Origin of the sequence: Plantactinospora sp. WMMB782 (assembly GCF_049179135.1) — a bacterium.
Classification (GTDB): domain Bacteria; phylum Actinomycetota; class Actinomycetes; order Mycobacteriales; family Micromonosporaceae; genus Plantactinospora.
Genome location: NZ_JBMHMC010000007.1, coordinates 7,495,826 through 7,553,496, shown reverse-complemented (window position 1 = coordinate 7,553,496; position 57,671 = coordinate 7,495,826). Strand labels below are relative to the sequence as shown.

Genomic DNA, 57,671 nt, shown 5'->3' with positions numbered 1-57,671 from the left:
GGATCTCGAACGGGCAGGACGCGACGTCGATGTAGTTGTCCCCACCGGTCGACGGATGCAGGTCGATGCGGTACATGCCGACGCCGACACTGTCCGGATAGGACACCGCGCCCTTGTCGCCCCGGACGGCCAGCGACAGGTCCTGCTCGACTACCGTGTACCGGGCGCGGATCCGGCGGGACTCCCGGACGTAGGGCGCCTGGGCCAGCCCGTCGGCGCTGCCGGTCACGTCGCCGCGCAGCCGGAGGCCGGGGAAACCGGTGCCGCCGTCCGGCCGGGGCGCCTCGGTCTGCAACCAGTAGAGCATCGAGCGGGAGAGTTCCCGGGCCGCCGCGATGCCGGCCGCCGGGTCGGCGACGTCGACGACCGGCTCCTCGAAGTAGTCGATCTGCGGCCAGTTGACCAGGCAGATGTCGCTGTCGTAGGAGCCGTCCCGGAAGTTGCGCCGGGCCGCGATCCGGCGGAACGTCCAGAGGTTGCCGTCACCCGGGTCGCGCCGCTGGTCGGCCACCACCAGGGCCGGATCGTCGTCCGGGTTGGGGGTGAACGACCGCTCGGTGATCTCCAGCGTGCGCGGGTGCGGCGCCCGGAACGACAGCAGCCGGTCGCCCCAGAACGGCGGCTGGTAGGCGCGCCAGAAGTCGTACCGCTCGGGCTTGTCGATGGTGTGGTCACCGTCGACGTGGTCGACCGCGAAGCAGACCGAGACGGCCTGCATGTTCGCCGGCTGCGCCTCGTCCGGGGCGCTCGGCTCGCCGGTCTCGGCCCGCGACTCGAACCCGGTGACGTATTCGGTGCCGGTCAGCGGGAGCAGCTCGCCGGTCTCGGTGGCGTCCACCACGTACGGCGCGGTGATCGTCACCTCCCGACCCTCGTGCCCGACGGTCACCGAGGTCACCCGGTCGCCGTCGGTCTCGGCCCGGAGCGCCCGGGCCGGCTGCAGGACGACCAGCCGACCACTTCCCCGGTACGGCGCCAGCATGCTCTCCAGCACCGCCACCGCGACGCGCGGCTCGTGGCAGAGCCGGCTCACGTGCCCGGCCCCCGGATTGAGCTGGCGGTCGGCCCGGGCCCGGTCGGTGAGCGGGTAGTAGCGGCGGTAGTAGTCCCGGATGCCGTCCCGCAGCGCCCGGTAGGAGGCGGTCACCCCGAACTGCTCGACCCAACTGTGCTCGTCCGGCGGTACGGCCTGGCTGGTGAGCTGGCCGCCGAGCCAGGCGTACTCCTCGGTGAGCACGACCCGCCGCCCGGTGCGCAGTGCGCCGAGCGCGGCGGCGACGCCACCGAGACCTCCGCCGACGACCAGCAGGTCGCACGTCAGATCCGACAAGAGTTGCCCTTTCCCTCGAACGTGGCTGGTCATCGGGGTGACGCCAGGGTGGTGCCCTCGACCTGCTCGCAGTCGAGGAGGATCTGCGGCGGGCCCTGCCGGCCGGGTGTGCCCTCGACCAGCCCGGTGAGCACCTCGACCGCCTGCCAGCCCATCTGGCGGCGGGGAATCCGGAACATCGTGAAGTCCACGTCGGCCGGTGCCGGCCGGGTCGGGTCGCCGAGCGCGGCGACGGAGAGGTCGCCCGGGATCTCCAGGCCACGCTCCCGGGCCGCGGCGGCCAGGGCGGAGCCGTCCGCGTACTCCTCCATGAGCGCGACGGTCACTCCCCGGGCGAGCAGCGAGTCGAGCAGCTCGGCCGGGGAGCGGTCCTCGACCGGCTCGTGGACGCCGGTGACCCCGGCCGCCGCGACGGCGGCCCGGAAGCCGCGCTCGCGGTCGGCGTGCGACTCCGGCGCGGCCGGCCGGTCCTGGCCGTCGAGCCCGGTCTGCGGCGCCGGACCGGCCGGATTGTCGCCCTGGCCGACGTAGGCCAGCGTGCGGTGGCCGAGCGCGACGGCCCGCGCGACGATCGCCGCGGTCGCCGCCGGGTAGTCGGCGCCGACGTAGGGGACCGGGCCGCCGGCGTCGTCGCGCCGGCCGACCGAGACGAACGGCTGGCCCTCGGCGACCAGCCGGGCCAGCTCGTCGCGGTCGAGCGAGCGGCCGAGCAGTACACAGCCGTCGGCGAGCCGCAGCCGGTTGTCCTCGTGGAAGATCCGGCGCCGGCCGGCGACGACGGGAGCGCTGGTGAAGAGCAGCAGGTCGCAGCCGAGCGACTCGGCGCCCTGCTCGATGCCGACCAGGAACGGGTGGTAGAAGTCGCCGCTGCCGGCCGGGAAGACCGGCTCGTAGCTGAAGACGCCGAGGATGCGGTTGCGCCGGGCGGCGAGTCGGCGGGCGATCGGGTCGGCGACGTAGCCGGTGCTGCGGATGGCGTCGAGCACCCGGGCCCGGGTCTCGGGCGCGATCCGGACGTCGTTGTCGGCCCGGCCGTTGAGCACCAGCGACACCGTCGCCTGGCTCACCCCGGTCATCCGGGCGATGTCCTGTTGGGTCACCCGCCTGCTGCGCGCTTCAGTCACGCTGTGTGCTCACCTGTTTCGTGCTAATGCGTATCAGTTTTCGTTGGCGTGAACTCTAGCCACGGGCACGGGCCGCTCGTCAAGACCCTTCGTCGAGGAAAGTTGCCGGCAAAGTGCCGCTGATAATTCGTATTAGCGTCTTGACGTGCGCACCCGGCGGCTATTGACTTCTCCACCAACGAGCGGCGTCCATCCCCGGACGCCGGATCACCGAGGGTTACCGGAGGACCGTCCCATGGCCCGTACCCCTGAGATCAGCCGCCGCGCACTGCTGCGCGGCGCCGCCGCCGTCGCCGGTGGCACAGTCGCCGGCCTGAGCACCGCCGCCCCCGCCCTGGCCGGACCCGCCGGCTTCCCCAGCTACCGCTACCTGCGCGACGCATTCGCCGGGCCGTTGCGCTACAACCCCACCGGCGAGTTCATCTTCCCGTGCGTCCGAGGGGTCTACGACAAGATCAGCAACCGGCTCGGCCGCTACTACCTCTACTACGGCCCGCACGACGCGCCCGGCGGGATCTGCCTGGCCTACGCGGACCGGCTCGAAGGCCCCTACACCGAGTACCCCGGCAACCCGGTCGTCGACCGCCAACTGCCCGGCGGCGTGCAGGTCAGCCACGTCGCCTCGCCGCACGTCGTGTGGGACGCCCCGACCCGCCAGTTCTACCTCTACTTCCACGGCGAGAACCACACGACCCGGGTGGCGAGGTCGACCGACGGCGTGCACTTCACCGACGAGACCCCGATCCTCTCCACCAGACTCGTGCCGAACACCACCGAGACCTCCTACGCACGGGTCTTCGAGCACCCGGTCGCCGGCAAGGGCAACCGGTACGTGATGGTCTTCATGGCCGTGCACACCGTAGGCCCGGGCACCCGCAAGATCTTCTGGGGCTGGTCGCCGGACGGCTGGAGCGGCTGGCAGTTCTCACCCACGCCGCTGGTCTCGCCCACCCCCGACGGCTGCGTCGACATCTCCGCGCCCCACCTGCTCACGCGCAACGGCACCGCCTACCTGGCGTACCACGGCAACACGGGCAACATGTACCTGACCGAGGTGGGCAACAACTTCGACCGCGAGGTGCACCTCGGCGTCTTCCACCGCCCGATCGCCTCCGACAACGGGCGGACCGCGTCGCCGGCGTTCGGCACGGACGGCGGCGTGCAGTACATGCTCTACGAGGCCGGCCCCCGGCTGGACGCCCGGATCTGCATAGCCCGCGCCGTGTGACCTGTCGATTCGGGGGCCTGCCGTGCCGCCCGGCCGGGTGCGCTGTCGGTGGCAACCGCTACCCTGCGCAAATGGTTGCCGGCACGCTCGACGACTGGCTGCTCGACTCCGACCCCGCTCTGCGCTGGCAGGTCGAGCGGGATCTACTCCACCTGCCGACGCAGGTCTGGGCCGCGACCAGGGCGAGGGTCGCCAGTGCCGGGTTCGGAGCGCGGCTGCTCGCGCTCCAGGACCCCGACGGGCAGTGGGCCGGCGGGGCCTTCTTCCCCGCCGGCTTCGACTTCGACGATGCCGGGGCGTGGGAACGGGACGGTCAGCCCTGGACGGCGACCACCTGGACGCTGAACTCGCTAAGGGAGTGGGGGCTCGACCCGGACGCCCTCGCCGGGACGGCGGAGCGCCTCGCGGCGCACTGTCGCTGGGAGTACGACAACCTGCCGTACTGGGGCGGCGAGGTGGACTGCTGCATCAACTCGTGGACGCTCTCCAACGGCCTGTGGCTCGGTGCCGACGTCGACGGGCTGGTCGACTGGTTCCTCGCCCACCGGCTGCCAGACGGCGGGTGGAACTGCGAGTGGGTGGACGGGGCGACCAGATCCTCGTTCCACTCCACCCTCAACACCCTGAAAGGGCTGCTCGACTACGAGCGGGTCACCGGCGACCGCGAACGGGTACGGGCCGCCCGCCGCGCGGGGGAGGAATACCTGCTCACCCGTGGGCTGTACCGCCGGCTCTCCACGGGCGAGCCGGTCGGTCCCTGGGCGTTGCGGTTGGCGTACCCGTTCCGTTGGGGCTACAGCGTGCTGAACGCCGCAGACTACTTCCGGGCTGCGGCGATCCACGACGGCACCGCCCCGGACGAGCGGATGGCGGACGCGATCGCGCTGATCCGGGCGGCCCGGCAACCCGACGGCACCTGGCTACAGGGCGGGCGGCACCGCGGCCAGGTGTGGTTCGAGGTCGACGTGCCGGCGGGGGAGCCGTCGAAGTGGCTGACCTGCTATGCGACCAGGGTGCTCCGCTGGTGGGACGACCACCGGCGGGTCGGATCCGGGCCGGCCTGAGCGTCGTCCCCCCGGCCAGAGAAGCCTGCTGCCGCAGGAACGTCAGCACGAGTCGGCTGCCGGCGTAGCTTCAGGGCGAGCGTCGGGCGACGAAGACGAACTCGCGGCCGGGGCGGTCCGGGGCCTCGCGCACGTCGAGGGCCTGGTAGCCGCTGGCGGCCAGACTTGACTCGACCTCCTCCCGGGTCCGGAACCGCAGGGTCGAGTCGGAGGTGAGCACCGCGCCGTCGGAGCGGAACCGGTACGTGTACCGGAACGAGACGAACGGAAGGCTGACGTCGGTGACGACGAACCGCCGTTCCACCCGGCCGCTGCCGGGGATGTCGAGGGTGACCGGCTCGGTGTCGGTGCCCCACTCCTCCCAGGCACGGCGGTCGGGGCGCCTGGTCTCGAAGACCAGATGGCCGTCCGGGCGGAGCGCGGCGTGGATGCTCCGGAGCGCCCGAGCCCAGTCGTCGTCACCGAGGAACACCTGCGCCACGTTCCCGGTCATCGTCGCCAGGTCGGCGGCGAGCGCGGGCAACGCCGTGGCATCGCCGTGGATCCAGGTCACCCGCCGGTCGGAGTCCTTCGACCGTGCCACCTCGAGTGACGCCTCGGCCGGATCGACTCCCACCACCGTACGTCCGCTGCGGGCGAGTAGCACCGCCAGCGATCCGGTACCGCAGCCGACGTCGAGCACCCGGCGAGCCGCCAACTCGTCGGCGATCGCCAGATAGCCGGCCAGGTCGTCGCGTTTCCCGTCGAAGGCGTCGTAGAGGCGGGCGAGGCGCGGATGGGCGAAGATCGCATCGGGCACCGTCGGACGATATCGATCCCCGGCTGCTGGAGCGACCAGAATCGGTTGTCAACGGACACGCTCAGGCCTGGGCGGCGGCGATGTCGCGCCCTGCCTGCGCCACCGGTAGTGGCGGCAGACAGCGACGGCGACGGCGATGGCGAACAGCAGCGCGATGGCACCCTTCCAGGACCGTTCGAACCACGCTCGCTGCTCACCGAATGCCGCGTCACCGGCCGCCATCGCCCAGAGCACCAGCCAGGTCCATTGCCAGCCACGAGGTCGGGAGAACCGGTCGGGCCGGTCGGTGAACGCGATCCAGACGGCGACCACCGCGCCGCCGACTAAGACCAACGGTACGCCTACGCGCCAGACAGCCTGCCAGACCGACACGGGCCGATGATGACATCCTGGCGGCCACCGGCGCTAGCCCGGTCCGTAGGCACCTGCTACCGCACCCTGCGGCATGCCGTCCGTGTCGGTCACCCGGTCGGTCGCTGCCGCATGATCCAGGTCGGCAGGGGCTCGGTCACCGTACCCACGACCTGCCATCCGGCGCGGCGGTAGACCTCGAGGTTCACCGGGTTGCTGGTCTCCAGGACGGCGGGCAGCCCGTCGGCGGCGGCCCGGCGCAGCCCGGCGGCCATCACGGCCCGACCCCACCGGCGCCCGGCGCTGTCCGGATGGGTGCCCAGGACGCCGAGGTACCAGAACGGGGCGGCCGGCATCGCGGCGTGCACCGTCCGGGTGTATCCGCGGACCCGGGCGAGCGCGTCCGGGGCCAGTACGGCCGCGAGGTCCTCGTCCGAGGAGTCGTGGTCGCCGGTGGGCGATTCCCAGATGGCGGTCGAGGCGCCACGCTCGATCGTCCAGATGGTGCCCTTGGAGACCCGCCTGTCGAAGAGGTGCCCGAAGAAGGCGGCGGCGGACCGGGGATAGGTGTCCTCGTCGGGAAAGAGATACCGCAGGACGGGGTCTCGGGAGAAGGCGGCGACAAGGGAGCTGACCACCCGGGTACGGTCGGCCGGGGTGGCGATGGTGATCTCGGGAGACGACACGCCGTCGGACTCTATCGGGCGGTTCCCGTCGCACCGACCGGATTTCGGGTTACCGGTAAAACGCTTGTCGACCGTCCGTGATCGGCCGATGATGGCGGCCATGGCCACGCCCCGATGGACCGGTGACCGTCCTGCCTTGCCGGGTGGTCCGGACGTGATCGGGCCGAGGACGCAGGATCTCTCCGCACGGTCGACGCGGCGGTGAGCGCCGGTGGATGTCGCCCGTCGCCGTGAGCTTGCCCACCGGGTGCTCGACGGCTACGCGAGCGGCCATGGTGCTCCGGTCCGGGCGACGGCCAGGGCCCTCGCCAAGTTCGACAGCGCCCTGGCGAAGTCCGACAGCGCGGTGCCGATGTCCGACGGCGCGATGGTGGCGGAGATCGAGAGCGCGGCGGTCGGGGCCGACAACGCCCTGGTTCTGCTGCTTGTCGAGGGGATCAGTGACCAGATCGCGGTGGAGACGGCTGCGGTTTGCCGTGGCCTGGACCTCGACGCGGAGCGGGTGGTGGTCGTGCCGATCGGTGGCGCGCACGCGATCGGCCGCTTTCTGACCAGGCTCGGTCCGCCGCCGCTGCGGGTACGGCTTGCCGGGCTGTGCGATCTCGCCGAGGCGGAGATCTTCCGCCGGGGACTGCGCACCGCCGGTGTCGGCGTACCGGACAGCGACGCCGAGCTGGCGCGGCTCGGCTTCCAGGTCTGCGTCGAGGACCTGGAGGACGAGCTGATCCGCGCGGTGGGCGTCGAGGGCGTCGAGGCGCTCTTCGACTCGCAGGGGGCCCTCGGCTCGTTCCGGTCGTTGCAGAGTCAACCCGCCTGGCGCGGCCGGAATACCGAGGGGCAGATGCGCCGGTTCCTGGGCAGCGGCTCGCGCCGCAAGTCCCGCTACGCCCGGTTGCTGGTCGAGGCGGCGGTAGCCCGGAACGCCCTGCCACGGCCGCTGGACGCGCTGCTCCGCACCGTCTGCGCGCCGCACTGACGGACTGACCCGGGTCAGGTGGCGGGAAGCCTGAACCGCAACCGCGGAAGGAATCTGCCCGGGATGGCGGTGGACGGCGTCTCGCCCACGCGTACCGCGCCCATGTTCAGATAGAAGCCCTCGGCGTTGGGGTCCGCACCGATCGAGACGCTCCGGAAGCCGTGCTCCCGGGCGGTCCGTACGGCGTGCTGCCAGAGCCTGCGGCCGACTCCACGACGCAGCCAGGAGGGCTCGATCCAGAGGTTGCCGAGCTCGCCCTCGGGCGGTACGCCGTCGAGGGTGTAGAAGCCGACGAGCCGACCGGCCGCCTCGGCGACCACGGTGCGCCGGTCGTCGATCTCCTCCGGCCGGAGAGTCAGGTCGGCCCGGCAGGCATCGAGGAAGCGCTCGTGGTAGCCCCAGTGCGCCTTGGACCTGAGGGCCAGCTCGCTCAACGCCCCGGCCTCCTCGGCGCGGGCCGGCCTCATGACGATCCTCACGTCCGTACCCTGTTCCAACGTCCTGCCTCCGCATGGAAAGGCCCTGTTCCGGTATATCCGGTCCTTCTCCGGCTGGGCGGATGCCCGTTCGACGGAGACCGTGTTGACGGATCGTCGTCGTAGCATCGCCCGTTGTCGTGAGCCGCACCGGATCCGCCCGTGTGAGCCTGATGTCGACATACTTCGATGTCCAGGGCCACGGCTCGACGGGGAGTCGCTGTGCACCGTGGACGTCTTCGGGAGGAGGGTTCATGCGCGGACGCAGATGGGCGACCCTGGTGGCGGCGGCGACGCTCGCACTGGGTGGACTGGTCGGGGCCGCCGCCGGTCCGGCCGCTGCCGACCCGGTGGGCGGTACGCTGCGCGGCGTCTACTACGACGGCCAGTTCTGCAACAGCTACGGCAGCGAGGGTGTGCAGACCGGCCAGTGGAGCTGGTACTACTGCGAGTACCGGGTGTACAACCCGAACAGCCCCGGCTTCTACTTCCTCTGGACCTTCACCTACTGAGGCGGGTCGTCCGGCAGGGTACGCCGGACGCGCGACGGGCCGAGCGTCCGGCGTACCCGTGGAACTATCTGACCGGGACCGTCCGGGTGACCTGGACGGCGCGGCGCAACCGGCCGTCGGCGGCCAGTTCGCCGAACATGTAGATCTCGGTGGTGATCGTGCCGCCCTTGCGCAGTTCGGCGGTGAGTCGGTATTGGGCGGCGACCTGGTCGCCGTCCACGAGTGCCCGTTCGACCTCGACCCGGAGCCCGGTGGCCCGTCGGCGGGCCGGGCCGATGTGCTCCAGCAGCCGTGCCCGGTCAAGCGGAACGCCGTCGTTGACCAGCTCGTAGTCCGGGGTGTGGTAGCGGTCCAGCACGACCGCCGGGTCCTCGTCGCCGAGCCCCGCCTCCTGCGGATAGCGGACCAGATAGCCGGCGAAATCGGCGCGGGGTGTCATCGGGGCCCTCCCGGGTCGTCGTTACCTTGGATCGTCGTTATCTTTGACAGCTGTGTCCAACTTAACGCTGCCGGATAGGTTGGACAACGTGTCAGAACCGACCGGTTCCCGGCCCCGCCGACGGCGGTCGGACGCCGACCGCAGCGCCGCCGCCGTACTCGACGCCGCCGTCGAGGTGCTGGGCCGGAATCCGGACGCGAAGGTGGAGCAGGTCGCGGTAGCGGCCGGGGTCACCCGGCAGACCGTGTACGCCCACTACCCGTCCCGGCCACTGCTGCTCGGTGCGGTCGTCGCGCGCATCACCGACGAGGCCGTCGCCGCACTCGACGCCGCCGACGTGGACAGTGGCACCGCCACCGAAGCCCTGCTGCGCTGGCTGGACGCGACCTGGCGGCTGTTCGACAGGTACCCGCTGCTGCTGGACCCCTCGGTGGCCGCCGCCGACCCGGCGGAGGACGACCGCCGGCACGCCCCGGTCGTGGCGCGGCTGGCGCGGCTGGTCCGGCGTGGCCAGGCCGGCGGCGAGTTCGACCGCACCGCGAGCCCGGCCTGGCTGGTCTCGGCGACCGTCGCGCTCGGACACGCCGCCGGCGGCGAGGTCGCCGCCGGGCGCGCGACCACGGCCGAGGCGGCGGCCGCGCTGCGCCGGAGCATCCTCCGGGTGTACGGCGTCCGTCAGCCCTGACCGGCGACCCGGGCATCGCAGGCCGTCCTCCGGTCACATCACGGCGGGTCGCCCCGTCTTCGAGGCAAACACTGTCTCGGGAGGGTTCGTGTTCGCTGCCTATGTCACGGTCACCATCGTCGCCGCAGTCTTCACCGGCATCGCCGCCGTCACCTATCTGATCGGCCACGCGTATCCGAAGGCGCAGGCGGACATGAAGCGGATACCGCGATCCTGGGTGCCGGTGCTCGGCCTGCTGCTGGCGGCCGGTTCGCTGGGCCTGCTGGCCGGATTCGCCGTACCGATCCTGGGCACCCTCGCCGCCGCCGGTCTCGTGCTGTACTTCCTCGGCGCGCTCGTCGCGCACCTGCGGGTGGGCTCTCGACAACTCGTGGGCTGGGCGGTCTTCTTCGTCACCGTGCTCGCCGCGCTGGCCGTCAACCTCGGCCACCACCACCTGTGACCGCTACGGCCGTCACCTGATACCGCTATGGACGGCCGGGCCGGCGAACCGGTCCGGCCGTCCGTGGGCCGTTCGTCGATGCCGCTACCGGGCGGCTACCGGTCGAGCGGTTCGACCCAGATGTTGCGGTACTGCACCGGGTTGCCGTGGTCCTGCAACCGGATCGCGCCCGAGGCCGGACCCTCGGGCCGGCTGCCGCCGGTCGGGCCGAGGATCTCGACGTCGTCGTGCACGGTGACGCCGTTCCACACCACCGTCACCCGGGGGTTGGCGACCTTGCCGCCGGCCGCGTCGTACCGGGCCTGCCGGTAGACGATGTCGTACGACTGCCAGCTCTGCGGCGGCCGTGCGGCGTTCACGTCCGGTGCCTTCTGCTGGTAGATGGCCGCGGCGTCGTTGACCTTCGGCGGGTCGATGCCGAACGAGTCCAGCACCTGGATCTCGTAGCGGTCCTGGAGGTAGACGCCGCTGTTGGCGCGATCCTGCCCGGTCACGTCCGGCGGGTAGCGCGGCAGGTTGAACTCGACGTGCAGCCGGAAGTCGCCGAACGCCTCCACCGTGCGCAGGTCGCCGTTGCGTACCGTCATGGCACCGTCCGCGACCGTCCACTCGGGTTGCCGGCCGTCGGTGTGCTGCCACCCGGTCAGCTCACGGCCGTCGAAGAGGGTGATCCGCTCGCCGTGCGGCCGTACGGCGAGCACGTCGAGGTTGACGTGGCCGGAGTCGGCGGCCTCCTTGCGGTACTCGACGACGTTGCGGCCCTCGGCCAGGCGCACGGCCGTGCTGACCGTGCCCCACTCCTCCCAGGTGACGGTGGAGGGGAAGACCGTCTGCCGCACCCGCTTGCCGTTGACGTAGAGGCTCAACTGCTTCTCGCCGGAGTACGGGTTCGGGCCGTTGCTGTAGCGTATCGCCAGGTCGTAGGTGCCGGCTTTCCGGACGTCGACGGCGATCCTGGTCGACGCGCCGTCCTCGGCGAACCCGGCCGCGAAGCCGGCGCCGGAGTAGCCGGCGTGGTCGGTCGCCATGCCGACGCCGACCGTCCGGCCCTCCTCGGCCTCGAAGAACGTCTGCGGCTGCACCACCCGCCCCGGGATCTCGTTGAGTGTGTACCACGCCTCGGTGTTCCACAGCTCCTCGCCGTCGGCCGAGCTGAACGGCCGGGGCGAGCGGAGGTGCACGACGCGGTTCTCCTTCAGCCCCGGGACGGTGAGCCTGACCGTGCGGCGGTCCCGGGACAGCTCGGCCCGGCTGACGTCGAGGGTCTCCAGGTCGAGCTTGGGGCCACCGTACTGGCTCGTCGCGCCGTACCGCCACTGTGTCGCCTGGTAGGCGTCGGCGAGTTCCCCGGCCGTCTGCGCCGACAGCGGCTCGGTGTACTCCAGCTCGAATCCGGTGCGTGTCGCGCGCATCCGCCTGACCTCGAACACCGACCTGCCGTTCGGGGTGAGCTTCTGTAGGCCGTGGCTGAGCTTGCCCTGCTGGCCCCAGTTGCCGCCGGCACCGAGACCGCCGACGTAGAGCGCGCCGTCGGGGCCGAGGCTGACCTCGTTGACGCCGGCCTCCAGGCCCTGGGTGTGCCGGAACACCGCGCCCTGGTACTGGCCCTCGACCCTCTCCAGGAAGACGCGTTGCAGGCCGCCGTAGGTCACGTCGCCGACCACGAGCTGCCCCTGGTAGGGACCGCGCTTGAGCAGCACCGGAGTGGACGGCGAGTTGGCGATCTCGTTCTGCGGCAGCCAGACGACGGGGCGGGTCACCGGCCTGTCGTCGAACGGGCCCTCCGGGGTGGTGTAGTGGTTGTAGAAGGCTCCCGGCTTGATCTCGACCAGTTTGGACGCGGGCAGCCAGCCACCCTGGTTGTCGGTGACGAAGACCTCGCCCCGGGGACCCCAGCCGATCCCGTTGGGGGTACGCAGCCCACCGGCCAGGTAGGTGATCCTTCCGGTCCGGGCGTGCACCTTGATCGAGGTACCGCGGTTCGGCGCGGGCTGCGGGACCGTGGTGGCGCCGCCCAGGTCGATCGCGACGGAGAGGTTGAGGTGGAAGTACCCGTCCCGGTAGAGCAGGCCGAACGCGAACTCGTGGAAGTTGCCGCCCCACGGCCAGGTGGCGACGGTCCGGCGCTCGTCGCCGACGCCGTCCCGGTCGGTGTCGCGCAGCGCCGTCAGCTCGTGCTTCTGGCTGACGTAGACGGTGCCGTCGACCACCGCGACGCCCTGCGGCTCGCGCAGTCCGTCGGCGAACCTGCGGTAGCTGACCCGCTCCGGACCGCTCTGCCCGGTGACTCCCTCGACCACGTGGATCTCCCCGGTGGCGTTGTCGGTGCCGCCCCAGGTCGAGACCACCAGGTCGCCGTCGGGCATGAAGGCCATCCCGGTGACCTGCGGCTGGTAGCCGTCGGGACGCAGGTCGGTCAGCGTGTAGCCGGGGTGTACCCGGTCCAGCGGCAGGCCGTCGCCGGCCGAGTCGGTGGCCCCCTCGCAGTATTTCCAACCCGGCGCGGTGACCCGCACGACGCCCGCGTCGGTGCTCAGCGCCGAGGTCGGCACCAGGGTGAAGTCGTCGGCTCCGGGGGTACGCCATTCGAGCCGCAGGACCTGTTCGCCGCCGTTGTCGAAGAACTCGACGAAGAGCGGGTGCAACCCGGCGGTCAGCTCGACCTCGCCCTCCTTGGCGGTCTCACCGTGCAGCCCGTCGTGGTCGACGACGCGCTGTTCCCCGATGGTCAGCCGGGACCCGTCGTCGCTGGTCAGTCGGAAGGCGTAGCTGCCGTCGACGGGTGCGGCGAGGTTGCCGACGACGTGGCTGACGAACCGGTCGGCAAGTCCGAACTCGTCGGTGCCGGTCCAGTTGATCTGCGGCATCAGCTTGTCCACGTTCGGCGTCTGCGCCGGCTTGAGGGTGCAGAGCGTGTCGAGCGAGGTGCCCATGTCGAACGAGCGCAGGGTGACGCCGGGCTCCTGTGGCGGGACGTCGGCAGTGCCGGCGGGCGCGGCCGAGGCGGGGGTGACGACGGCGGTGCCGAGCAGGCCCGCCAGTGCGGCGCCCGCCGCCGCGAGTGTGGCGCTGCGGCGGCGCGGCAGCCGTCGGTTCGGTGGGGTCACGGTTCCTCCTGGTCAGGGGGATCCCGGCCAGGAAGCAGCCTGGTTTCTTCCAAGCCGGTCAGCGCGATCTAGCAAAAGATCGAGCGCCGACCCTACCACTTTAGATAGAACAAGCGAAACTTTTGCATGCATGAGCAAAAGTCTTCTGGCCCGGGACCCGAGGAGGCCGCTCGACTCAACTGTGGGACGCTGACGTCCAGCCCTGCTGGCGCAGCCGTTCGATGCCGTCCAGCAGCAGGTCCAATGCGAACTCGAACTCGAACTGGTCGTCGCAGCCCTGCCCGACGACCGACGCGTCGTCGTGGGAGGCCGCGGTGGCGATCGCCGCGAGGTGCGGGAACCGGGCCGCGGCCTCCGGCGGGAACGCCGCGGCCGGCGGCTCGGGTTCGGCCGTGCCGGACCGCCCGGCGCGCCGGGACGTGTCGAACAACTCCTGGCTGAAGCCGAGAACCCGGCTGCCCATCGCGTGCATCACGTGGTGGGCGAGGTCGGTGGTGAACCCGCCGGCCCGGAGCGTACCGACGATCGAGTCGAGATAGCCGAGGACGGCCGGCGTCGCCGTGTTCCGGGACTCGATCGCCAGCGGTGCCCAGGGGTGCCGGCGCAGCACCTGCCGGGCCGCGAGGATCCGGCCCCGGACCGCGTCCTGCCAGCCGGCGTCGGACGCGGGTGACCCGATCTCGCCGACCACCACGTCGATCATGCCGTCGAGCAGTTCGTCCTTGTTGGCCACGTGCTTGTAGAGCGCCATCGGCACGACGCCCAGCTCCTGGGCCAGGTTGCGCATGCTGAGGGACTCGATCCCGGTCTCGTCGGCGAGTGCGACGGCGGCGCGCAGGACCCGTTCCCGGCTCAGCGGCGTCCGGCGCGGCGTCCCGGCCTGCCCCACCGTCTCGACCTGCTCCGCGGTCTCGGCCTGCTCCACCATCTCGATCCTCGTCTTCCGGCGACGGTTGGAACCCTATCCGCCTTGACGAGTGTACGCCGTACACCTACCCTGTTGGCAGTGGGTGTACGCCGTACACCAGGGGGAGGTAGGGAAAGATGAAGGCGATCGTGCAGGACCGGTACGGGCCGCCGGAGACACTCCGGCTCGACGACGTCGACGTGCCGGTGCCGGCCGCCGACGAGGTGCTGGTACGGGTCGAGGCTGCCGCGCTGAACGCGTACGACTGGCACATCGTGCGGGGCGATCCCCGGATGGCACGGCTGGCGTGGGGCCGGCCCGCGCCCCGGGCGCGGATCCGAGGCCGGGACTTCGCCGGCCAGGTCACGGCGGTCGGTGCCGACGTCCGGCGGCTACGCCCCGGCGACGCCGTCTTCGGCGACCTCGGCGACGCCAACGGCGCCTTCGCCGAGTACGTCTGCGTGCCCGAGGCCCTGGTCGCGGCCAAGCCGGCGAACCTCACGGCGCAGCAGGCCGCCGCCCTGCCGCTGGCCGGGGTCACCGCCCTGATGGGACTCCGCGACGTCGGTCGGCTCCAGCCCGGTCACCGCGTCCTCGTCAACGGCGCGTCCGGCGGTGTCGGCACCCTCGCCGTCCAACTGGCCAAGGTGCTCGGTGCGACCGTCACCGGGGTGTGCAGCACCCGCAACGTCGACCTGGTCCGCTCGCTCGGCGCCGACCGGGTCGTCGACTACACCCGCGACGACTTCACCCAGATCGCCGGCCCGCACGACCTCGTCCTCGACCTGGTCGGCAACCGCTCGCTCACCGCGCTGCGGCGCTCGCTCACCCCGACCGGCACGCTAGTGCTCTCCGGCGGCGGCGTGTTCAGCGGCGGCAACCTGCTCGGACCGGTCCGGCTTCTCACCAGCGGGCGGCTGCTGGCACCCTTCGTCCGGCACCGCATCGTCGTTCTCGACGCCGCGCCCGGCCGACAACACCTCGACACGCTCCGCGAACACGCCGAGGCCGGCCGGCTCACCCCGGTCATCGACCGGACCTACCCGCTGCACCAGGTCCCCGACGCCATCCGCTACCTCGAAACCGAACACGCCCGCGCCAAAGTCGTCATCACCGTCCCCTGATCCCACCCCGAGCCAGGGAAGATCGCGCTCGATCGGGGAAAGAGTGGCCATCCGGCGGGTGGAGGCCACTCTTTCCCGGAAGTAGTGCGATCACCGGGCTTCGGTGGCGAGATAGCGGTGGTGGGCGTAAAGGGTGAGGGTGAGGCGGTCGCCGTGCGGGGTGGCGGGCACCGGCTCGCCGGTGGTCGTGTCCCGCAGGGTGTGTGGGGTGGCGAAGAGCGGGCTGCGGAGTGTCACCTCGGCGGTCCGGTCGGCGGTCAGGGCGATCTCGGTGGCTGCTCCCGCCGACCACGCCACGTCGACGGTCAGCCCACCCCGGGCCCGCAGGCCGCGGATCGATCCGGTCGGCCAGGCACCGGGCAGCGCCGGCAGCAGGTGAACCTCGCCGCGCTGGCTCTGCACCAGCATCTCGGCGATCCCCGCAGTGGCACCGAAGTTGCCGTCGATCTGGAACGGCGGGTGGGTGTCCCAGAGGTTCGGCAATGTGCTCTGCCGCAGTTGCCCGGCGAGCATCCGGTGTGCCCGGTCCCCGTCCAGCAGCCGGGCCCAGAAACTGATCTTCCACGCCCTGCTCCAGCCCGTACCGCCGTCGCCGCGCGCGGTGAGCGAGACCCGGGCGGCGGCGGCCAGCTCCGGATCGTCGAGCGGGCTGATCTGCGCGCCCGGATGCAGGGCGAACAGCTGCGAGACGTGCCGGTGCCGGTCGGCCGGATCGTCCAGGTCCGCCTTCCACTCCTGCAACTGCTCCCACGAGCCGACCCGCAGCCCCGGGTCGAGCCGGCCCAGCGCGTCCCGCAGCTCGCGGCGGAACGCGTCGTCGCCGCCGACGATCCCGGCCGCCTCGACGGTGTTGCCGAGGAGTTCCCGGACGATCTGCTGCGACATCGAGGCACCGGCGGTGAAGTCGCCGTGCTCCGGCGAGTAGCTCGGCGAGACCACCAGGCTGCCGTCGCGCGGGTCGACCACCAGCTCGTCCAGCCAGAAGAGCGCCAGTTCCCGCATCAGCGGGTACGCCCGCTGCCGGAGGAACCGCTCGTCACCTGTGAACAGGTAGTGCTCGTAGTAGTGCCGAGCCAGCCAGGCACCGGCCTCGGGGAACCAGAACGCCTGCGGATAGCTGTGCAGGCCGGTGAAGCCGTAGACGTTCGTCTCGTTGTGCACCACCCAGCCCCGGTTGCCGTGGACCTGCCGGGCGGTGACCCTGCCCGGCGGCACCAGCGCGTCGACGAAGTCGAAGAGCGGGGCGGTGGTCTCGGCGAGATTCGTCGTCTCGGCCGGCCAGTAGTTCATCTGGAGGTTGACGTTGAGGTGGTGGTCGGCATCCCACGGCGGGTCGCTGACGTTGTTCCAGACGCCCTGGAGATTCGCCGGCAGCGAGCCGGCCCGGGAGGAGGCGATCAGCAGATAGCGGCCGTAGGCGAAGAAGAGCGCCTCCAGCGCGCGGTCCGCCGCCGATGTCCCGGCACGGTAGCGCCGCAGCAGCTCGTCGGTGGGGATGGCCGGCATCCGCTGGCCGATGTCCAGGCGTACCCGGTCGAAGAGCGCGCGGTGGTCGGCGGTGTGCGCGGCGAGCAGGTCCGGATAGGACCTCCCGGCCGCCGCGTCGACAGTCGCGGTGACCCGGGCGTGCGGGTCGGCGCCCCGGTACGTCGGAGCGCCGCCCGCGTAGTCCGTGCCGGCGCCCAGCACCAGCGTGGCGGCATCCGCCCCGGTCACCGTGACCGTGCCGTCGGCGCCGCAGGTGACCGTACCGCCGTCGGCGAGGACCTGGATCTGCGCCTCGTACCTGAGCCCGTTGTCGGTGAGCGCACCGGCGAAGGTGATCCGGCCGCCACTGGCGGTGACCTGCTTCGAGCGGTTGTCCGGCGCGGTCACCCCGGCGGTGAAGCCGATCCTGCCGGGCCGGTCGGCGACCAGCCGCAGCACGAGTACCCCGTCGGGGTGGCTGGCGAAGTACTCGCGGGTGTGCCGCACCCCGTCGGCGGTGTAGCCGACCGTGGCGACGGCCCGGCCGAGGTCCAGCTCGCGACGGTAGTCGGCGACCGGGCCGGGGTGCCCGGTGAGCCGCAGCGACAACTCCCCGAAGGTGTCGTACGCCCCGAAGCCGCGCTTCGGCTGGCCGAGCCGCTCCGCCACCTCCGCCGGGTCGAGCCGGCCCCGCTCGTCGATCAGGCGTCGCACCTCGTCGATCGCGCCGGGACGCGGCGAGGTCCAGTTGCCGAAGTCGTAGCCGCCGGCCGAGCCCGGACCACCGGTCCAGAGCGTCTTCTCGTTGAACTGCACCGTCTCGGTGCCGAGCCGGCCGAAGACCATCCCGCCGAGGGCGCCGTTGCCGATCGGCAGGGCCCGGGTCTCCCAGTCGGCGGCCGGCTCGTCGTACCAGAGGGTGAGCGGATCCCCGGCGGAGGCGGCGGCGCCCGACCCGCGCTCGGGGTTCGCCATGGCCTGCCTCCGAAGGTTTCTCGGGCACGCATCCGATGTTTGGCGTCGAGATTACAAAGGACAGGCCGGGCAGACAAGGGCGGGCCCCGGATCGTCGATGTCGACGCCGGCGGCCCCGTCCAGAAGGTGCGGCCTCGGGGTGGAGCGCGGGCAGGTCAGCGCGGCGGTGATCGGCTCCCGGCTCTTGTGCGCCGGTGAACCCACCTGATAGACATCGGACCTATCGCTGACGGGTTACGCGGAAGGCTGGGGGCGACGGGTGAGGCTATTGCGGGTGGGCGCACCGGGACAGGAGTCCCCGGCGCTGCTGGACGAGGCCGGACGGCTGCGCGACCTCGGCGCGGTCGTCGATGACCTGGACGGGGCGTTCCTGGCCGGCGGCGGGGTCGAGCGGCTGGCCGGGCTCGACGCCGGGAGCCTGCCGGTGCTGCCCGACGGGCTGCGGATCGGGCCACCGCTGCGGCCCGGGAAGATCGTCTGCATCGGGCTGAACTACCGGGACCACGCCGCCGAGACCGGCGCCCCGCTTCCCACCGAGCCGGTGGTCTTCATGAAGGCCGCCGACACGGTGGTCGGCCCGGACGACGAGGTGCTGCTGCCGCGCGGCAGCACCAGGACCGACTGGGAGGTCGAACTGGCCGTGGTGATCGGGCGGACGGCACGATACCTGGCCGGTCCCGGGGAGGCGCTCGACCACGTCGCCGGGTACGCCGTCTCGCACGACGTCTCCGAGCGGGAGTACCAGCTCGAACGCGGTGGGCAGTGGGACAAGGGCAAGAACTGCGAGACCTTCAACCCGCTCGGCCCCTGGCTGGTCACCGCCGACGAGGTGCCCGACCCGCAGCGGCTCGGGCTGCGGCTGTGGGTCAACGGCACGCTCAGGCAGGACGGCAACACCGCGAACATGGTCTTCCCGGTGGCCGAGATCGTGCACTACCTGAGCCAGTTCATGGTGCTCTATCCGGGAGACGTGATAAACACCGGCACCCCGGCCGGGGTGGCGCTCGGCCAACCCGAGCCGAAGCCGTACCTGGTCGCCGGTGACGTCGTCGAGCTGGAGATCGACGGGCTGGGGCGGCAACGGCAGACGGTGGGCCAGGCATGATCTTCACCGGACTGGAGATCGCCGACATCCGCTTCCCGACCTCCCGGGAACTCGACGGCTCGGACGCGATGAACCCCGACCCGGACTACTCGGCCGCGTACGTGGTGATCCGCACCGACGCCGGGGACGGGCACGAGGGGCACGGCTTCGCCTTCACCATCGGCCGGGGCAACGACATCCAGGCCGCGGCGATCGGCGCGCTGCGGCCGTACCTGGTCGGCCGGCGGGTCGAGGCGGTCCTCGGCGACCTCGGCGGCTTCTGGCGCGAGCTGGTGCACGACTCGCAACTGCGCTGGCTGGGGCCGGAGAAGGGCGTCATGCACATGGCGGTCGCCGCCGTGGTCAACGCGCTCTGGGACCTGCGGGCCAAGCGGGCCGGCATGCCACTGTGGCGACTGCTGGCCCGGATGAGCCCGGAGGAACTCGTCGACCTGGTCGACTTCCGCTATCTCAGCGACGTACTGACCCGGGACGAGGCGCTGGGCATCCTGCACGCCGCCCGCCCCGGCCGGGTCGAACGGGAGGAGCGGCTGCTGCGCGACGGCTTCCCGGCGTACACCACCTCACCCGGGTGGCTCGGCTACGACGACGACAAGCTGCGCCGGCTCTGCGCCGAGGCGCTGGCCGACGGCTTCACCCAGATCAAGCTGAAGGTCGGCGCCGACCTGGCCGACGACATCCGGCGGATGGCCATCGCCCGCGAGACCTGCGGGCCCGACATCCGGATCGCGGTCGACGCCAACCAGCGCTGGGACGTACCCGAGGCGATCCGCTGGGTGCGCGAGCTGGCGCCCTACGACCCGTACTGGATCGAGGAGCCGACCAGCCCGGACGACGTCGTCGGACACGCCACCATCGCCCGGGAACTCGCCCCCGTGCGGATCGCCACCGGTGAGCACGTCGCCAACCGGGTGGTGTTCAAGCAACTGCTCCAGCTCGGCGCGATCTCGTACGTGCAGATCGACGCCAGCCGGGTGGCCGGGGTCAACGAGAACGTCGCGATCCTGCTGCTGGCGGCGAAGTTCGGCGTGCCGGTCTGCCCGCACGCGGGCGGGGTGGGGCTCTGCGAACTCGTCCAGCACCTGTCGATGTTCGACTACGTCGCCGTCGCTGGCTCGATGCGGGACCGGGTCATCGAGTACGTCGACCACCTGCACGAGCACTTCGTCGACCCGGTGGTGGTCCGCCGGGGCCGGTACCTGGCACCCGGCGCGCCCGGGTTCAGCTCCACGATGCGCCCGGAGACGCTTGCCGGGTACGCCTACCCGGACGGCCCGGTCTGGGCGGCGACCCCGCCGACGGCGGCCGGCGCGGTGGCTCCGGTCCCGGGGCGCGGGGCGGCGACCTCGGCACCGGGCGCCGCGGCTCCGCCCCCGGGGCCCGGGGGCGTGCTGCCATGACCGCCGGCAACGGTCCCGACGGGGCGGGCGGGCCAGGGGGGCCCGGCGGAACCGGGCCAGGCGGGCCCGGCGGAACCGGGGCGGGCGGGCCAGGCGGAACGGCCGGCGGAGGTGCCGGCCGGGGCGAGTTCGCCGGGTTGAGCGCGGTGGTGACCGGTGGCGCCTCGGGCATCGGACTGGCCACCGCCAAGCTGCTGGCCGACCGGGGTGCCCGGGTCGCCTGCCTGGACCTGGACCCGGCGGCGGTGCCCGAGCCACTGCTCGGCATCACCGCCGACATCTCCGACGACGCCTCGGTGCGCGCCGGGATCGCCACGGTGGTGCGGGCGCACGGCGGCATCGACGTACTCGTCAACAACGCCGGGATCGGCGCCCTGGGCACCGTGGAGACGAACCCGGACGACGAGTGGCACCGGGTGCTCGACGTGAACGTGGTCGGAATGGTCCGGGTGACCCGGGCCGCCCTGCCGCACCTGCGCCGGTCGTCGTACGCCGCGATCGTCAACACCTGCTCGATCGCGGCCTGGGCCGGGCTGCCCGACCGGGCGCTCTACAGCGCCAGCAAGGGTGCGGTGCAGTCGCTCACCCTGGCGATGGCGGCCGACCACGTCGGGGAGGGGATCCGGGTCAACTGCGTCAACCCCGGGACCGTGGACACCCCCTGGGTACGCCGGCTGCTGAACTCGGCCGGCGACCCGGCGGCGGAACTCGCCGCACTCCAGGCCCGCCAGCCCACCGGCAGGTTGGTCGGCCCGGAAGAGGTGGCGGCGGCGATCGCCTACCTCGCCAGCCCGTACTCCGGGGCGACCACCGGCGTGGTGCTGGGCGTGGACGGCGGCATGTACGGGCTGCGCCCGCGCTCGGCCCCGCCGCCAGGCTGACTCGTTCCGCTGGTCATCCGACCTAACGGTTCCTGACGTCAAGAAGCGTTCGGGAAGTTTGCCACGCCTGCCTCTTGTGGGCCCGGGAGTGGCCTGGTAGACATCCGATCTATTGCCCGTCCAGGCCGTCTGTGTCGGAACGGTATCGAAAGGAGCCTCTTCGGTGGCACGCGAAGGAGAGCCGGCGTGACCGCCGGAACCAGGCTGGGGCACTCGGCGGTGCAGGTGAGCCCGCTCGGCCTCGGCTGCGCCCCGATCGGCAACCTCTACACGGCGGTCGGCGAGGCCGAGGCGCTGGCGACGGTCGCGGCGGCCTGGGACGCCGGTATCCGCTACTTCGACACGGCACCGCACTACGGGCTCGGACTCTCCGAGCGGCGGCTCGGCGACGCGCTGCGTACGCTGCCGCGCGACGAGTACACGGTGAGCAGCAAGGTGGGGCGGCTGCTGGTGCCGGACCCGTCCGGGGCGGGGCGGCGGGACGACGAGGGCTTCGACGTGCCCGCCGACCACCGGCGGCACTGGGACTTCAGCGCCGACGGGGTGCGGCGGTCGCTGGAGGCGAGCCTGGGCCGGCTCGGGCTGGACCGGATCGACCTGGTGCTGCTGCACGACCCGGAGGACCACCAGACGCAGGCGCTGGAACAGGGCTATCCGGCCCTGCACCAGCTGCGCGCCGAGGGTGTCGTCGGTGCCGTAGGGGTCGGCTCGAAGCAGTGGCAGGTGCTGCACCGGTTCGTCGCCGAGACCGAGATCGACGCGGTGATGGTGGCCGGCCGGTACACCCTGCTGGAGCAGCCGGCGCTGGACGGCCTGCTGCCGGACTGCCAGCGGCGCGGCGTCTCGGTGCTGGCCGCCGGGGTCTTCAACAGCGGGTTGCTCGCCGTCGAGCGGCCACACGCCGGACTTCCGTACGACTACGCCGACGCGCCGGCCGAACTCGTGGAGCGGGCCCGGACGATCGCCACGATCTGCGCCGGGTACGGCAGCACCCTGCCGGCGGCGGCACTCGCCTTCGCCGCCGCGCACCCGGCGGTCGCCTCGGTGGTGGTCGGCGCGCACCACCCCGAGCAGGTACGCCGGAACGCCGCGCTGCACGCCGCCGACCCGCCACCCGGGGAGTTCTGGTCGGAGCTGGTCGCCGCGGGACTGCTCCGCGCGGACGCACCGGTACCCACGTCCCGGGTGGGTGCGCGATGATCGTCGACGCTCACCACCACCTGTGGCGGATCTCCGACGGCTACTCCTGGCTCGACGCGCCCGAACTGGCCCCGATCCGCCGCTCGTTCCTCCCCGCCGACCTGCTCGCCGAGCTGGCCGCGGCCGGAGTCGACCGGACCGTACTGGTCGAGGGCGGGCGCTGCGACACCGGCGAGGCGGAGATCCTGCTCGGCTACGCCGCCAGTACCCCGGCGATCGCCGGGGTGGTGGCCTGGGCCGACCCGGCCGATCCGGAGCTGGCCGCGACGATCGCCGGCTACCGGGCGCTGCCCGGTGGGGAGCTGCTGGTCGGGGTCCGGCCGCAGTTGCAGGGCGAGACCGATCCGGGCTACCTGGACCGGCCGGCGGTGCGGCGCGGGCTGCGTACCGTCGCGGAAGCCGGACTGGCCTTCGACGTGGTGTGCCGGGCGGACCAGTTGCCGGCGGTGGCCCGGGTCGCCCGCGAGGTGCCGGAGCTGCGCTTCGTGCTGGACCACCTGGGCAAGCCGGCGGTCCGGGACGGTGCGGCCGGGTTGGCCGGCTGGGCCGGTCCGCTGGCCGAGCTGGCGGCCTCGCCGAACGTCACCGCGAAGCTCTCCGGCCTGGTGACCGAGGCGGACTGGCGGCGGTGGCTTCCCGCCGACCTGCGGCCGTTCGTCGCCGAGGCGGTCCGGCTGTTCGGGCCGGAGCGGCTGATGTTCGGCTCGGACTGGCCGGTCTGCCGGCTCGCCGCCGACTACGGCGCGGTGCTGGCGGCGTTGACCGAGGTGCTGCCGCCGCTGTCGACGGCCGAGCGGTCGGCGGTCTTCGGCGCGACGGCGGTGCGCGCCTACCGGCTCCGGGACTGACCTGCGGCCGGTCTTCGCGGTACGCATGGACGTGGGAGGAACGCGTGGCGGTCACGGACGAGGCGATCGACAAGATCAAGCAGATGATCGTCGCCGGTGAACTGCGCCCCGGTGACCGGCTGCCCCGGGAACCCGACCTGGCCGAGCGGCTCGGCCTGTCCCGCAACTCGCTGCGGGAGGCGGTCAGGGCGCTCTCGCTGATCCGGGTCCTCGACGTCCGGCAGGGCGACGGGACGTACGTGACGAGCCTCGACCCGGCGCTGCTGCTGGACGCGCTGAGCTTCGTCGTCGACTTCCACCGCGACGACACCGTGCTGGAGTTCCTGGAGGTACGCCGGATCCTGGAACCGGCCGCGACGGCGCTGGCGGCGCAGCGGATGACCGAGGCGCGGCTGGCCGGGCTGCGGGCGGTGCTGGACGGGCTCGCCGACGACCCGAGCATCGACGAGCTGGTCGCGAACGACCTGGAGTTTCACCGGCAGATCGCGGCGTGTGCCGGCAACAACGTGCTGACGTCGCTGCTGGACAGCCTCTCCGGCCCGACCACCCGGGCCCGGGTGTGGCGCGGGCTGACCCAGGAGGGGGCGGTCGAGAAGACCCGGGAGCAGCACGCGGCGATCCTGGACGCGGTCGCGTCGGGGGAGCCGGAGCTGGCCCGGGCCTGGGCGACGGTGCACATCGCCGGGGTGGAGGAGTGGCTGCGCCGGGTGCTGTGACGACGCCGGCCACCACCGGTCAGGACTGCTGTGCGCTGTGCTCCTGGAAGACCTGGTCGGACCCGGGGTAGCCGAGCACGTCGACGAGGTCGCCGGTGGCCGCGACGAACGCCTCGTGGATGTCGTCGTCGAAGTGGTTGACCCAGTCGCCGTGCGCGCCCCTGCGGTAGTGCGAGAGCGGCCCCGCGCTCGCCCGGGTGCTCCGCATCCTGGAGAAGCTGTACCGGGACAGCAGTGCCGTCAACTCGTCCGGCGGGATCGGGAACCCGCAGTGCCGCATCAGCCGCGCCACCTCGTCCGCCTGCCGCTCCCCGGTCAGGTCCTCGTACTTGAACAGGCCGACGGTCCCGTTGTCCGGCGCCTTCGCCCAGGCCCGCAACGACCGGAACGTGCCCTTGCCGGCCAGGTGGTCGATCAGGTAGAGCATGCCCTCCTTCTTCGGCTTCTCCTGGAGGACCTTCCGCACCTCCAGGACGTCACCCATCGCGGTGTGCGAGCTGCGGTAGGAGAAGTAGCTGGAGACCACGATGTCGCGCGGGTCGCGGATCACGAAGAACACCCGGTGCGGGTCCGGCTTGGGGATGTTCTTGAAGCCGTTGTAGGAGACGAAGAGCGTGGAGACCACCCGGCCGCGCGGGAAGGGCTGCGGGTAACGCCACTTGTGCGGGCGCGGGTCGTAGGGCAGCAGGCCGGAGTAGCGGTAGACGACCGGGTCGCTGAGCAGGGCCTTGATCCATTGGCTGGCGGTCTTGCGGATCGTGCAGTGGTAGACGTTGCCGAACTCGCTGCGTGACTCCACCGGCACGGAAAGTCGCAGCTTCGCGTTGTATGCCTCACCCATCACCCGCCGTGCCACCACCCGCACCGAGTTGGGCGTGTTGTGCTTGGTGAACCGAACGGCACGCTTCATCATCGCCTAAACCCTCTCCATGCCTATCCGGCCAGGGCTACGCCGCAGGACAGTCGAGACAACGCCTACAAGCTACAAGAACCGGTCGGCGGACGTAACATCGGCAACAACCGAGCCTCGGCCCGCCGATCAGCGTCGCGGGTCGACGTGGATCTTCGGGGCGGCGCCCCAGCCGGGATCGCGGTCGCCGCCCAGTACCGCCGCCACCTCGTCCAGTCCCACGGTCGCCGCCACCAGCGGGCGCGGGTCGACGGCGCCCGAGGCGTACAGCGCGACGGTGCCGGCGAGCCCGCCGGAGGCGCTGAGCACGCCGACCGCGGTGACGTCCCTGAGCACCAGTTCCCGGGTGTCGAGCAGGCTCGGCCGCTCGGCGAGTCCGATGTACACGACCCGGCCGCCGGGCTCCACCCGCCGCACCGCGTACGCCGGCAGGGTCTCGTCGTTGGCGGCGTCGGCCACCGCGTCGAAGGTCAGCGCGGCCGGCTCCGGCAGGGTCCGCGCCGTCCAGGCGTACCCGAAGCCGAGCCGGCGGGCGAACTCGAGCGTGGCGTCGTCCCGGCCCAGCAGGTGCACCTCGGCGCCCCGGGCCGCCGCGATCTGCGCCACCAGCAGCCCGATGGTGCCCGGCCCGAGCACCAGCAGCCGCCGGCCGGGGCCGACCCGCGCCGCCTCGACCACCCGCAGCGCGTTGCCGCCCGGCTCGACGAGCGCGCCGAGCGTGGCGTCGACCTGGTCGGGCAGCGGGTGCAGGGCCCGGACCGGCACCGGAAGCCGCTCGGCGAGCGCACCCGGCCAGCCACCCCGGATGCCGATCTCGTAGCGGTCCGCGCAGAGGTGCTGCCGGCCGCCCCGGCAACGGGCGCACCGGCCGCAGCCGAGCATCGTGTCGCCGGTGACCCGCCGACCCAGCCAGCTCCCGGGCACCCCGGGACCGACCGCCGAGACGACCCCGCACCACTCGTGGCCGATCCGCAGCGGATAACGCGCGTCACCGCTGTGCAGGTACGCCATCTGACCGGAGAAGAACTCCGCGTCGGTGCCGCAGACACCCGCCCGCAGCACGTCCACGACCACCTCGCCCGGCCCGGCGACCGGCGGCTCGACCTCGCGCACCTCGGCCGTGCCCGGACCGGTCAGCACGAGGGCGCGCACGACTCAGCCCACCGTACCGGCGGTGGTCACCGGCTGCGACGGCGGCCCGGAACGGCGGGGCCGGCGGAGGACGTACCCGAAGTTGTTCTTGATAATGGAGAGTATGCCTGCACTCCGGAGCGACAAGTGGTACGCCGGCTCGGACCGCAACGCCTACCTGCACCGCGCCTGGATGCGGCGCGGCCTGCCGGACTCGGCGTTCGAGGGACGGCCGCAGATCGCCATCGCCAACACCGCGTCCGACCTCACCCCCTGCAACCGGCACCTGGACGAAGTGGCGGCGAGCGTCGCCAACGGCGTCTGGGAGGCCGGCGGGGTTCCGCTCAACCTGCCGGTGGTCTCGCTCGGCGAGACGCAGGTCAGGCCGACCGCGATGCTCTGGCGCAACATGGCCGCGATGGCGATCGAGGAGATGATCCGGGCCAACCCGGTCGACGGGGTGGTGCTGCTCGGCGGCTGCGACAAGACCATCCCGGCGCTGCTGATGGGTGCCGCCTCGGTCGACCTGCCGGCGGTGGTGGTGCCCGGCGGCCCGATGCTCACCGGCACCTTCCGGGGCGTGCCGCTGGGCTGCGGCACCGACGTGTGGCGGCTCTCCGAGGAGGTACGCGCCGGCACCCTCTCGCCGGCCGGCTTCCTCGACTCCGAGTCGTCGATGATCCGCAGCCGGGGCCACTGCAACACCATGGGCACCGCCTCCACGATGGGCCTGCTCGCCGAGGTGCTCGGGATGACCCTGCCCGGTACGGCCGGACTGCCCGCCTCCGACAGCCGGCTGCTGGCCCGGTCGCACGCCACCGGCAGGCTGGTCGTCGAGATGGTCGCGGCGCAGCGCCGGCCCAGCGAGGTGCTGACCGGGGCGTCGTTCCGGAACGCGGTCGTCGCGCTGGCCGCGCTGGGCGGCTCGACGAACGCGGTCGTGCACCTGCTGGCCATCGCCGGCCGGGTCGGGGTGCCGATCACCCTGGACGACGTCGACCGGCTCGGCCGCGGCGTACCGCTGCTCGTCGACCTGCAACCGGCCGGCCGGTTCCTGATGGAGGACTTCCACCGGGCCGGTGGCCTGCCGGCGGTGCTGAACCAGGTCGCCGACCTGCTGGACGCGGCGGCTCCGACGGTGACCGGCCGGCCGATCGGCGACTACCTGGCCGGGCACGAGATCAGTGACCCGGAGGTGATCCGGCCCCGGAGCACGCCGCTGATGCCGGAGGCGGGGATCGCGGTGCTGCGCGGCAGCCTCGCCCCGGCCGGCGCGATCATCAAACCCGCCGCCGCGTCGGCGCAGCTGCTCCGGCACCGGGGCCGGGCGGTGGTCTTCGACTCGATCGAGGAGTTGCACGCCCGGCTCGACGACCCGGACCTCGACGTCGACGCCGACTCGGTGCTGGTGCTGCGCGGGTGCGGGCCGAAGGGTTATCCGGGGATGCCGGAGGTGGCCAACCTGCCGCTGCCGGAGAAGCTGCTCCGCCAGGGCGTACGCGACATGGTCCGGATCTGCGACGGCCGGATGAGCGGCACGGCGTACGGGACGGTGGTGCTGCACGTCGCGCCGGAGGCCGCCGCCGGTGGGCCGCTGGGCCGGGTACGCACCGGGGACCCGATCGTGCTCGACGTGGCGGCGCGCCGGCTCGACGTGGACGTCCCGGCCGACGAACTGGCGACCCGGCCGCCCGCCCCGGCGATGGTGGCCGCGCTGGCCCAGCCGGCCCGGGGCTGGGAACGCCTCTACGTGGACACCGTGCTCGGCGCCGACACCGGGGCCGACCTGGACTTCCTGGTCGGCGGCAGCGGTGACCAGGTGGCCCGCGGATCGCACTGACCACCTCAGACGTCGACGATTCGTCGTTGGCGTCGCACCGTCCACCGCCGGAGTCCACGACTCGCCGCCGGCCCGGATGGTGACCGGCAAAGTACCTGATGGACGGAGAAGAGCGGACTGCCCGGCGTTGCACGGGTGTGTGCTCCGGAAAGGACAGCGGTGGTTGTCCATGACCGTGCCGTCGCATAGCGTCCCTGTCGTTGCCCGCGTGTCCGCACGGATGCGCGGGGTGATTGTTCGCTCTGAGCAGCGTGGAAGGGCTCAGGGCAGCGCGGAAGGGGAGGGACGTGCGACAAGGGACAGCCAGCGGGGGGAGAAGATGGGCCGGCGGCCGAAGGCGCCTGCTCGCGGCTTCGGTGCCCGTGCTGCTGGTCGCGGCGGCCGGGGTGGCGGTCGGCGGCGCCGGACCGGCGAGTGCCGACCGGGCGGCCCGGTTCACGCCGACCGAGCGGGACTACTACATCAACTACGTCGACCCGAAGGTCGAGCGGCCCACTGACGGGACCGAGGTGGTGGTCCAGGGCGGTAAGCGCAAGATCAAGCGGGCCAAGCCCGATCCGGTGAGCGCGTACGGCCGGAAGTTCGTCGAGGGCAACCCGGTGGCGGCCCGGGGGCTGGCCAAGACCGAGGCCGAGGCGATCCGGACCGGCAGGAACCCCCGGCACATCCGCTACAAGCAGGCCGACGAGACGCAGGTCGCGAAGCTGCTGACCATCCTTGTGGAGTTCAACCCGGACGCGGACGACGACTTCACTGGCGTGATGGTGCCGAGGGCGACGTTCGACGACGCGACCACCCCGCAGAACGAGCGGGAGTGCGTGCCCGGCAACGTGCAGAACGGGCCGCTGCACAACAACATCCCGAACCCGGCGAAGGCGTCGCACCCGGACAACAACTCGATGTGGGTGCCGGACTTCTCCACCGAGTTCTACAACAAGATGCTCTACACCAAGGAGGGCATCACCGAACGGGTCCGCACCGACCTGCGCGGCCCCGACGGGCGGCGTGGCATCGACCTGCGCGGCTACACGATGCGCAACATGTACCTGGAGATGTCCAAGGGCGCGTACACGGTGGACGGCCAGGCGACCCCCTGGGTGACCGTGCCGCATTCCGAGGCGTGGTACGGCGCCGACACCTGCACCCAGGTCGACGGCACCTGGGAGGCCGGGGCCAGCCAGGACATGAACGGGCACCCGGACAACCCGGCCGGGCCGAGCGCGCTCGGGGTCGACGCGGTGAACGTGCTGGCCGCGCAGAACCCGGACTTCCCGTGGGCCGACTACGACATCGAGGACACCGCCGACGCCGACGGCGACGGCAACTTCAACGAGCCGGACGGCGTCGTCGACCACCTGGTGCTGGTGCACGCCGGTGAGGACAAGTCCGGCGGCGGCGGCGCCGAGGGCCCGTACGCGATCTGGGCGCACTCGTCGGCGATCGTGCCCGGCTACACCATCCCGGGCACCGACAAGATGATCAGCAACTACATCGTCCAGCCGGAGGACTCCGGCGTCGGTGTCTTCGCCCACGAGTACGGCCACGACCTCGGCCTGCCGGACCTCTACGACATCGGCTCCGGCGGCGACTCGGACGTCGACTTCTGGGACCTGATGTCGTCCGGCTCGCACACCGGCCCGATCTTCCAGGGCATCCCCACCCACATGGGTCTGTGGGACAAGTTCGTGCTCGGCTGGGCCGACCCGGTGATCCTGAACCCCGGCGACGACCCGGCCCGGGTCAAGGTCGGGCAGACCTCGCGGACCCCGGTCGGCACCGAGGACGGCGTCCGGGTGAACCTGCCGGCGAAGCAGATCAGCCTCTCCACCCCGCACAGCGGCGAGGGCCAGTGGTGGACCAACAACGACCAGTCCTGGGCCGACGTCCGGCTTACCCGCGACCTGACGGTGCCGGCGGGCGCCGACGTGCGGTTCTGGCTGTGGAACAACTACTCCATCGAGGAGGACTGGGACTTCGGGTTCGTCGAGGTCTCCACCGACGGCGGCAGCACCTGGACCGAGCAGAAGGTCTTCGACGCCGAGGGCAACCTCGTCTCCACCGACGACGGCTACCCGGACCCGAACGGCCGGCTGCACGACTACGGCGACAAGAAGTACGGCCTGACCGGCAGCACCGGCGGGCAGTGGCGGCACGACTACGTCAGCCTGACGCCGTACGCCGGGCAGACCGTCCAACTCCGGCTGCGGTACGCCACCGACGCCGCGTTCGAGGACACCGGCTGGTTCACCGACGACTTCTCGGTGACCGCGGACGGTGCCACCACCTGGTCCGACGACGTGGAGAGCGGCGCCAACGGCTGGACCGCCACGGTGGGCAGCTTCACCACCACCACCGGTACGGGCTGGAGCATCTCGCCCGGGGAGTTCTCCTACGCGCACTACTACCTCGCCGAGTGGCGTAACCACGACGGCTTCGACGAGGGCCTGAAGTACGCGTACCAGACGAACTACAACCGGGACGGTGCCTGGAAGGTGGACCGGGTGCCGTACAACGCCCCGGGCATGCTCGTCTGGTATCGGGACACCAGCTACGGCAACCTCAACCTGGTGCTGAACAACCTCTACGACCCGCCGAGCATCGGGGCCAAGGGCGGCCTGCTGATCGTGGACTCGCACTTCGACCCGTACCGCCGGACGGGTACGGCGGCGGCCAAGGACCCGTCGCTGCTGGACAACCTGCCGTCCCGGCCACAGTCGTCGAACGCGGCGTTCGGCTTCGGTAAGACGTACCCGTTCACCGAGTGTTACGAGGCGCCGAACGAACCGTTCAGCGCGTACTGCACCAAGTTCAAGGCGCAGCCCGGGGTGAAGTCGTTCACCGACAGCAAGGGTTGGTACCCGGGCATCGAGTACCGGCCGGACCTCGACGCCGAGAGCCCGCTCTTCTTCCGGGACGCCGACGCGTCGGTCGTGGTGCCCTCGAAGGACAACGCGCCGTACTCGGTGCGGATCGTGGACCGCAACGGCAAGCCGGCGCGCAGCCAGTACGGCATCGACCTGGGCGGCGGGGTGCAGACCGGCACCGGCAACCCGGGCGAGGTCGGGTTGAACTTCGGTGTCCGGTTCGACCTGCTCCAGCCCGGCCACCGCAACCAGTGGGCGGTCGTCAAGGTCGTTCCGCCCGCCGCACCCTAACGGCGGACGCGACCGGAGGAGATCCATCGTTCGACGCGGGGCCGCCGCCAGCAACCCGCTGGCGGCGGCCCCGCCGCCGTGCGTCACCAGGCACGGTCATCGCCAGGGCCTGTCGTGGGATCTCCGCACCATGTTCGGTGTGGACGTGATTTCGGACGAGGAGCGTCCCGGGTGACAGGAACCGAGTCCTACGAGTTCGACTTCTCGCTCTCTTACGCGAGCGAGCAGCGGGAGTACGTCGACGAGGTGGCGAAGACCCTGGCGAGTTCGGGGGTGACCGTCTTCTACGATCAGGACCGAAAGGCCGAGATCTGGGGAAAGAACCTCTACGACTACCTCGACGAGGTCTACCGGACGAAGGCCAAGTACTGCATAGTCTTCGCGTCGCGGGAGTATGCCAGCAAGATCTGGACGAATCACGAGCGCGAGAGTGCCCAGGCCCGCGCCGTCGCCCAAGCCGGCGACTACATACTGCCCGTGCGGTTCGACGACACCACGATCCCGGGTCTTCGGCCGACACTGGCCTACCTCGACGCAAGGGTCATCTCGGCACGGGAAGTGGCCGAACTCGCGCTGAGCAAGCTGAGACTCGGTCAGTCGCACGACCAGCAGACGCCGCCGGCCGACGGCCTCTACGCCGACAGCTTCCTGGAGCAGGTCAGGCGCCTGCTGATCGCTAACGGCTCGTTGAACTTCGACCCGTCGGCGATGCGGAAGCTGCGGAAGAGGCGGCACATCCCGGAGTCGGAGGAGATAATCGCGTTCGGACGCTGGCGGAGGCTCAACGGCACCTCGGACATCGCGTTCACGACCTGGGGCATCCGCATCTGGCTTGGCGCGAAGAATATCAGCTTCCGTTATGCGGATATCAACGAGTATTCTTTCACCGAAGGTTCCGAGACCGTCTACGGATATGACGACTGGACGGATTACGACTGGCTCGTGGTCTCCGGACGGGGGCAGGAGATAGCGTTTCCTCGCGCCCACATGCTGCAAAGGGAGGTTGCTCTCCTGTCGACCTTCATCGCCATTCAGCACCTGGTCCGCACGAGGTCGAACAGGTAGCCGGGCCGTCCACCCGCCGGACCGGGCCCGGTTCCGATCGCACCGACGCGCTGGCTACCCGTCGAGGAGCCGGCGGCCTGCCGCAGCCGCCTGCCCGGTGGCCGGAGACCGGATACCCGCCGCCGGGCTCGACGCCGGTCCGCTCGCACCAGGCGTCCGGGCCGGCAGCGGCGGCAGCTCGGCTACTGCGGTGCCCGGCGCGTCGGTGGCGGCGTCGAGCAGCACCGGGTACGCCCGCAGCAGCCCCCCGACGAACGACGCGGTGAACCGGTCGGCGTCGTACTCGACCGACACCGTGCCGTCCGCCGTGGACTCGTCGACCGACAACGTCAGCTCGAACGTGGCGCCGCCGGTGTCGAGCGGGATCTCGGTCACCGTGCAGGACGGCAGGGTGAGCGTTCCGGCCGGCGCGTCCGCGGTCCGGTGGCCGAAACACACCTGCACCAGCGGCGGCCGGTCACCGTCCCGGGCCGGGGCGAGGTCGGCGACGAGCTGCTCGAACGGGAGATCCTGGTGTTCGAGCACTCCGACCATGGCCCGTCGGGTCCGGCGCACCAGTTCGGCGAAGGTGGGCGCCCCGGTCAGGTCGACCGGCACCGGCAGGGTGTCGACGAAGCGCCCGACGACCTCGGCGGTCCTCGGGTACTCCCGGTTCGCCACCGGGATGCCGACAAGCAGCCGCCGCACTCCCGCGTACCGGGCGAGCAGCGCGGCGTAGCCGGCGAGCAGTACGGCCGACGGTGTGGCGCGCTCCCGGCTGGCGAGGGCGTGCACCGCGTGCCGGGTCGCCGCCGGGAGTGGCACGCCGAGCCGGCCGCCCCGGACGCGCGGCCCGGTCCGGCGCGGTAGCGGGGCGGCCAGGTCGAGGACCCGGGGTACGTCGGCGAGCGCCGACCGCCACCAGGCGCGCAGGTCGGCCCGACGGATGCCGCAGAGCTGGTGGCGCTGCCAGACCACCCAGTCGAGGTATCCGATCGCCGGCTCCGGCAGCCTGGTCGGGCCGTCTGCCAGCGCCCGCAGGTAGCCGAGCCCGAGGTCCCGCAGGATGATCTCGATCGACCGGCCGTCCCCGACGAGCGGATGGACCGCGACGGCGAAGAGGTGGCGGCGGGGTGCGAGCCGCAGCACCAGGAAGCGGACCGGTGGCCCGCCGACCAGGTCGAAGGGGGCCAGCACCGCCCGCTCCGCCTCGGCCAGCGCCCCGGCGAACAGGGCCGGCCGGTCGCTGTGGTCGACGATCCGCAGCGGTACCGGGCCGGCGGGTCCGACCCGCTGCACCGGCCCGTCCGGGGTCGCCCGGAAGACGGTGCGCAGCGCCGCGTGCCGGCGTACCACCGCGGCCAGCGCGTGTCGCAGCGCGGCGAGCCGCAGGTCGCCGTCGACGTCGTAGCACCTGCCGAGCACGTGGCCGCGCCCGGTCGGGAGCCCGTCGGGACCGGTCCGGAGCCGGTCGGCGCGCAACAGCCCCTGCTGGGCGAAGGAGAGCGGGAAGGTCGGTGTCATCGTATCGACCATCACAAGATCGATTGGACGGAGACTGAAGGCGGACTGGACAGGCCGGCGTCCGGCCCGGCGCCGAGGCGCAGGTGGCCGTCTGCCGGGGATCCGGTGGTTCGGTCCTGCGGCCGGAGATCGGCCGGTACATTACGGGCTATACGCCCGCAATCCGCGTCGCCGTTCGGAGGTGCGCGTGACGACGACCGGTAAGCGCCGACCGACTCCCGCGGACCCGACTCCGGAACCGGTGCCGGCCGGCCGGACACCGAGCGGGACGGACCGCGACCTGCCGCCCGAGCTCGGCCCGGACGCGATAGGCGTACTCGACGGGTTGTCGTTCATGCTCTCCGACGCGGTCGGGGACGTGCCGCCCGGCTCGATCGGCGGGCTGGTCCACGAGGACACCCGGTTCCTGAGCCGCTGGCAGCTACTGCTGGGCGGCGCCCGGCCGCTGCTGCTCGGCTCCAGCGCGGTCGACCCGTACTCGGCGGCCTTCTTCCTGGCCAACGCCGAACTGCCCGGCCTGCCCGCCAACCGGATCGGGATCCGCCGGCAGCGGTTCGTCGGCGAGGGGATGTTCGAGCGGATCGCGGTGCAGTGCTTCGCCGACGAGGAGGTGTCGATAGAGCTGCGGCTGGCGGTCGACGTCGACTTCGCCGACCTGTTCGAGATCAAGGAGCGGCTCCGGGACCGGTCCGGGCAGATCGCCCGGGACCACCTGGCCGACGGCTCCCGGCTCTGGTTCGGCTACCAGAACGGGGAGTTCGCCGTCCGTACCCAGGTGGTGGCGCTCCCGCCGGCGGACCGGGTGGAGGGCGACGACCTGGTCTGGGACCTGGTCCTGCCCCCGGGGGAGAGTTGGCAGGTCGAACTGCACGTCCCGTTGCGGTACGTCAACGTCGACGTGGTGCCGAGCCGCCGCGAGTTCGGCGAGGTCTTCGCCGCCGACGGCAAGGACGACTCGACGAGCCGGTGGCGGGCCAGTCGGCCCGTCCTGCACGCGGACTCCGACCTGCTCCGCGACGTGTACCAGCAGTCCGTGGCCGACCTGGTCTCGATGCGGGTCGAGAAGGAGGTCTCCGGGCAGCGGGTGGTGATCACCGCCGCCGGGCTGCCCTGGTTCCTCACCCTCTTCGGGCGCGACTCGGTGATCACCGCCTACCAGGCGATGATCGGTGGATCCGAACTCGCCCGGGGCACCCTGCTCACCCTCGCCGAGCACCAGGCCACCGACCGGGACGACTTCACCGACCGGGAACCGGGCAAGATGCCGCACGAGTACCGCAGCGGCGAGTTGACCCGGCTCGGCGTGATGCCGCACAACCCGTACTACGGGGCCGCCGACACCACCCAGCTCTGGCTGGTGCTGCTCTCGGAGTACTGGCGGTGGACCGGGGACGACGGGTTGCTGCACGAGCTGCGCGACAACGCGTACGCGGCGCTGCGCTGGATCGACGAGTACGGCGACGCTGACGGCGACGGCTACGTCGAGTACGCCACCCGGTCCGGTCAGGGGCTCGGCAACCAGTGCTGGCGCGACTCCTGGAACGGGGTGCAGTCCGCCGACGGGACGATACCGGTGCTGCCGATCGCCACCTGCGAGATCCAGGGCTACACCTACGACGCGAAGCTGCGGATGGCCGAACTCGCCGACGGCCCGTACGCGGACCCGGAGCTGGCCCGGCGACTCCGGGACGAGGCCGCCGCGCTCGCCGAGCGGTTCGACCGGGACTTCTGGCTGGAGGCGCGCGGCGGTTACTACGCCCTCGGCCTGGACGGGGACAAGCGTCCCATCGACGCGATGACCTCGAACATGGGCCACCTGCTGTGGAGTGGCATCGTGCCGGCGGAACGGGCCGGGGTCGTGGTCCGGCAGTTGATGTCCGACGAACTCTTCTCCGGCTGGGGCGTGCGTACGCTGTCGACCGCCGACCGTGGCTACAACCCGATCGGCTACCACCTCGGCACCGTCTGGCCGCACGACAACTCGCTGATCGCGCACGGGCTGGCCCGGTACGGCTTCCGGACGGAGGCGAACCGGATCGTGATGGCGATGCTGGAGGCGGCCCGCTTCTCCGACAACCGGCTGCCGGAGGCGTTCTCCGGCTACGACCGCTCGTTCGGCCGGGTGCCGGTGCCGTACCCGACCGCATGCAACCCGCAGGCCTGGGCCAGCGCCGCCCCGCTGCTCTTCCTGCGGACCATGTTCGGCCTCCGGGCCGGGGACGGACGGTTCGTCCTGGACCCGGACGTGCCCGAGGGACTCGGCCGGATCCAGCTCGACCGGGTGCAGGGCTTCGGCCGGTGCTGGGAGGTCGAGGCGAACGGCCGGCAGGGCCACCTGCGCCTGGTGCCCTGAACCTGCGCCGGATGTCCCTGAAGCCGGTCGCTGGGCGCTGGTGGTTGAAGATGGCGATTCCGGGTAAGCCGGGCCATGCGTTCCGCCCGGCGCACTGTCGACCGCTTCGATCTCGACCAGGCCCGCATCGCCGAAGCCCTCGGCCAGTTGCGCGATCGGGGCGAGGCCACCGTCCGGGACCGCTGGCACACCACCCGGTTCAACCTGGCGCTCGCCGTCCAGGCCGGGTTGGCCGCCGCACTGGCCTGGATCGTCTCCCGGCACTTCCTCGGCAACCCCGATCCGGTCTTCGCGCCGATCGCCGCGATCGGCACCGTCGCCTCCTCGGTCGGCCAGCGGCTGCGGCGCAGCGTGGAACTCATCATCGGAGTGGCGGTGGGGATCGGCGTCGGCGACCTGCTGATCTTCGTCATCGGCAGCGGCGCATGGCAGCTCGGGGTCGTCGTGACCCTCGGCATCGTGCTGACCATCTTCCTCGGCGGCGGGCCGGCGGTGGTGAACCAGGCGGCGGCGACCGCGGTACTCATCGTCGCCCTCACTCCCGCGTCGCCGGACATCGAGTCGCTGCGGGTCATCGACGCGCTGGTCGGCGGCTTCATCGCCCTCGCGGTGATCGCGCTGCTGCTGCCGGTCAACCCGCTGCGGTTGGTCGACCGGGCGGCCCGGCCGGCGCTGAACCGGCTCGCCGACCAGTTGTCGGAGACGGCCGAGGCGCTGGCCACCGACGACGCCCGCCGGGCCCAGCGGGCACTGGAACGGATGACCGAGATCGAGGAGTACATGGACGGTCTCGAGGAGGCGCTGCACGGCGGCCGGGAGACCACCATCCTCTCGCCGGCCCGCTGGCACCGCCGGGGTGCCCTCACCCAGTACTTCGAGGGCGCCGAGTTCATCAACCACGCCGTGCAGAACAGCGGCACCCTGGTACGCCGGGCGGTGACCGCGCTGGAGGACGGCGAGCCCCGGCCGTCCTCGCTACCGGAGGCGGTGGCGGCTCTCGCCGACGCGGTCCGGATGCTCCGGCAGGACCTCGGCGTCGGTACCCTGCCCAAGTCCGCCCGGCAGTGCGCGCTCTCCGCCGTCAGTGCCGCCGGCCGGGCGTACGACGAGGGGGTCGGCTTCTCCGGCAGCGTGGTCGTGGCCCAGGTGCGCACCACCGCCAGCGACCTGCTCCGGGCCACCGGGATCGAACGGGCCGAGGCCAACCGGCTGGTTCGCTGGGCGGTGGGCCGGGACGCGGCCCGGGAGGCACCGGTCGACGCGGAGGCCCTACCCGATTAGCGACCTCCGCCCCGAGCCGCGCCGCTCAGCAATTCGGGCGGCCGGCGCCTACCGGTCCAGTGCCGCCCGCAGCAGGGCGACCGCCGGTGGGATCTCGGCGTCGGTGATGTTGCCGTAGCCGAGGACCAGCGCGGGTGGCCCGGCCCGCTCCGCCCGGTACGCGTCGAGGTCCACCAGACGCAGTCCGGCGGCCGCCGCCCGGCCGACCACCGTCGCGGTGTCGGTACCGGCCGGCAGGTGCAGCAGGATGTGCAGGCCGGCGGCCGTGCCGGCCACCTCGCCGTCCGGCACCCGGGCGGCGAGTTCCCGCACGAGTACGTCCCGGCGGGTCCGGAACCGGCGGCGGGCGGCGCGCAGGTGCGTGTCGTACCAGCCGCGGTCGACGAAGGTGGCCAGGGCGAGCTGGTCCAGCACCGGCGGGGGCGCCGCTACGGCGTTCGCCGACCCGAGCACCGACAGCAGGGCCGGCGGTGCGACGGTCCAGCCCAGGCCGAGGGCGGGCGACAGAGTCTTGCTGACCGAGCCGACCAGGAACACCCGGCGCGGATCGAGGCCCTGCATCACCGCGATCGGCCGGCGGTCGTAGCGGAACTCGGCGTCGTAGTCGTCCTCGACGACGTACCCGTCGACCGTCCGGGCCCAGCGGACCAGTTCGGCCCGCCGGTCCGGGCTGAGCACCGCCCCGGTCGGGAACTGGTGTGCCGCGCCGACCACCACGGCCCGGGCCCCGCCGGTCCGGTCCAGCTCGGTCACCCGTACCCCGTCCTGGTCCACCCCGACCGGCTGGATCCGCAGGCCGGCGCTGGTCGCCGCGTCCCGCAGCCGGCCCCAGCCCGGATCCTCCACCGCGATCCCGGTGACACCCTCGGCCCGCAGCGCCCGGCAGATCCGGAACAGTCCGTCGGTGATGCCGGCGCAGACCAGCACCGACCCGGGCTGGGTGTCGGCCCCGCGCGAGCGCCGCAGGTACTCCGCCAGCGTGCCGCGCAGCCGCGGATGGCCGGCCGGGTCCGGCGGGCCGAGGTCGTACCGCGCGGCCGAGCCGGTGACCGAGTGCACCGCCTCGGTCCACCGGCGGCGCGGAAAGGCCCGCAGGTCGGGCAGTCCGGGGGCCAGGTCGTACCGGACCGGTGGCTGGGCCGGCCCCGGCACCGCGCGGCGGCGGGCCGGGGCGGTCTGCGGCGACCACGAGACCCGGGTGGCCGAGCCGACCCGGGCCGTCAGGTATCCCTCGGCGACCAGCTGCGCGTACGCCTCGGTCACCACCCACCGCGAGCAGCCGAGGTCCTCGGCGAGCGTCCGGCTGGGCGGTACGGCGGCACCGGTCGCCAGCCGGCCGTCCCGGATCGCGGCCCGCAGCGCACGGGTCAGCCGGTCGTGCAGCGGCCGCCGGCCCGGGTCCGTGGAGTCGATCTCCAGCAGCGTCGCCCACGCCGAATTGGTCTGGGAATCTGGCACGGGATTGGAGCGTACCGCCCATCCGATCGAGGTCTACCGTTTGCAGGCATGACCTACGACATCGTGCTCGGTGCCATGCTCTTCGGCACGGTCCAGGACGAGCGGACCTCCTTCGAGATCCTGGACCACTTCGTCGAGGCCGGCGGCACCTGGATCGACACCGCGAACTGCTACGCCTTCTGGGAGGACCCCAGTGGCCTCGGCGGGCAGAGCGAGGAACTGCTCGGACGCTGGCTGGCCCGGCGCCCCGGGGTCCGGGACCGGATCAGGATCAGCACCAAGGTGGGCTGCGAACCGACCGAGGCGGGCCGGTTCCCGGAGACCGCCGAGGGGCTGTCGGCGTCGGCGATCAAGAACGGCATCGAGGGCAGCCTCCGCCGGCTCGGCGTCGAGCACGTCGACAGGTACTGGGCGCACATGGAGGACCGCCGTACGCCGCTGGCGGAGACGGTCGCCGCCTTCGACGAACTCGTCTCCGCAGGTAGGGTCGGCGCGCTCGGCTGCTCGAACTACGCGATCTGGCAGGTGGAGCGGGCCCGCGAGATCGCCCGGGCCAACGGGATGACCGGGTTCACGGCGGTGCAGCAGCACGTCACCTACCTCAGGCCCCGCCCCGGGACCCGGCCGACCGTGGCGCACCGGTTCGGGGCGGTCAGCGACGAGGTGGTCGACTATCTGGAGTGCCATCCGGAGATGTCGCTCTGGGCGTACACGCCGCTGCTCAGCGGCCGGTACACCCGGGCGGAGAAGCCGCTGCCGCCGGAGTACGGGCACCCGGGGACCGAGCGCCGGCTGGCGGTGCTCGACGAGGTCGCCGCCGAGACCGGCACCACCCGCAACCACGTGGTGCTCGCCTGGCTGGCCGGTGGCAGCCCCGCCGCCGTCCCGATCGTCGGGGTGAGCAGCGTCGCCCAGCTGCGGGAGGCCCTCGACGGCGTGGCACTGGTGCTCACCGCCGAGCAGCGGGCCCGGCTCGACGCCGCTACCTGACCCGGTCGCCGTCGTCCGGGGTGGCCGCTCCGTCGGTCGTCGCCGCATCGTCCGGGATGGCGGGTGGGATGGGGAAGTTGCGGTCGAAGACGTTGTCGGGATCGTAGGTCGCCTTCACCGCCCGCAGCCGGCCGAGGGTGGGCTCGGGAAACGCGTCCAGCAGGCGCTCCGGGGCGGTGTCGGACTCGAAGCTGAGGTACATGCCGTCCAGGTGCGGGTAGAGCTCGGCCCAGAGCCGGTCGAGCCGGGCCCGGCGTTCCGGGACGGTGGCGGCGAGCACCGAGAAGTTCTGGCTCCGGTGCGGATAGGCGGTCTCGTCCCGGGCGACGTCGTTGACGGCTCCGCCGACCGAGCGGAACTGCACCACCAGTACGTCACCGGAGCGGATCATCTTCGCCAGCGCCGCCGCGGCCGGCTCGGTGAGGTGGTGCAGCAGGCCGCTGTGGCTGTCCGCCAGGCCCTGACCGTGGTGCCGGTTGCCGGGCGGGGCGACGATCGCCGGGTATCCGACGAGCTGCGCCTGCTGGTCGACGACCGGTCCGATCTCCAGGAACGGGCGGAGTGCCGACTCGGCCGCCTCGACGTCGTCACCGGCGTAGACCAGGGTCACCTGGGCCATCGGCGGGTTGCCGCGCCGGCCGGGGAAGAGCGAGAGGAAGCTGGTGATCTCCCGGGGGGATTCCTCGACCAGCCCGCCCCAGCGCCGCAGCAGCCCGGCCGGTTCCGAGGCGTCCACCACGAGCTGGGCGTGGACGACGTCGCCGACCTCGTACGCCTCCAGTTCCAGGGCGGTGACCACGCCGAAGTTGCCGCCGGCACCGCGTACCGCCCAGAACAGCTCGGGGTGGTGGTCCCGGTCGACCCGGAGCAGTCGGCCGTCCGCGGTGACGAGTTCGGCGGCGACGACGTGGTCGATGGTCAGGCCGTGCCTGCGGGCCAGGTATCCGATCCCGCCGGTGGTGGCCAGGCCGCCGACGCCGACGTCGCCGTAGTCGCCGGAGCTCATCGCCAGGCCGTCCGGGGCGAGCGCCCGGGCGACCTCTCCCCACCGGGCGCCCGGTTCGAGCCGGATCCGCCGGCTGGCCCGGTCGAGCACCTCGATCCGGTTCAGCCTCGACAGGTCCAGCACGATGCCGCCGTCGTTCGTGGACCGGCCACTGATGCCGTGCCCGCCGCTGCGTACCGAGATCGTCGCCTGCTGGGCGCGGGCGTAGGCCAGCGCCTCGGCCACCTCGGCGGCGTTGCCCGGCCGGAGCACCAGGGCGGGGGAGCCGGAGTGGCTGTAGCTGTGCCGGACGCGCTCGTAGGCGGCGCCGCCCGGCTCCACCGCGCCGGCGGCCAGCGACGGCGGCAACGCGTCGTAGTCGACGCCCCGGTGCCGCCTGGCCAGCGCGACGGCCGGTCGGACCGGCCCGGTCGGGGTTCCGCTCTTGCGGCGTTCGGTGGCGACCGCCTCGCGCAGTGCCGGTGCCACCTCCTGGCCGAACATCTGGAACAGCCGGGGGTCGTCCTGGCCGATCAGGAAGGCGCTGAACCCCTCGTCCAGGACGAGGGGCAGGAGCTGGTCGACCCACTGCTCCGGCGGCCCCTGCAGGAAGCCGTGCCCGGCGGGGGAGGAGCCGACCCGCATGACGTTGAGCAGCCGGCGGATCTGTCGCGGGTCGCGCCCGGCCCCGACGGCCGCCTCGTCGATCATCCGGTTCGCGGTGACCCGGTCGGGGGTGTCGAGGTATTCCAGCGTCGGCAGCCAGCCGTCGCCCCTGCGCCCGGTCAGCGCCAGCATCCTGGGCTTGTACGCACCCAGCCAGATCCCGATCTCGTGCGCCGGTGCGGGTCCACGCCGCATTCCCGGTACCGGATAGTGCTCGCCGGTCAGCCGCAGCGGCCCCGCCGTGCCGGTGTCCCACACCCCGCGCAGCAGGTCGATCGCCTCGCTCAGGGCCGCCACCCCCGGGCCGGGGCCGAGCCGGCGGCCACCCATGCCCTCGATCGCGTCCCAGAACGCCCCGGCGCCGAGGCCGAGTTCGAACCGTCCGCCGGAGAGCAGGTCGAGGCTGGCGGCGGCCCGGGCCAGCACGGCCGGCGGGCGCAGTGGCAGGTTCAGCACGTTGGCCGAGACCCGGATCCGCTCGGTGCGGGCGGCGACCCAGCTCAGCAGGGTCCAGGTGTCCAGGAAGCCCGGGTTGTAGGGATGGTCCTGGAAGGTGGCCAGATCGAGCCCGGCCGACTCGGCCAGCTCGGCGAGCCGCACCGCCCGGTCCGGGGTCTGCGCGTCAGGTGTGACGAATGCCCCGAACAGCAGTTCGTGCCCGTAGTCAGGCATCAAGTGTACCTCCGTGCCCCGTCGGTTGCCGGCCGACGAGAAGTCTAGGCGGGATATCTTCTGTTGCCCAACTGATATGTGGGACAACATATTCCGTCCAGATCGATTCCCGCCCGCGCCGAGGCTGGTGGCGGCCGCGCGCCCGGCCGCCCCCGGACAGTCAGCCGAGTGTGAGCACGCCGTAGTGGTCGAGGCGGTCGACGGTCACCGACAGCCGGCCGTGCCGGCAGGACCAGGCCGGCGCCCGCGACCCCGCGAAGTCCGGGGAGACCAGCGTGATCCGCCGGGGGCAGGACGGCAGGTCGACCCGTACGCCGACGCCGGCCTGTGACACGATCCCCCGGTCGTAGTTGTGGTTGACCAGGTGCAGCGTCCGGTTGCCGGTGCCCCGCTGCACGAGCAGGCTCGCCGCGACGTCGGCCACCCCGACCCGCACGTGCTGCGGCCCGTGGTCGTTGTCCCGGAACAGCGCCCGGTGGGTGCGGTAGAACCCGGTGTACGCCTTGAAGAAGTCCAGCATCCCGGCCTGCTCCGCCGTCGGGCCACCCACCGTGTCCTTGAGGTGGAACGACGGGAAGAGCCCGTTCGCGTACGCTTCGGCGCCGAAGATCTGCCAGTAGTCCCGCTTCTCGGCCACCGGCAGGTTCTGGTAGTCGGTCATCATGTCGCTCGGCCAGTCGATGAAGATTGCCACCGGCACGTTCCCGGCGATCTCGCGGTTCTTCTCCTTCAGGTAGCGGTAGTTGGCCTGCAACGACCTGGCCCCGTCGAGGTGGCCGTCCACCACCGGCACGTAGTCGGCACCCCGGAAGTCGGGAGTCTGCTCGTCCGGGTTCCACGGGTACATCCCGACACTGTTGAAGTCCACGTACGGCAGCAGCCCGTTGGAGCTGACCAGCAGGTGCCGCCGGCCCGTCCGCCAGGCGTACCCGCGCAGCTCGTCGACCATCTCCTTCCAGTACCGGCGCAGGTAGCTGGCGGTGAAGGAGTGGTCGTCGGCGTACATCCGGTTCGCGGTCACCCGCCCCCACTCGGCGGCCATCGGGTTGCCGGTGTTCAGCGGGTCGAGGTGCCAGCCGTTGCTCCGCAGGTAGTCGCGGTAGTTGAAGTTGCGAGCCAGGTCGTCGGCGGGTACGTCGGCGCGGGGCAGGTTGTCGTCGGTCATCCCGAACCGGGACTTCCAGTCGGCGGCGGTGTGTGCCGGGTACTTCGCCAGCAGGTACCTGTTGAAGTCGGCGAGGGCGTGGTCGTCGAAGCCCTCGTTGCCGTTGAAGCCGTACTTCTGCCCGCCGCTGAACCCGGCGTTCACCTCGTCGAGGTTGATCCCGTCCACCCCGCCGTCGATCTGGATCTTCGCCCAGCCGAGCAGGTAGTCCCGGTATCTCGGGTTGAAGATGTTGCCCCGCCGGGCCGGAGTCGGGAAGCCGAACTCGTCGTGCGGCACCGGGTTGTTCTCGGCGTCCCGGGTCGACATGTCGTCGAAGATCTCCGGGCTGGCGAAGTCGTCCGGGAAGATGACGCTGGCCGTCCCGCTGCCCATGAAGGCGATGCCCCTGGCGTGGTAGCGCCGGATCTGGCTGAAGTCGTAGTCGGCCGCCTCGTCACCACTGGTGGACCACTTCCCGATCGCCCGGATGGTGACGTCCGGGACGAGTTCGTAGACCTGCGGGTCCTCGGAGTCCACCTCCGACTGGCTGAAGCCGAAGACCGCGAAATTCGCCGCCCGGGGCCGGCCGAAGGGCTCGCCGGCCCCGGCCGCGGCGGCGGCGGTGGGCTGCACCGGCGGCAGCAGCGCCAGCGCGAGTACGGCGGCACACGGTGCCCAGCGCGCTGTTCCGGATCGCCGCGACATCGGGTACCTCCTCCGGTCAGCATCCGAGGCGCCGACCGCCGGCCCGGCGTCGAACTCCGGACGGCGGGGCATCGCGAGCATATGCCCGCACCGACGAGATCGAAAGATGTCGATCGATGGCGTGCCGGTGGCGCGGGCCGGTCCGGCTAACGCGGTTCCGTGCCGCAGTTGTTGCTGGTCCGGGTGACCGTGTACTCGTGGTCGTCGTGGGTGATGCCGGACGGCTCACCGTCGAAGTACGCCTCCACCTTCTGCCAGCCCTGGCGCTGCTCGTAGTGCAGGTGCGGGGCGCCGGAGTTGCCGGTGCTGCCGACCCGCCCGATCTGCTCGCCCTGCTCCACCCGCTGACCGACCCGGACCAGCGGCGGTTCGAGGAGGTGCAGGTACTGCGTCTCCCACTTGCCACCGTGGTCGATCTTCACCCAGTAGCCGCCGCCCCGGCCGCGCGGACCGTCCGGGTTCTCCGGGGTACGCCCGCCGAGCGAACCGTTGATCCCGGCCACCGTGACCCGGCCGCCGTACGACGCCAGCACCGGCCGCCCCCACGCCTCGCCCCGGACGGGGAAGAGGTCGACGTCGAAGTCGTCGTGCCCGGGATAGGTGCCGAGCTGCCACTTCTCGCCACAGGCGACCGGCAGTTGGAAGAGCGGGCGCGGACCGGGCGGTCGCAGCAGCAGCACCGCGACCACGGCCGCCGCGAGCAGGGCCACCGCCGAGGCGACCGCGGCGAGGACCAGCAGGATCCGGGTGCTGCGGCTGCGGGGCCGGCGGTCGCGGCGTCTGGTCGGCTGGCCGGTCGTCACCGCCCCGAGGATGGCAGACGGCGGCAACCCGTCGGCGTCCGGGTGGCTCGGCGCACCGGGTCAGCCGCCTGCGGCGTCCCTGGCGTACCGGCCGGGGGAGAGCCCGAGGATCCGCTTGAAGTGCCGGTTCAGGTGCGCCTGGTCGTAGAAGCCCGCCTCGGCGGCGGCCACGGTGATCGGCAGTCCCGCCCGGATCAGGGACTTGGCCCGGCGCACCCGGACCGAGGTCTGGTACGCGTGCGGCGGCATCCCCACCGCCGAACGGAACACCCGGGACAGGTGGAACGGGCTGAGCCCGGCAAAGGCGGCCAACGCCTCCAGGGTCACGTTCCGGTCCAGGTGTTCGTGCAGGTACTCCCTGCTGCGGCGGACCGCCCCGGGCTCCCGGCCGGGGGACCCCGGTGCCCGGGCCGGCGTCGAGTGCCGGGTCACCAGCAGCACCAGGGCCTCGACCAGACACTCCTCCCGCTCCAGCCGGTTCGCCCGCACCGACTCGGAGAGCAGGTGGAATCGGCGCAGCCGGTCCACCACCCTCCGGTCCCGTACCACGTCCGCGCCGAACGCCGGCATCCCGGGCCGGTCGCCGGGAAACTCCGCCACGATCCTCCCGAACAGCTCGGGACCGGGGTAGAGAGCCCGGTAGCTCCAGGACGACTCCGCCGGTGGACCTCCGGCGTGCGCCTCCTCCGGATTGAGCGCGATCACGTCATCGGGACCGACGACGTGGCTGCCGCCCCGGTAGGTCGGTCTGGCCAGCCCGTCCTCGGTCAGGGCGAGGAAGAACTCCTCGTGCGCGTGCGGCCGGAACTCGAACTCGCTGATGGTGGCCCGGAACAGTTCCAGGCCACCGAGATCCGCCACCCGCCACATCCGGGCCGGATCGGCTCCGGTCCCGGCACGGGAGCCACCGGAAGCACCCACCACGACACCGAGCCTAGTGCGCTCCGATCGGCTGGTGCCGGGGCACGGCCGTGGCAGACTTCCCGTGGTGCGGATCAGCCAGGCGGGTGTGGACGACGTCGCGGACCTGGCCCGGCTGTCGTGGCTGGACACCCTGGACGAGGAGCCGGCCCAGCCGTCCGTTGCCGCGTTCGCGGCGGAACTCGCTGCCTGGTGGGCCGCCCACCAGCACTCGCACCTGGCGTTCGTCGCTCGACTCCGTCGACCGGAGATCGTCGGCGTGGCCTGGGTCGCGCTCGTCCCCCGCGTGCCGAGACCGGGCGCGACGGGACGGTTGTCCGCGGACATCCAGAGCGTCTTCGTCCTGCCGGAACAGCGCGGCCAGGGGATCGGCTCGGCGCTCGTGCAGGCCGCTGCCGAGCATGCGACCCGGCTCGGAGCCCTTCGGGTGACCGTCCAGTCCGGTCGCCGGGCGGTGCCGGTGTACGAGCGGCTCGGCTTCGCCTCGTCCCGACAACTCCTACAGCGACTGCCGGGTTAAGGCCCTGTTCGAGGCCGGGCGCAGCAATCCCGTCCAAGACCCGCGCAGCGGCTCAGTCCTAACGTCCTCCGGGTGCGTGACCGCAGCGGATCGGAGGACCAGCAGGTGGAGACAGAACCGAGTACCCGAACCCGGCCGCCCGGCCGCAGCCCGGACGAACTGCTCGACCGTACGGCCCGGATCGCGGCCGACTGGCTGCGGTCGCTGGACCGGCGGCCGGTGGCCGGACCGGCGACCGTCGACGAGCTGCGCGCCCGGTTCGCCGCCCCACTTCCGGACAACCCCGCCGACCCGCTGCTGGTGCTGGAGGAACTGGCCAGGGATGTCGAGCCGGGACTGCTCGGCATCCCGTCCGGCCGCTACTTCGGCTTCGTCATCGGCGGGGGACTTCCGGCCGCCGTCGCCGCCGACTGGCTCACCTCGGTCTGGGACCAGTGCCCCGGCTTCTACGCCTGCGGTCCGGCGGCCTCGGTGGTGGAGGAGGTGACCGGCGGCTGGCTGGCGGACCTGCTCGGGCTGCCGGCGTACGCCTCGTTCGCCTTCGTGACCGGATGCCAGGCGGCCCACCTCACCGGCCTGGCCGCGGCCCGGCACCACGTGCTGCGCGCCGTGGGCTGGGACGTCGAGGAACGCGGCCTGGCCGGCGCCCCGCCGATCCGGGTCGTCGTCGGGGCCCGGCGCCACGTCAGTGTCGACCGGGCCCTGCGGTTCCTGGGCATCGGCCGGGCGGCCCTGCGGATCGTCCCGGCCGACCGCGCCGGCCGGCTGGACGTCACCGAGCTGGCGGCGGCGCTCGGCGCGACGGCCGGGCCGACGATCGTCTGTGCCCAGGCCGGCGAGGTGAACACCGGGGCGGTGGACGACCTCGACCGGATCGCCGACCTCACGGCCGGACGGGGCGGCTGGCTGCACGTCGACGGTGCCTTCGGAATGTGGGCCGCGGCCAGCCCCGAACTGCGGCACCTGGTCCGGGGCGTCGAGCGGGCCGACTCCTGGGCGTTCGACGCGCACAAGTGGCTGAACGTCCCGTACGACAGCGGCCTGGCGTTCTGCGCCCACCCCGACGCCCACCGGGCCGCGATGTCCGCCACCGCCGACTACCTGGTGCAGGGCGGTCCGGGGGAGCCCCGGGATGCGGTGGACTGGACACCTGCCTTCTCCCGGCGGGCCCGCGGGTTCGCCGTCTACGCCGCGCTGCGGTCGTTGGGCCGGCGCGGCGTGGCGGACCTGGTCGAGCGGAGCTGTGCGCACGCCCGCCACTTCGCCGCCGAGGTGGCCACGCTCCCGGGCTGCACGGTGCTGAACGAGGTCGTACTCAACCAGGTGCTCTTCCGGTTCGACGACGACCGGACGACGGACCGCGTGCTGCACCGGGTCAACGAGAGCGGCGAGGCGTGGCTCAGCGGCACCAGGATCGACGGGCGGCGGGCGATCCGGCTGTCGGTCTGCAACTGGCAGACCGGCGACCGGGACATCGCGCGGGCGCTCGCGGCCTTCCGTGCCGCCGTCGCCGACGTGCCCGCCCACGGCTGATCCGACCACGCCGTGCCGGCTTTGCTCTCCGGGCCGGAATGTCCTATGGTCCTATTCGATGTAGCCGACTCCTTCCCCCGTGGGAGCCGGCTACATCCCTTTTCGGAGGTCGTCACCTGGCGCGGGTCGCCGGATCGTCACATCTGGACGGAAGCCTGAGCATGCCGGACGACGCACCCGCCCGGCCCCGGATCTCGTCCGGAGCGGTGTTCGTCGACGACGACGGCCGGATACTGCTGGTGGATCCGACCTACAAGGCGTTCTGGAACCTGCCGGGTGGTGCCGTCGACGTCGGCGAGTCACCCCGGGCGGCCTGTCACCGGGAGGTACGCGAGGAACTCGGGCTCGACGTTGCCCTCGGTGCCCTGCTGGTGGTCGCCTGGACGGCGGAGAGTCCGGACGGGCGGGTCTTCTTCGTCTTCGACGGCGGAACACTTCCCCGGGAGCGGAGAGCGGCGATCGCACTGCCCCCCGGAGAACTCGCCGGGTACGCCTTCGTGTCGCCGGCCCGAGCCCGGTCCCTGCTCGCCGAGCCGCGCCGGGCCCTGTTGGCCGAGGTGCTGCTGGCCCGTGCCGAGGGACTGACCCGCTATGTCGAGCTGCCGGAGACCACCTGAGCCCGACCGTCCGGCCTGCCTGCGGTCGACGGTCCGGCGCGACCTGGGCCCGACAGCCGGGCCGGCGGCGAACGGCGTGGTCGGGCGGGTGAACCGGGCCCCTGGTCGTGGAACTCGATCTCCACGGTGATCCGGCGGTATCGTGGCAGGCCCTGTCTGTGCCGTGTTCCGGGCCGCCGTCGACGACAGCCACCACCGCGACCTCTGTCGCCTGCACCCTGGGAGCCGCCCCGTGACCCTGCCATCGTCTGACCCGACCCCGGAGTGGTTCGGCACCGCCGCCGAGGTGCTGCCGGACGACGCCGGGCAGAGCGTCCTGGTCGGCCGGATCTGGGATCCGGTCGTCGGCGGACCGTCGCCGGTGGTCGTCCGCGACGGGGACGTCTTCGACGTCAGCGCCGAGTTCGCCACCGTCCGCGACATCTGCGAACTACCCGAACCCGCCGATTCGGTCGCCGGGCTCACCGGCCGCCGGGTCGGCGACTTCGCGGACCTGCTGGCCAACACCGGCCGGGCCGACCGGGACGCCGACCGGCCCTGGCTGCTCGCACCGGTCGACCTCCAGGCGCTGAAGGCTGCCGGGGTGACCTTCGCGGTGTCGTTGGTGGAGCGGGTGATCGAGGAGCGGGCTCGGGGTGACCTGGCCCGTGCGGCGGAGATCCGGCAGCGGTTGCTCGCCGAGATCGGTGCCGATCTGGCGGAGTTGCGGCCGGGTTCGGCGGAGGCGGCGCGGTTGAAGGAGTTGTTGGTCGCGGAGGGGATGTGGAGCCAGTATCTGGAGGTGGGGATCGGGCCGGATGCCGAGATCTTCACCAAGGGACAGGTGCTCTCGGCGGTGGGCACGGCGGTGCCGGTGGGGGTGCTTGCCGGGTCGACGTGGAACAATCCGGAGCCCGAGGTGGCGCTTCTCGTCTCGTCGGCCGGGCGCATCGTCGGGGCGACGTTGGCCAACGACGTGAACCTGCGGGATGTGGAGGGTCGGTCGGCGCTGCTGTTGCCGATGGCCAAGGACAACAACGCCTCGTGTGCGGTTGGTCCGCTGATCCGGCTGTTCGACGATCGGTTCGATCTGGATCGGGTACGTGGTCTGGCGCTGGTGCTGGAGATCGAGGGTGCGGACGGCTTCCGGCTCGACGGCGTCTCGGAGATGTCGTCGATGTCGCGTGATCCGGCGGCGCTGGTGGGGCAGTTGGTGGGTAGGCACCATCAGTATCCGGACGGTGCGGTGCTGATGTTGGGCACGATGTTCGCGCCGATCCAGGATCGGGATCGTCCGGGGGAGGGGTTCACGCACAAGGTCGACGACGTCGTACGGATCAGCTCGCCCCCGCTCGGCACCCTTGTCAACCGGGTCCGGCACAGCGAGGACTGCGAGCCGTGGGACTTCGGGCTCCGCGACCTGATGGCCAACCTGGCCCGCCGGGGACTGCTCTGAACGTCCGCCCTCGCGGCGGCGGTACCCCTCGGGAACGACGCCGGCACGCCCGGGACCCGGTGCGGAGGCTGGCAGCCTCGACACCGGGCCCCGGAAGTACGTCCGGGAGCGGGACTACCTGGCAGCGCAGGTGGGACTCATGCCCGTTCCGGAGCCGGAGCCCTGGAAGCCGAACTCCGTCGACTGGCCGGCGCCGATCGAGCCGTTGAAGCTGACGTTCGTGAACTGGACGGCACCCGTACTGCCGCTGCGGTTGGCGTTCCACACGTTCGTGATGCTGGCACCCGACGGCAGGGTCATCGAGACCGTCCAGCCGTTGACCGGCGCCGAGCCGGCGGTGACCCGTACCGTGGCGACGAATCCGCCCGTCCACTGGTTCAGCGACACCGTCGCCGAACAGGCACCGGTGGCCGGAGGAGTGGTGGCCGGCGGGGTGGTGGCCGGCGGAGTGGTGGCCGGCGGTGTGCCGGGCGGGGTGGTCGGCGGAGGCGTGGTCGGACCGCCGGTCGGCGGCGTCGTGGGCGGGTTGGTCGGCCCGTCCGTCAGGGTCGGGGTCTGCCAGTCCCGCCACTCGGCCAGGTTGCCGGCCTTCCGGCTGGAGATCCGCATCGTGCCGGCGGCGTTGCCGGTCTTCAGCAGGAACTTCTGCAGGTTCTGCTGCAACGGGGTACGCCACTCGTTGCGGACGGCGCAGTGCGTGCCGTCCTGCACGTCCGACCAGTACGTGATGTTGTCGCCCGCGCCGAGTGCCTTGTAGACCTCGGCTCCGCCGAGCGCCGCCACGCTGCCGGACCGGGCGCCCAGCCAGTCGACGTGCGGGTTGTCCATGATGAACAGGCCGCGCGGCGCCACCATGCCCACCATCTGGTGGGTGTCGACCGGCAGGCCCGCCGGGTTGCCGGTGAAGGAGCTGAACGCGTCACCGAGCCACGGTTGCTCACCGTAGGCGCTGCTCAGCGGCTGTGCCCCGCTCTCCGTGGCGATCGAACGGAACGCGCCGACGCCGGCGCTGCCGGATTCGATCGGCATGGTCAGCGCGATGCGCTGGTCGAAGACGCCGATGGTGAAGGCGCCCTTGCCGTACCGGGAGCAGCCGGTGACGCCCATCGCGTCGGCCCGGAGGATGTTGCCGCCGGAGGACTCGATGACGTCGATGATCCGGCTCACGCCCCAGGCCCAGGCCATCAGGATGCCGGTGCTGCTGGACGCGCCGTAGATGCTGTAGAAGGCACCCTGCTTGTTGTTGCGTGGGGTGCCCTCCCGGCCGACCGCGAGGGGGTCGTAGCTGATGACGGCGACCCCGGCGGACCGGATGGTGGAGGTGTCGGCGCCGAAACCGCCCACGACGACGACGGCCGGGAACGGGCCGCTGCCGCTCGGTAGCTGGACGCCGGCCGAGAAGCTGGCGCTCCGGCCCTGGTCCGACACGTTCACCGTGATGCTGGTGCTCGACACCGTTCCCGTGACGCTGGCCGGCTTCGCCGGCTTCTGGCCGTAGACGTGCCGCTCGGCCAGTTCCCTGGTCTCGGCCCGCCGGCAGCGCCAGTCGGCCTTGCTGGTTATCCTGGTGCCGTCCATCTTCCGGAACGGGTCGGGAAGCCGGGAGTTGGACGTCGAACCCGAGCTGGGCACCGGGCAGTCGGCGCCCTCGTCCTCGACGGCCGAAGCGGTCACGACGAGGTCTGCGGCAGCCTCGGCGGTGGTGGTTCTCGCTACTACGGTTACCGTTCCGACGATCGTGAGCGCCGCTACCGCGAGCGTGACGACCGCCGAACGGATTTTGGAGCAGCCCGAGTCGATGGCCACTGGGGGCTCTCCTTCCGGGTGGGTGGCGGATTGGACGACCGGCAATCGACGATCACCGATGTCTATTGATAAGTTTCAATCAACCTTGTTGAACATGTCAATGCGGGCCGGGGGTGTGCCGATCTTGTCGCCGTCGCCGTCGCCGTCGCCGTCGCCGTCCTTGCGTGCGGCGCACTGATGATCGTCAGGCGGCCCGTGGCCGGGGACTGGGATGTCGGCCCCACTGCCGACAGCCGGCCGGCGCCGGCTGGGGAAGATTCTGGAACGCGCGAGCCCGCCGTCGCGTTGGGGTGAGCCGCTGACGGGACTGCTGGCGGGAGTCGCTCAGTGCACGGAGTCGGGATGCCCGGTCGTCGCCGAGCCGCCGCCGCTGCCGCCGGACGCGCCGCCGGCCATCCCGGAACCGTCGTCCTCGGTGACGATGTCCGGGCGCTCGCCCGTACCCGACGGCGCCGGGACGTCCGTCTCGGCCGCCACCTGGGTCAGCCTGGCCTGGCCGTCCTCGTTCTCGGCGCGGTCCGGATCCACCGGCTGCTCGCCCTGACGCGCCCGGTAACCCATGGCCAACCTCCCGATCCGCTCCCGGACGCGGCAGTCGACTGCCGTCGCCCCACCGGGGGCCGTCCGTCCGGCCTGCTTACCCACCGTCGGGTCCTAATCACCCGGAAGGTGACGCCCGGTCGTGCTGCCTGCGGCAGACCGAGGGGAGCACTGAACTGGACAGTAACCCCTAAAACAGACTTACCGCCGGGCAGCCGCCCGCCCCGCTCCGGCCCCGCCCCGCTCCGGCCGGCTGGGCCGGACCGGGGCCGCCCCGGGCTGTCGACTTCCAGGTCCGCCGGCTGTACATGCCGGGGAGAGGCTCAGGCCAGCAGGGCCGGTCGCATCTGCGCGCCCAGGTTGATCGCGCTGACCACCCGGTGACCGGACGGGTCGTAGACGTCGATGTTGTTGTTGCGGCGCATCAGCTCGCGGGCCGGTGGCGGCAGCCGGGGCGGATCGTCGAGCGCCGCACGGACCTGCTGCGCGGTCGAGATCAGTCGGTTTGCCAGGGACGCCGCGTCCACGTCCGCCCGGACGCGGCCGTACTCCCAGCCGGCGGCGGTGAGGTCGAGGATCTCGAAGACGTGCCGCAGCAACGGGCTCGGATCCGTCACCCGGACCAACCTGGGCGCCCGGGCACCCACCACGGCAACCGCCCCGGCCACCTGGACGTACGGGTGGAAGCCGCACGGCAGCGCCAGCAGCGGCCAGCGCAACTGGTGCCCGGCCTCCCGCCACAGCGGTCGGTAGTTACGTCGGTCGACCACCAGCCGACGGCCGGTGTGCCGGTAGACCTCGGCGGCCTGGCCGAGCAGGTCCGCGTTGGCCGCGTCGGCGAACTCCCGGAGCACCCTGGCCGCCACGAACAGGCCGTCGTCACCGTCCAGCAGCCGGCTGACCGCCTCGGCCTGGTCGGCGTACCGCAGTTGTGTACCGGCGCCGAACCGGTGCCGAAGGTCCGACAGGAGTGCCTCCTGCCGGGCCGGATCGTGCTGGACCTGCTTCCTACCCAGCAGACGCCGGAACCACCGCATGTCGTCTCGATTCAGCTGCCGACTGAAGAACGCGGCAATGCTACAAGGTCCGGCCGCCGGGGCGGGACATCGACGCGGGACCGGGCCGGTCCGGCGGTCCTGTCGGTGAACCGGTGACGGTGTGGCCGGACGGCCGGGGCGGGCGGTTCCCGCGTCAGCCCCGCTGTCCCTTGTGGGAACGGCGGGGCCTCCTTGGCGCTGGATTCCAGACGCACCACGGCAGTCGGGCCAAGCCTACCGACAGCTCCGTCCAGACGATCTTCGCGGTCGCCCCGTCCGGAGCCGCCCGGTCGGCCCGGCCTGCCATCCGGCGGGGCGGGCGAAGGCGCTCGACTCCGGGATCGCCCCGGCCGTCCCGGTCCGGACCGGCGCTCCCCGGCCCGCCGGGGAGGCAGCGGAGGACGTGCGGCAGCCCGAGTGATGCTCAAGTAATGCTCAAGATCCGGTTCCGGTGGTTCGTCGGAGTGACGGATGTGCATACGCTCGTCGCACCCGGCCCGATCACCGGCCGCGCCGCGCCTCCTGCCGACGGCGGGTCCCAGCGGCTCGCCGGCCGCCGACGGAAGGAGTGAGCATGCGACGTAGCCGGCTGCGCAGCACGCTTCTCGTCCTGCCCGCCCTGATGGGAACGGTCGTCATGGCCACGGCACCGGCGGGCGCGGATCCCGCCACCGCCGCCGCCACCACCACCACCACCGCCGCCACCACCGCGGCCGGCGTCGGGCGCTCCCAGCTCGAGCACCAGGAGGCGGTACGCCTGGTGCGGATCCAGCTGACCGGTGCCGACATGCTGGACCGGATGGCCGCCGCCGGATTCGACCTCGAGCACGGTGCCCGGCGCGTACCGGCTGGTGTCGAGGCCGAGGCGGTGGTTACCGCCGAGCAGCTCGCCGAACTGACCGCGATGGGAGCCCGGGTCCTCGGCGAGGACGAGCGGTTCACCTGGAGCGACGAGGCCGACGGCGGGCTCCGGACGCTCGGTGCGCGTACCGTCGGGCCGGCCAGCCACGACCGGACGGTACGGATCGTCCGCGCGGACTGGTTCACCACAAAGGGCCAGGGCTTCCTCTACGTCGAGGCCCGGACCACCGAGGGGCAGCAGGCCGACCCGGTCGTGGAGATGCAGCTGGAGAACGACTCCGGCCGGGGTACGCCGTTCGGCTCCGCCCGGACGATGAGCCGGTTCGTCGACTCCGGGCAGTACATGTTCCACCGGAACCTGTTCAAGCTCGACGCGCGCCCGAAGCAGATCCGGGTGACGAGTTCCACCGGTGGTGTCGTCACCGGTCGGGTCTCCGACTGGCTGGAGGACGCCCCGCCGCCGCTGACCGCGAACCCCCGCTACCGGTGGGACTTCGTCGACGGCTACCGGCACCCGCAGCAGCTCTACGCGCGGGCCAGGGAGATCGCCCGGCAGTACCCGGACATCGCCGAGATCGTCCACCTGCCGAACCGGACGAACGGCTACCAGCGCAAGGCGCAGGCCACGATCGGCGGCACCGGGCCGGAGGCGGTCGTGGTCAGCTCGGCGGCCTGGGGGCACGAGGGCGGCAACGACGTCACCGTCGAGTTCGTGGACCGGCCGGGCACCGACCTCCCGCTCGACGTCGAGGTGACCGGCACGGCGGTCCGGGTACTCCTGCGCAAGGACGCCTCGGGTGCTCCGGCGAGTACTGTCGCCGAGGTTGCCACGGCGCTGGAGACCCGCTCCGCCGGCCTGGTCGACCGGGCCCATCCGTACCGGTCGAACACCGGTACCGGCATCGTCGCCCCGACCCCCGGCCCGGTCGCGCTCACCGACTTCCTCGACCAGTTGCGGGCCGGCGCACCGGAGGGCGAGGTGCCGCGCGGCCCGGCCACGATCCCGGTGCTGCGGATCGGCAAGCACCGTGACGGCCGGAACCCCGGCGTCCTGATCCAGGCGCAGGACCACGCCCGCGAGTGGGTACCCGCGACGACGACGCTGGAGACGGCCGAGCGGCTGGTGCACAACTACCGGACCGACCGGGAGACGAAGAAGATCGTCGACGACACCGACATCTTCCTCATCCTCTCCAACAACCCGGACGGGGCGAACTACAGCTTCTACAACTTCGCCTCGCAGCGCCGGAACCTGACAAACCACTGCCCGGACGAGAACGCCGATCCGGCCCGGCGCAACTCCTGGGGTGTCGACCTGAACCGCAACTACCGGGTCGGGTCCGGGCAGGACGGGTACGCGGGCGCGTCGACCAGTTGTGTCAGCGACACCTACCAGGGTCCGGAGAAGCTCTCCGAGCCCGAGGCGAAGAACATCGTCTGGCTGGTCGAGAGGTACTCGAACATCAAGTTCATGATGTCGGTGCACTCCAACGGCGGCCAGTTGTTCTGGCAGCCCGGCGCCTACATCGCGGACGGCCGGATCACCACGCCGCGCCCGCCGCTGGGTGACGAGGCGTTCTACTGGCAGTCGGCCGCCCGGATCCTGTCCCAGGTGAAGGCGCACCGGGAGACCGTCGTCACGCCGGAGAACGTCGGCGGTTCCTCGGACGTGCTCTACTCCTCGGCGGGCAACGTACGCGAGGACCTCTACCACACCTACGGGATCTACGCCTTCGGCTGGGAGGTCGGCGGCTCGGTCTACAACCCGGCCACCGGCGACTGGCAGGGCGGATCGTTCCAGCCGCCCTGGGAAGGTGACCCGCAGCTGGTCAGCGGGCACGCCGAGACGATGGAGTACGCCAACGGGATCATGGAGATGTTCCGGATCGCCGCGGAGTGGGGCAGGGACCGGAGGGACCCGGTCTCCCGGCTGGTGCCCGGCGCCGGGAGGTACCCCGGCCCCGTCGACGTCCGCTTCGACACGAACGAGCCGGCCACCGTCTACTACACGACGGACGGCAGCCGGCCGACGCTGGAGTCGCAGCGTTACGAGGCGACCGAGTTCCGGGAGCCGGGGCAGGTGTTCCACGTGACCGAGACGACGACGTTCCGCTGGTTCTCGGTGGACGCGGCCGGCAACATCGAGAACGACTACGACCCGACGAGGAGGGACCGGCGCGACAGGTACCGCACGGCGACGATCAGGATCGTCGAGCGGTAGCGGCTGTGCGGTAGCGGTAGGCGATCACGGCTGCGGTCCGGGCCCGTGCGGCTCGGGCCGCGCCGGGGTGCGGCTGTGGCAGCGGTGTGGGCGTGCGGCTGCGGCGGGCGGCCGGGCGACCTTCTCCCGCCCGTGTCAGGGCGGCTACGCTTCGCCGCATGGTGAGGTGGCGTTGGCGAGGCCGCCCGGTGGACGTCGCCGGAGCGCGCTGGGCCGGCCGGATGGCGGAGATCGCCGCGGTGCCGGCGGTCGGCCTGGTGGCCCTCGTCGGCCTGCTGGTGCAGTCCCGTGGCCTCGACACCGCCGCCGAGTGGCTGGCACTGCTGGCGGTGCTGGCCGCCGCGGCCGCGCTCTACCTGCGCCGACGCCATCCGGTCCCGGTGGGGGTGCTGGCGCTGACCGCCGTCGCCTGCTACGGGGTACTGCTGCACCGGCCCGGCCCGATCATGCTGGTCTTCGTCGTGGCGCTCTACACCGTGGTCGACGAGGGGCATCTCGCGGTCGCGATCGGGCTCGGCGTCGCCTCGGTGGTCGCCTTCGACGTGGCGGACAGCTATCACCGGACCGTCGACAGCATGAACGGGGCGACCCTGCTGCACGCCGGTTGGCTCGTCGCGGTCATCGTCGGGGTCACCCGCAACCGCCGGGCCTATCTCGCCGAGGCGCAGGCCCGGGTGCTCGCCGCCGAGCGGCGCAAGGAGGAGGAGGCCCGGCACCGGGCCACCGAGGAGCGGCTGCGTATCGCCCGCGAGCTGCACGACGTACTCGGCCATCATCTCTCGCTGATCAACGTGCAGGCCAGCGCGGCACTGCACCGGCCGGATCCGGAGCGGGCCACCCAGGCGCTCACCGCGATCAAGCAGACCAGTAGGGAGACGTTGCACGAGTTGCGGGCGGCGCTCGGCATCCTCCGTCGGCCGGACGAGACGCCGATCGTGCCCGGGCCCGGGTTGAACCGTCTCTACGAACTCGTCACGGCGGCCGGACGAGCCGGCCTGGAGATCCGTACCGAGCTGACCGAGACCCGGCCGCTGCCGCCGGAGGTGGACCTGGCGGCGTACCGGATCGTCCAGGAGGCGCTGACGAACGTGACCCGGCACGCCGGTGCCCGCACGGCGGTGATCCGGGTCCGGCCGGACCGCGACGACGTGCTGGTGGAGGTCGAGGACGACGGTACGGGTACGCCGGGTCCGGCCGGCGACGGGATTCTCGGCATGGACGAGCGGGCCCGGGCGCTGGGCGGCTCGCTGAGCACCGGGGCCGGACCGACCGGCGGATTCCGGGTACGTGCCCGACTGCCTCTCCGGCCCGCTCCGCCGCCGACCGGACTGCCCACGGCGCCGCCGACCGGACAACCCACGACGACATTGCCCACGGCGGAAGGGCCGACGGCGGTGCCCACGACCGGACTTTCCACGGCCCGGGTGCCCGTGGCGGGAGCGGAAGCGGGGGGTGCGGCGTGACCCGGGTGCTGCTCGCCGACGACCAGACGCTGGTCCGCGCCGGCTTCCGGTCCATCCTGGAGGGTGAGGAGAGCATCGAGGTGGTCGGCGAGGCCGCCGACGGTGCCGAGGCGGCGCGGCTCGCCCGGCAGTTGCGGCCGGACGTCGTACTCATGGACATCCGGATGCCGGGGCTGGACGGCCTGGCGGCCACCCGGGAGATCGTCGCGGG

Annotated in this window: 47 protein-coding genes (2 of these 47 running past the window's edge); 26 read left to right on the top strand and 21 right to left on the bottom strand. The window is 72.2% G+C overall.

What is annotated here, in order from left to right:
• Together ACN28A_RS35705 and ACN28A_RS35700 are read right to left on the bottom strand one after the other, a co-directional pair.
• Window positions 1-1,330, bottom strand: the 5' portion of a protein-coding gene (locus ACN28A_RS35705) for an FAD-dependent oxidoreductase (RefSeq protein ID WP_421403086.1). 269 nt of this gene lie to the left of the window's left edge; 1,330 of the gene's 1,599 nt are visible here — the first part of the coding sequence; it begins with the start codon at window positions 1,328-1,330; its stop codon lies off the left edge, out of view.
• Window positions 1,331-1,359: 29 nt separating this feature from the next.
• A complete protein-coding gene (locus tag ACN28A_RS35700) occupies window positions 1,360-2,454 on the bottom strand; it encodes a LacI family DNA-binding transcriptional regulator (protein WP_421403084.1) in 1,095 nt (364 codons plus the stop codon).
• A gap of 235 nt (window positions 2,455-2,689) precedes the next feature.
• Between ACN28A_RS35700 and ACN28A_RS35695 the strand changes: the two genes are divergently transcribed.
• Together ACN28A_RS35695 and ACN28A_RS35690 are read left to right on the top strand one after the other, a co-directional pair.
• Window positions 2,690-3,682 (top strand): hypothetical protein, encoded by a 993-nt coding sequence (locus ACN28A_RS35695; protein WP_421403082.1) that lies wholly within the window; start codon window positions 2,690-2,692, stop codon window positions 3,680-3,682.
• A 71-nt stretch (window positions 3,683-3,753) separates the two neighbouring features.
• A complete protein-coding gene (locus ACN28A_RS35690) occupies window positions 3,754-4,746 on the top strand; it encodes a squalene cyclase (protein WP_421403080.1) in 993 nt (330 codons plus the stop codon).
• Window positions 4,747-4,816: 70 nt separating this feature from the next.
• On the opposite strand, the gene ACN28A_RS35685 is transcribed toward ACN28A_RS35690, so the two are convergent.
• From ACN28A_RS35685 to ACN28A_RS35675, 3 genes are all read right to left on the bottom strand, one after another.
• Complete coding sequence (locus tag ACN28A_RS35685) at window positions 4,817-5,545, bottom strand: class I SAM-dependent methyltransferase (RefSeq protein ID WP_421403078.1); 729 nt, start codon at window positions 5,543-5,545, stop codon at window positions 4,817-4,819.
• A gap of 48 nt (window positions 5,546-5,593) precedes the next feature.
• A complete protein-coding gene (locus ACN28A_RS35680) occupies window positions 5,594-5,917 on the bottom strand; it encodes a hypothetical protein (RefSeq protein ID WP_421403076.1) in 324 nt (107 codons plus the stop codon).
• Window positions 5,918-6,006: 89 nt separating this feature from the next.
• A complete protein-coding gene (locus ACN28A_RS35675; RefSeq protein WP_421403074.1) occupies window positions 6,007-6,582 on the bottom strand; it encodes a GNAT family N-acetyltransferase in 576 nt (191 codons plus the stop codon).
• Between the two features lie 211 nt (window positions 6,583-6,793).
• On the opposite strand from ACN28A_RS35675, the gene ACN28A_RS35670 reads away from it, so the two are divergent.
• Window positions 6,794-7,558: a TOPRIM nucleotidyl transferase/hydrolase domain-containing protein gene (locus ACN28A_RS35670; RefSeq protein ID WP_421403072.1), complete on the top strand. Its 765-nt coding sequence runs from the start codon at window positions 6,794-6,796 to the stop codon at window positions 7,556-7,558.
• A gap of 14 nt (window positions 7,559-7,572) precedes the next feature.
• Here the strand turns inward: ACN28A_RS35670 and ACN28A_RS35665 are convergent, their stop codons facing one another.
• A complete protein-coding gene (locus ACN28A_RS35665; RefSeq protein ID WP_421403071.1) occupies window positions 7,573-8,037 on the bottom strand; it encodes a GNAT family N-acetyltransferase in 465 nt (154 codons plus the stop codon).
• Window positions 8,038-8,288: 251 nt separating this feature from the next.
• Between ACN28A_RS35665 and ACN28A_RS35660 the strand changes: the two genes are divergently transcribed.
• Window positions 8,289-8,546: a hypothetical protein gene (locus ACN28A_RS35660; protein ID WP_421403069.1), complete on the top strand. Its 258-nt coding sequence runs from the start codon at window positions 8,289-8,291 to the stop codon at window positions 8,544-8,546.
• 64 nt (window positions 8,547-8,610) lie between these two features.
• Here the strand turns inward: ACN28A_RS35660 and ACN28A_RS35655 are convergent, their stop codons facing one another.
• Window positions 8,611-8,985: a nuclear transport factor 2 family protein gene (locus ACN28A_RS35655; RefSeq protein ID WP_421403067.1), complete on the bottom strand. Its 375-nt coding sequence runs from the start codon at window positions 8,983-8,985 to the stop codon at window positions 8,611-8,613.
• A gap of 88 nt (window positions 8,986-9,073) precedes the next feature.
• On the opposite strand from ACN28A_RS35655, the gene ACN28A_RS35650 reads away from it, so the two are divergent.
• Both ACN28A_RS35650 and ACN28A_RS35645 read left to right on the top strand, forming a co-directional pair.
• Entirely contained in the window at window positions 9,074-9,670 is a 597-nt protein-coding gene (locus ACN28A_RS35650) for a TetR/AcrR family transcriptional regulator (protein ID WP_421403065.1), read from the top strand.
• An 88-nt stretch (window positions 9,671-9,758) separates the two neighbouring features.
• Window positions 9,759-10,112, top strand: a complete 354-nt coding sequence (locus ACN28A_RS35645; RefSeq protein WP_421403064.1) for a DoxX family protein — start codon at window positions 9,759-9,761, stop codon at window positions 10,110-10,112.
• 95 nt (window positions 10,113-10,207) lie between these two features.
• On the opposite strand, the gene ACN28A_RS35640 is transcribed toward ACN28A_RS35645, so the two are convergent.
• Window positions 10,208-13,219, bottom strand: coding sequence for a family 16 glycoside hydrolase (locus tag ACN28A_RS35640; protein WP_421403063.1), 3,012 nt, complete (start codon window positions 13,217-13,219; stop codon window positions 10,208-10,210).
• 175 nt (window positions 13,220-13,394) lie between these two features.
• Window positions 13,395-14,147 (bottom strand): TetR/AcrR family transcriptional regulator, encoded by a 753-nt coding sequence (locus ACN28A_RS35635; protein ID WP_421403061.1) that lies wholly within the window; start codon window positions 14,145-14,147, stop codon window positions 13,395-13,397.
• A gap of 116 nt (window positions 14,148-14,263) precedes the next feature.
• Here ACN28A_RS35635 and ACN28A_RS35630 point away from each other — a divergent pair, with 116 nt between their 5' ends.
• Entirely contained in the window at window positions 14,264-15,250 is a 987-nt protein-coding gene (locus ACN28A_RS35630; RefSeq protein ID WP_421403059.1) for an NAD(P)-dependent alcohol dehydrogenase, read from the top strand.
• Between the two features lie 90 nt (window positions 15,251-15,340).
• Here the strand turns inward: ACN28A_RS35630 and ACN28A_RS35625 are convergent, their stop codons facing one another.
• A complete protein-coding gene (locus ACN28A_RS35625; protein ID WP_421403057.1) occupies window positions 15,341-17,692 on the bottom strand; it encodes a glycoside hydrolase family 95 protein in 2,352 nt (783 codons plus the stop codon).
• Between the two features lie 274 nt (window positions 17,693-17,966).
• Here ACN28A_RS35625 and ACN28A_RS35620 point away from each other — a divergent pair, with 274 nt between their 5' ends.
• The 6 genes from ACN28A_RS35620 (at window position 17,967) to ACN28A_RS35595 (ending at window position 23,842) form a co-directional block, all read left to right on the top strand.
• Window positions 17,967-18,797 (top strand): fumarylacetoacetate hydrolase family protein, encoded by an 831-nt coding sequence (locus tag ACN28A_RS35620; RefSeq protein WP_421403055.1) that lies wholly within the window; start codon window positions 17,967-17,969, stop codon window positions 18,795-18,797.
• Window positions 18,794-20,197 (top strand): L-fuconate dehydratase, encoded by a 1,404-nt coding sequence (locus ACN28A_RS35615; RefSeq protein ID WP_421403053.1) that lies wholly within the window; start codon window positions 18,794-18,796, stop codon window positions 20,195-20,197. Before ACN28A_RS35620 ends, ACN28A_RS35615 begins: the two co-directional genes overlap by 4 nt.
• Window positions 20,198-20,334: 137 nt before the next feature.
• Window positions 20,335-21,078, top strand: a complete 744-nt coding sequence (locus tag ACN28A_RS35610; protein WP_421403051.1) for an SDR family NAD(P)-dependent oxidoreductase — start codon at window positions 20,335-20,337, stop codon at window positions 21,076-21,078.
• Between the two features lie 186 nt (window positions 21,079-21,264).
• Complete coding sequence (locus ACN28A_RS35605) at window positions 21,265-22,278, top strand: aldo/keto reductase (RefSeq protein WP_421403049.1); 1,014 nt, start codon at window positions 21,265-21,267, stop codon at window positions 22,276-22,278.
• Window positions 22,275-23,126: an amidohydrolase family protein gene (locus ACN28A_RS35600; RefSeq protein ID WP_421403047.1), complete on the top strand. Its 852-nt coding sequence runs from the start codon at window positions 22,275-22,277 to the stop codon at window positions 23,124-23,126. The genes ACN28A_RS35605 and ACN28A_RS35600 overlap by 4 nt, the downstream gene beginning before the upstream one ends.
• A gap of 44 nt (window positions 23,127-23,170) precedes the next feature.
• The gene (locus ACN28A_RS35595) at window positions 23,171-23,842 is read left to right on the top strand and encodes a FadR/GntR family transcriptional regulator (RefSeq protein WP_421403046.1); all 672 of its coding nucleotides are present in this window, start codon (window positions 23,171-23,173) and stop codon (window positions 23,840-23,842) included.
• A gap of 19 nt (window positions 23,843-23,861) precedes the next feature.
• Here the strand turns inward: ACN28A_RS35595 and ACN28A_RS35590 are convergent, their stop codons facing one another.
• The gene (locus ACN28A_RS35590; protein ID WP_421403044.1) at window positions 23,862-24,755 is read right to left on the bottom strand and encodes a sulfotransferase domain-containing protein; all 894 of its coding nucleotides are present in this window, start codon (window positions 24,753-24,755) and stop codon (window positions 23,862-23,864) included.
• A gap of 126 nt (window positions 24,756-24,881) precedes the next feature.
• Entirely contained in the window at window positions 24,882-25,904 is a 1,023-nt protein-coding gene (locus ACN28A_RS35585; protein WP_421403042.1) for a zinc-dependent alcohol dehydrogenase, read from the bottom strand.
• Window positions 25,905-26,007: 103 nt separating this feature from the next.
• On the opposite strand from ACN28A_RS35585, the gene ACN28A_RS35580 reads away from it, so the two are divergent.
• The 3 genes from ACN28A_RS35580 to ACN28A_RS35570 all read left to right on the top strand — a co-directional run bounded on the left by ACN28A_RS35580 (window position 26,008) and on the right by ACN28A_RS35570 (window position 31,943).
• Window positions 26,008-27,723 carry a dihydroxy-acid dehydratase gene (locus ACN28A_RS35580; RefSeq protein WP_421403040.1) on the top strand — a complete coding sequence of 572 codons (1,716 nt, stop codon included), beginning with the start codon at window positions 26,008-26,010 and terminating at the stop codon, window positions 27,721-27,723.
• Window positions 27,724-28,079: 356 nt separating this feature from the next.
• Window positions 28,080-30,878 (top strand): immune inhibitor A domain-containing protein, encoded by a 2,799-nt coding sequence (locus ACN28A_RS35575; RefSeq protein WP_421403038.1) that lies wholly within the window; start codon window positions 28,080-28,082, stop codon window positions 30,876-30,878.
• Window positions 30,879-31,049: 171 nt separating this feature from the next.
• Entirely contained in the window at window positions 31,050-31,943 is an 894-nt protein-coding gene (locus ACN28A_RS35570; protein ID WP_421403036.1) for a TIR domain-containing protein, read from the top strand.
• A 54-nt stretch (window positions 31,944-31,997) separates the two neighbouring features.
• Here ACN28A_RS35570 and ACN28A_RS35565 read toward each other — a convergent pair whose 3' ends face one another.
• Complete coding sequence (locus ACN28A_RS35565) at window positions 31,998-33,446, bottom strand: condensation domain-containing protein (RefSeq protein WP_421403034.1); 1,449 nt, start codon at window positions 33,444-33,446, stop codon at window positions 31,998-32,000.
• Between the two features lie 187 nt (window positions 33,447-33,633).
• Between ACN28A_RS35565 and ACN28A_RS35560 the strand changes: the two genes are divergently transcribed.
• Window positions 33,634-35,799, top strand: a complete 2,166-nt coding sequence (locus ACN28A_RS35560; RefSeq protein ID WP_421403032.1) for a glycogen debranching N-terminal domain-containing protein — start codon at window positions 33,634-33,636, stop codon at window positions 35,797-35,799.
• Between the two features lie 75 nt (window positions 35,800-35,874).
• Window positions 35,875-37,080, top strand: a complete 1,206-nt coding sequence (locus ACN28A_RS35555; RefSeq protein WP_421403031.1) for an FUSC family protein — start codon at window positions 35,875-35,877, stop codon at window positions 37,078-37,080.
• Between the two features lie 48 nt (window positions 37,081-37,128).
• On the opposite strand, the gene ACN28A_RS35550 is transcribed toward ACN28A_RS35555, so the two are convergent.
• Window positions 37,129-38,538 carry a PLP-dependent aminotransferase family protein gene (locus ACN28A_RS35550; RefSeq protein ID WP_421403029.1) on the bottom strand — a complete coding sequence of 470 codons (1,410 nt, stop codon included), beginning with the start codon at window positions 38,536-38,538 and terminating at the stop codon, window positions 37,129-37,131.
• 48 nt (window positions 38,539-38,586) lie between these two features.
• Here ACN28A_RS35550 and ACN28A_RS35545 point away from each other — a divergent pair, with 48 nt between their 5' ends.
• Window positions 38,587-39,528: an aldo/keto reductase gene (locus tag ACN28A_RS35545; protein ID WP_421403027.1), complete on the top strand. Its 942-nt coding sequence runs from the start codon at window positions 38,587-38,589 to the stop codon at window positions 39,526-39,528.
• Here ACN28A_RS35545 and ACN28A_RS35540 read toward each other — a convergent pair.
• The 4 genes from ACN28A_RS35540 to ACN28A_RS35525 form a co-directional block, all read right to left on the bottom strand.
• Complete coding sequence (locus tag ACN28A_RS35540; RefSeq protein ID WP_421403025.1) at window positions 39,521-41,851, bottom strand: LLM class flavin-dependent oxidoreductase; 2,331 nt, start codon at window positions 41,849-41,851, stop codon at window positions 39,521-39,523. The genes ACN28A_RS35545 and ACN28A_RS35540 overlap by 8 nt on opposite strands.
• Before the next feature lie 160 nt (window positions 41,852-42,011).
• A complete protein-coding gene (locus ACN28A_RS35535) occupies window positions 42,012-43,703 on the bottom strand; it encodes a hypothetical protein (protein WP_421403024.1) in 1,692 nt (563 codons plus the stop codon).
• A 146-nt stretch (window positions 43,704-43,849) separates the two neighbouring features.
• Window positions 43,850-44,506 carry a M23 family metallopeptidase gene (locus ACN28A_RS35530; RefSeq protein WP_421403023.1) on the bottom strand — a complete coding sequence of 219 codons (657 nt, stop codon included), beginning with the start codon at window positions 44,504-44,506 and terminating at the stop codon, window positions 43,850-43,852.
• A 60-nt stretch (window positions 44,507-44,566) separates the two neighbouring features.
• On the bottom strand, window positions 44,567-45,430 hold the full coding sequence (locus ACN28A_RS35525; RefSeq protein WP_421403021.1) for a helix-turn-helix domain-containing protein: 864 nt from the start codon (window positions 45,428-45,430) through the stop codon (window positions 44,567-44,569).
• A 64-nt stretch (window positions 45,431-45,494) separates the two neighbouring features.
• On the opposite strand from ACN28A_RS35525, the gene ACN28A_RS35520 reads away from it, so the two are divergent.
• The 4 genes from ACN28A_RS35520 (at window position 45,495) to ACN28A_RS35505 (ending at window position 49,532) form a co-directional block, all read left to right on the top strand.
• Window positions 45,495-45,947: a GNAT family N-acetyltransferase gene (locus ACN28A_RS35520; protein WP_421403019.1), complete on the top strand. Its 453-nt coding sequence runs from the start codon at window positions 45,495-45,497 to the stop codon at window positions 45,945-45,947.
• A gap of 159 nt (window positions 45,948-46,106) precedes the next feature.
• Window positions 46,107-47,480: a pyridoxal phosphate-dependent decarboxylase family protein gene (locus tag ACN28A_RS35515; protein ID WP_421404826.1), complete on the top strand. Its 1,374-nt coding sequence runs from the start codon at window positions 46,107-46,109 to the stop codon at window positions 47,478-47,480.
• Window positions 47,481-47,641: 161 nt separating this feature from the next.
• Entirely contained in the window at window positions 47,642-48,097 is a 456-nt protein-coding gene (locus tag ACN28A_RS35510; RefSeq protein WP_421403017.1) for an NUDIX domain-containing protein, read from the top strand.
• Between the two features lie 232 nt (window positions 48,098-48,329).
• Window positions 48,330-49,532, top strand: coding sequence for a fumarylacetoacetate hydrolase family protein (locus ACN28A_RS35505; RefSeq protein WP_421403015.1), 1,203 nt, complete (start codon window positions 48,330-48,332; stop codon window positions 49,530-49,532).
• A 114-nt stretch (window positions 49,533-49,646) separates the two neighbouring features.
• On the opposite strand, the gene ACN28A_RS35500 is transcribed toward ACN28A_RS35505, so the two are convergent.
• The 3 genes from ACN28A_RS35500 to ACN28A_RS35490 form a co-directional block, all read right to left on the bottom strand.
• Complete coding sequence (locus ACN28A_RS35500; RefSeq protein WP_421403013.1) at window positions 49,647-51,338, bottom strand: cellulose binding domain-containing protein; 1,692 nt, start codon at window positions 51,336-51,338, stop codon at window positions 49,647-49,649.
• Between the two features lie 324 nt (window positions 51,339-51,662).
• On the bottom strand, window positions 51,663-51,899 hold the full coding sequence (locus ACN28A_RS35495) for a preprotein translocase YidC (RefSeq protein ID WP_421403012.1): 237 nt from the start codon (window positions 51,897-51,899) through the stop codon (window positions 51,663-51,665).
• A 302-nt stretch (window positions 51,900-52,201) separates the two neighbouring features.
• Window positions 52,202-52,915, bottom strand: coding sequence for a hypothetical protein (locus ACN28A_RS35490; RefSeq protein WP_421403010.1), 714 nt, complete (start codon window positions 52,913-52,915; stop codon window positions 52,202-52,204).
• A 574-nt stretch (window positions 52,916-53,489) separates the two neighbouring features.
• On the opposite strand from ACN28A_RS35490, the gene ACN28A_RS35485 reads away from it, so the two are divergent.
• The 3 genes from ACN28A_RS35485 to ACN28A_RS35475 all read left to right on the top strand — a co-directional run.
• The gene (locus tag ACN28A_RS35485) at window positions 53,490-55,997 is read left to right on the top strand and encodes a M14 family metallopeptidase (protein WP_421403009.1); all 2,508 of its coding nucleotides are present in this window, start codon (window positions 53,490-53,492) and stop codon (window positions 55,995-55,997) included.
• Window positions 55,998-56,155: 158 nt separating this feature from the next.
• Entirely contained in the window at window positions 56,156-57,460 is a 1,305-nt protein-coding gene (locus tag ACN28A_RS35480) for a histidine kinase (protein WP_421403007.1), read from the top strand.
• Window positions 57,457-57,671, top strand: partial view of a response regulator gene (locus tag ACN28A_RS35475; RefSeq protein ID WP_421403005.1) — the start only. It continues 448 nt past the right edge of the window; 215 of the gene's 663 nt are visible here — the first part of the coding sequence; the start codon lies at window positions 57,457-57,459; its stop codon lies beyond the right edge, outside the window. The genes ACN28A_RS35480 and ACN28A_RS35475 overlap by 4 nt, the downstream gene beginning before the upstream one ends.

Bases quoted from the DNA above. Each gene is read 5' to 3' on its own strand.
- ACN28A_RS35695 (WP_421403082.1), top strand. From the start codon at position 2,690: ATGGCCCGTACCCCTGAGATCAGCCGCCGCGCACTGCTGCGCGGCGCC.
- ACN28A_RS35690 (WP_421403080.1), top strand. From the start codon at position 3,754: ATGGTTGCCGGCACGCTCGACGACTGGCTGCTCGACTCCGACCCCGCT.
- ACN28A_RS35660 (WP_421403069.1), top strand. From the start codon at position 8,289: ATGCGCGGACGCAGATGGGCGACCCTGGTGGCGGCGGCGACGCTCGCA.
- ACN28A_RS35655 (WP_421403067.1), bottom strand. From the start codon at position 8,985: ATGACACCCCGCGCCGATTTCGCCGGCTATCTGGTCCGCTATCCGCAG.
- ACN28A_RS35635 (WP_421403061.1), bottom strand. From the start codon at position 14,147: ATGGTGGAGCAGGCCGAGACCGCGGAGCAGGTCGAGACGGTGGGGCAG.
- ACN28A_RS35630 (WP_421403059.1), top strand. From the start codon at position 14,264: ATGAAGGCGATCGTGCAGGACCGGTACGGGCCGCCGGAGACACTCCGG.
- ACN28A_RS35625 (WP_421403057.1), bottom strand. From the start codon at position 17,692: ATGGCGAACCCCGAGCGCGGGTCGGGCGCCGCCGCCTCCGCCGGGGAT.
- ACN28A_RS35615 (WP_421403053.1), top strand. From the start codon at position 18,794: ATGATCTTCACCGGACTGGAGATCGCCGACATCCGCTTCCCGACCTCC.
- ACN28A_RS35600 (WP_421403047.1), top strand. From the start codon at position 22,275: ATGATCGTCGACGCTCACCACCACCTGTGGCGGATCTCCGACGGCTAC.
- ACN28A_RS35590 (WP_421403044.1), bottom strand. From the start codon at position 24,755: ATGATGAAGCGTGCCGTTCGGTTCACCAAGCACAACACGCCCAACTCG.
- ACN28A_RS35580 (WP_421403040.1), top strand. From the start codon at position 26,008: ATGCCTGCACTCCGGAGCGACAAGTGGTACGCCGGCTCGGACCGCAAC.
- ACN28A_RS35565 (WP_421403034.1), bottom strand. From the start codon at position 33,446: ATGACACCGACCTTCCCGCTCTCCTTCGCCCAGCAGGGGCTGTTGCGC.
- ACN28A_RS35555 (WP_421403031.1), top strand. From the start codon at position 35,875: ATGCGTTCCGCCCGGCGCACTGTCGACCGCTTCGATCTCGACCAGGCC.
- ACN28A_RS35545 (WP_421403027.1), top strand. From the start codon at position 38,587: ATGACCTACGACATCGTGCTCGGTGCCATGCTCTTCGGCACGGTCCAG.
- ACN28A_RS35540 (WP_421403025.1), bottom strand. From the start codon at position 41,851: ATGCCTGACTACGGGCACGAACTGCTGTTCGGGGCATTCGTCACACCT.
- ACN28A_RS35535 (WP_421403024.1), bottom strand. From the start codon at position 43,703: ATGTCGCGGCGATCCGGAACAGCGCGCTGGGCACCGTGTGCCGCCGTA.
- ACN28A_RS35510 (WP_421403017.1), top strand. From the start codon at position 47,642: ATGCCGGACGACGCACCCGCCCGGCCCCGGATCTCGTCCGGAGCGGTG.
- ACN28A_RS35495 (WP_421403012.1), bottom strand. From the start codon at position 51,899: ATGGGTTACCGGGCGCGTCAGGGCGAGCAGCCGGTGGATCCGGACCGC.
- ACN28A_RS35490 (WP_421403010.1), bottom strand. From the start codon at position 52,915: ATGCGGTGGTTCCGGCGTCTGCTGGGTAGGAAGCAGGTCCAGCACGAT.
- ACN28A_RS35485 (WP_421403009.1), top strand. From the start codon at position 53,490: ATGCGACGTAGCCGGCTGCGCAGCACGCTTCTCGTCCTGCCCGCCCTG.
- ACN28A_RS35480 (WP_421403007.1), top strand. From the start codon at position 56,156: ATGGTGAGGTGGCGTTGGCGAGGCCGCCCGGTGGACGTCGCCGGAGCG.